Here is a 55,074-nt window from a genome sequence, read left to right as displayed (position 1 = left end):
TCGCGAGTTCGGCGGCGGGCTCGCTTCCAATGTTTCGCGCTGAGTGGATCACGCCGTCGGCCACAAACAGCACATCGCCCGCCTTCACCACGACCGGCTTGCCGGCGACCTCATATTCGATGGTTCCGCCGATCACATAAATGATCTCCTCGCCCGGATGCTTGTGTCGGGGGAAGGATGCGCCGGGCGCGAAATCGACCCGCGCCTGGAGAACCTCATGGCCTGGAATGTTGAGGTCGTGCCGCTGCAAATCGGTGCGCGTCGAGCCCGCGGGGCGCTGCTGGACGGGGAGCGGCGAACCGCTCCCCGCGATCAGCGTGGCCGCCAATGCAGCCAACGTCCATCGCATCACGTTACTTCCGCAGTTGACGGAAAGCCGTTCGCAGCTCGCTCACCAGATATTCCGGCTGCTCGAAGGCGGCGAAATGCCCGCCCTTCGGCTTCTGACCGTAGTGGATGAGGTTGGGATATGCCCGTTCCGCCCAACTGCGCGGCACCGGATAAAGTTCGTCGGGAAATTGGGTCACAGCGATCGGGCTTTTCACGCCGAATGGCTCAAAGAAGTGAACGTTGTTGCGTTCAATTCCGAAGCCGGTGGACGTCCGCGGCAGCGCTTCCCAATATAGCCGGGCTCCGGAAATGGCCGTGTTGGTCAGCCAGGTGACCGTGATGTTGTCGAGGACATCGTCGCGAGTGAGCCCCTCATCCACGCCGTCAAACGTGCGGGCGATCATCTGGTAGCTCGAAATGTCATGGTCGAGGAACCAGGCGGCGAGGCCCACGGGGGAATCCGCGATGCCGTAGAGCGTTTGCGGGCGGTGCCCCATCTGGTTCGCATAGGCCAGACCGTGGGTGAAGAAGAGATCCAGTCGATCGAAGGCGCGTCGTTCCTCATCGGAAAGGTCGGCAGGTGGTCCGCTGCCGTCCCGCAATGCCTGATAGATTTCGGGTGGCACCGTTGACGGCATGTTGGTGTGGATCGCCGCCAGTTCCGGGGGCGCAATCACGCCAATCAGCTCGGTCATTAGCGCGCCCCAGTCACCGCCCTGCGCCAGGAAGCGCGTGTAGCCGAGCCGCTTCATCAGTGTGATCCAGGCCTGGGCGACCCGCGGCGGGTTCCAGCCTGATTGGGTCGGTATCTCCGTGAAGCCATAACCGGGGATCGACGGGATCACGACATCAAACGCATCTTCGGCCGTTCCTCCGAAAGCTGTCGGATCGGTCAGCGGTTCAATGATCTTCAACTGCTCGATTACCGAACCTGGCCAGCCATGGGTGACGATGATCGGCAGGGCATTCTCATGCTTTGACTTCACATGGATGAAGTGAATGTCGAGGCCGTCGATTTTGGTCAGGAAATTCGGGAAGGAGTTGAGGCGCGCTTCGACCTTACGCCAGTCATATTCGCTCGCCCAATAGTCGGCGAGGTTCTTCATCGTGGCCAGTTGCACCCCCTGGCTATCGTCATTGACGGTTTCCCTGTCGGGCCATCGGGTTGCCAGGATCCGCCGCTTGAGATCGGCGAGTTCGTCGTCCGATGCGTGATAGCTGAATGGCCGGATTGAGGCATCTTCCACATGCGGTTCCGGTTGGGCCCCGGCGCCTGCCACAAAGGGTTCAGTAGGCTTGGGAGATAGCGTTTCCGTGGCGGTAGGGGTCGGCTGAATCGGGTCGGCCATTGCAAAACTCCGGTGCTCAAGGGGATGAGACGCATTACGGCACGCGGGTAATGGGCCGTGGAGAATGCTGGTGCGCTACGGGGACGCGCGGCCGTGGCCGCTGTGCGCCCATGCCTGCGAGTCGGTCAAGAGAAGCTAACCGGGGTTAAGAAATATATTAGGCGTCGACCAGGATTCGGCGCGGCGAACGGGCCGGCAACGGACGGTCGACAATCGCCGGTTCTGGCTCCAGGGCATCCATCCGGCGCCAGCCGTCACGGCCAAGCCGCTCCATCGGGCGGAAGCTCGCCTTATAGGCCATCCGGTCCGACCCCTCGACCCAATAGCCAAGGTAGACATAGGGCAGCCCGGCGCGTGCAGCGCGGACGATATGGTCGAGGATGATGTAGGTGCCGAGGCCTTTTCTAGCCCCTTCGCCGACATCATAGAAGCTGTAGATCATGCTGAGCCCGTCGCCCTGCTGGTCGCTGAGGCAGGCTCCGACAAGCTTTCCCGGACGCCCGTCGATCGATGGCTCGCGATATTCGATGACATAGGTGCGGACCGGCGTCTGCTCGATCATGTCCGCATAGTCCTGTTCGTCCATCTCGGCCATTCCGCCGCCCGGGTGGCGCTGGCCGAGGTAGCGGCGGAGCAGCGCATATTGCTCCTCGGTGCTCCACGGCCGGCAGGCGCTGACCTCCAGGTCGGCATGTCGGCGCAAAATCTTTCGCTGAGTGGCGTTCGGAGTAAACTCGCCGGCCATCACTCGGACCGATACGCATGCCGAGCAATCGACACAGCTTGGGCGATAGGCGACCGATTGCGACCGGCGGAAACCGATGCGTCCAAGCGCCTCGTTAAGCTCGCCGGAATTGCGGCCATTCAACTCGGTGAAAACCTTGCGCTCGACCTTGCCCGGCAAATAAGGGCACGGCGAAGGGTTCGTTACAAAGAACTTGGGGAAGCGAAATGGTGCGCTCACTTCATCCCGGCCTTCTGCAATGGTTACGAAACCCTTTATGCGACTAGTAAACGCGAATGAAAAGAGTTCGACGCCCGGAAAGAGGGTTAATGGGCCCGGGTGTGCCGCAAGGGGACGGAATCAAGCAGGACAGCCTAATCGAGCTCGGCGCGGTCGACGTGGAAGCCGGCTTCTTCCAGGTGATCGACCAGCGTATCGATCGCCCGGCTATCCCGCGCCTCGCACTCGACTTCGATCACCGTATCCTTGGCCGGCCGCCGGCTGAACACCCGCTGGTGGTTGGTTTCGATGATGTTGACGCCGCATTCATAGAATTTGGCTGTAATTGCTGCCAACGCGCCTGGCCGGTCCTGCGCCGCGATCCGAAGGCGTGCGATGCGGCCGCAGCGGACCAGCTCGCGGACCAGTACATTGGCCAGCAGATGGCTGTCGATATTGCCGCCGCACAGCGTCGTGCCGATCTTACGGCCGCGGAAGCGCTCCGGCTCGGCCAGGATCGCCGCGAGCCCAGCCGCACCGGCGCCCTCGACCACCGTCTTCTCGATGTTGACCAGCATCGATACCGCATGTTCGAGCTCATTTTCGCTGACCAGGTCGATGCGGTCGACCAGATCGCCGATGATTGCCCTGGTCAGCTGGCCCGGCTCCTTGACGGCGATGCCCTCGGCCAGCGTATCGCCGCCGATCTCGCCATTGCCGCCGTCGACCACATTCTTCATGGACGGATAGAGCTCTGCCTCGACCCCAACGACCTGGATTCCAGGCTTCAGTGCCTTGGCGGCCGTCGACACGCCCGAAATCAGTCCCCCGCCGCCGATGGGGATCACCAGCATGTCGAGGTCGGGAGCATCCTCCAGCATTTCCAGCGCGACCGTTCCCGCCCCCGCCATCACCTGGACGTCGTCGAACGGGTGCACGAAGATGAAGCCACGTTCGGCCTCAAGCTCGCGGGCATGATCATAAGCATCGTCGAAACGCTCGCCATGCAGCACGACGTTGGCGCCATGGCCCTCGGTCTGGGTGACTTTGATCATCGGCGTCGACACCGGCATGACGATCGTCACCGGAATACCCAGCCTGCGGCCGTGATAGGCAACTGCCTGGGCATGATTGCCCGCCGACGCAGCAACGACGCCGCGCGACCGTTCCTCTTCCGTCAGTTGCAGCAGCTTGTTGAGCGCGCCACGCTCCTTGTAGGCGGCCGTGAACTGGAGATTCTCGAATTTCAGCCAAACTTCCGCATCGGCGATTTCCGACAGGGTACGGCTCTTGAGCATCGGAGTGCGGATAACCGACCCCTTGATGCGCTCCGCGGCGGCGCGAATATCGTCAAGAGTCGGGCGGGTCTTGGTCGGGGCATCCATGGATTGCCCGCCTAGACCTTCCCGAAGCGGCAAACAATGCTATCGGAGCGGACATGCGAACAACCCTGCTCGCGCTCACAGCGCTCCTCGCTTCCTCTTCAGCCCTGGCCGACACGCTGGTGACCAACACCAACGGCATCCAGGTCGATGCCAATGGCAAGTTGGAGCGGTTTACCGGCATCCTGATCGGCGAAGACGGGAAGGTGAAGCGACTGCTGCATGGTGAACGGCTGAAGCTGATGCCCGGCACGGATGTGGTCGATGCCAAGGGGCAGACGGTCCTTCCGGGCCTGATCGACGCCCACGGCCATGTCATGGAGCTCGGCTTTACCGCGCTGCAGCTCGACCTTACCGGCGCCAGCTCGCTGGCCGAACTACAGTCGCGGCTTAAAGCCTATGCCGAGGCCAACCCCAACGCCCGTTGGATCCTCGGCCGCGGCTGGAACCAGGAGCTGTGGCCTGACAAGCGTTTTCCGACCTCCGCCGATATCGATGCGGTGGTTGGCGATCGGCCGGTTTGGCTCAGCCGGGTCGACGGCCATGCCGCCATCGCCAACAGCGCCGCCATGCAGGCGGCCGGTTTCGCGCTCAATACGCAGGCGCCCTCGGGCGGCCGGATCGAGAATGGGCTGTTCGTCGACAATGCAATGAGCCTGATTGAATCGCGGATTCCGGCGCCCACGCCGGCGGAGCAGGATGCCGCGATGGTCGCTGTCCAGCGGATGATGCTCTCGGTCGGCCTGACAGCCGCCGCCGACATGGGCACCTCCCCCGACGGCTGGGCAGCGATGAACCGCGCTGGTGCGGCGGGAACCCTAACCGTCCGCGTGATGAGCTACGCCGGCGGAATTCCGGGCATGAAGGAAATCAACGGCGGCCGGCCGAGCGAATGGCTCTACGGCGACCGGCTGCATCTCGGCGGCGTCAAACTTTACGCCGACGGCGCGCTAGGCTCGCGAGGTGCCTGGCTCAAAACCCCCTATCACGACATGCCGGACACGCGGGGCCTGCAGTTCCTCACCGATGCGCAGATCCTGGAGCAGGCCAATGCCGCCGCTGCGGGTGGCTACCAGGTGGCGATACATGCGATCGGCGATGCCGCTAACGCCCAGGTCATCGCGACTTATGAGAAGCTGTCCTCGACTTACGGCAAGGACCGTCGTTGGCGGATCGAGCATTTCCAGATCGCCGACCCGGCCGACATTCCGCGCTTGAAACCCGCCGGCATCGTCGCCTCGATGCAACCGACCCACCAGACCAGCGACCGGCTGATGGCGGAAGCCAGGCTCGGCCCGGATCGGCTCAAGGGCGCCTATGCCTGGCAGTCGGTCGAAAAGCTGGGCATCCCGATTGCTTTCGGCTCCGACTTTCCGGTCGAAAGCCCCAACCCCTTCCCCGGCCTCGCTGCCGCGGTCAGCCGGCAGGATATGAACGGCCAGCCGCCGGGCGGATGGCTGCCGGATGAGCGTGTCAGCTTTCCCCAAGCACTGGCCGGCTTCACCCGCGGCGCGGCCTATGCCGGCTTCGCTGAAACGCGAATCGGCGGCCTCGATCCCGGCAAATGGGCCGACTTCATCATTGTCGATCGCGACGTCGCCAGCGTCGACCCACAGGCTCTTGCCCGGACGCAGGTTCTGCAGACCTGGGTGGCGGGAAAAAAGGTTTGGGAGAAGAAATAGCCGTCGTTGCGAGAAGCCGAAGGACGCGGCAATCCAGACTGGATTGCTTCCCCCGGCCTACGCTGGGGTCGCAATGACGATCAGCGGCGGCGCTCTGCCCTTTCCACGAGCATGGCCGGGGTCAATAGCTGCGGCAGCTCCTCGGGCTCGGCCTGGCCGGGCTCATACCACAGGTAAAGCGGAACGCCGGCCCTGCCCCGGCTCTCCAGAAAGCGGGTGATGACGGGATCGCCATTGGTCCAGTCGCCGGCAAGCACGATAACGCCCTTGGCCCGCAGCGTCTTGCGCACCTCGGCGCGGTTGATCGCGGCCGCCTCATTGACCTTGCAGGTCAGGCACCAGTCGGCGGTGAAATAGACGAATACCGGGTTGCCGGCGGCTAGATCAGCCTTGACCGTCGCTTCGCTCCAAGCCCCCGAATCCTGCCGCTCACGCTCGGCATCAGCCGCGCGGTGGGTCATGGATGTGCCGAGCGTCCAGATGGCCGCCGCACCTACCACGACCGCCAGCAGGCTCGCGAGATAGCCAGTCTGCTTTTCCTTGCGTTGCAAATAGCCGCCCGTCGCCAGCAGCGCCGCGAACATCGCCGCCGTTCCAAGGCCGATCTCCAGCGCAAAGGCGCCGCCCAGCCGCCACAGGAGCCAGAGGCAACCGATTGCAGTCGCCGCCATTGGAATCGCCAGGAATCGCTGGAACCGTACCATCCACGGCCCCGGCTTTGGCAGCCGGCTGCGCAGCGCCGGGACAAAGGCCAGCAGCAGGAACGGAATCGCGAGCCCAAGACCTAGCGCGGCAAACACCAGCAGCGATCCGGCCGCGGGAAGCAGCAGCGCCGTGCCAAGGGCCGCGCCCAGAAACGGACCCGCGCAGGGCGTCGCGACGAAGGCGGCCAGCGCGCCGGTGCCAAAGCTGGTGCTGGGCAGGGCCGATGCGGCGATGGCCGGCAGCTCGAACAGGCGCAGCAGGTTCATCGTGATCGCAGTGGTCAGCAGGAGGAGAAGTAGGATGGTTCGCGGATCCTGCAGCTGGAAGGCCCAACCGGCCTCGGTTCCAGCGGCCCTGATTGCAAGCAGGCCGAGCCCAAGCGCTCCGGTGCCGATGACCGCGCCCGCGGCATAGCCAAGCGCATCCCGCCGGGCCTCGCGCTCACCGCCGCCGGCCTTGGCGAGATGAAAAGCCTTTAGCGCCAGGATCGGGAAGACGCATGGCATGAGGTTGAGCAATATTCCGCCGAGCAGCGCGCCGAGGATTGCGTAGACGACCGCGCTGGTTCCCGGGCTACCGAGATAGCGGCCATCCGACGGCACTTCGCCCGGCACCGCGTTGATCTGCAGCCCTGTTCCGTCGCCCAGCGCAAGTACGCCCGACAGCCCCCCGGGGTCGCCGCGGCGGCGTTTGAGCTCCGCAATCAGCACATCGCCCTTCCGCCGGAAGCCCTGCGGCGCGGCATAATCGATCGGCCCGTCGTCAGCCGGGAAAAAATAGGGCTGGTCCAGCTCAACGCTGGCCGGCAACGGGATGGCGATCTCAAGCTTGTCCTTGGTGGCTGCAAACCTCGCCGGACTGGCCAGCGGCCGCGGAAGCGCTCGCCGCCACTCGTCGAACCGGGCGCGATCGGTCGCAGGGCCTGCCCCGACCGGAAGGTCGAGCGAGATGGTGCCCCGCTCGGGAACGCAAACCTTGTCGGTACAGGCCAACCACTGCGCGTCGGCCCGAAGCGGCAGCACCCCGCTGGCATCCTTCGGAACGGTCAGCCGGGTCAGCAGCGCATGGTCGCGCTCGTAGACATAGTTGACGATGCCCGCGACCAGCAGCCGATCCGGAACGGGGAACCGCAACGGTCCCAGCCCGGCGCCTTCAGGCAGCTGCCACTTGATTTCCATGGGCAGCCCGGCGTCGCCTGGATTGACCCAATAGCCGTGCCATCCCGGGCTGGTGTGCATGACGATCGCGAGCTCGACCTCGCCTCCGGGAGTTGCGGGGCCTTCCGCGATCAGTTCCGGCCGGATGGCGTTCTCGCGCGGCGCTGGCTGCGCCGCGGCAGGCGACGCAAGCGAGCAAAAGAGGAGCCAAATGATCAACCAAAATCCGTCATTCCCGCGAAATGCCCGGACGGCACCGTGCCCCACACGGTGCCGCATGCCGGGCATGGAACCTAGCGAAACAAAAAATCTGGGTCCCCGCTTCCGCGGGGATGACGAGAATGGGGTCACGTTCGAACCGTTAGCCCGAGCGTTTTCGCTAGTCGAGATTGGGTCTCAACCATTTTGCGGCCTGATCGACTTCGACATCGCGCCGGACGGCATATTCCTCCAGCTGATCCTGCCCGATCCGCGCCACGCCGAAGTAGCTGGAATCGCGATGGGCAAAGTAGAATCCCGACACCGCCGACGTCGGCAGCATCGCGAAATTCTCGGTCAGCGTCACTTCGCCTGGTGCCCCGCCGAGCATTTCGAACAGCACAGGCTTCAGCGAATGGTCCGGACAGGCCGGATAGCCGGGCGCGGGGCGGATACCGTGATATTTCTCGCGGATCAGCTCCTCGTTCGTGAAGTGCTCGTCCGCATAGTCCCACAGCCGGTTGCGGACATGGTGGTGCAATACTTCCGCGAAGCTCTCGGCCAATCGGTCGGCCAGCGCCTTGAGCAAGATGTCGTCATAGTCGTCGACGGTCTGCCTGAATCGCTCGAGATGCGGCTCCAGCCCGTGGATTCCGACCGCGAACCCGCCGATCCAGTCCTCGCCGTCAGGATCGATGAAATCGGCCAGGCACATGTTTGGCCGCCCCTCACGCTTCTTCACCTGCTGGCGGAGGAAGGGAACACGGGTCCAGTCGTTACCGGCAAGGATCAGCACGTCGTCGCCCTCGCGTCGGCAGCGCCACAGCCCGACTGTGCCCTTGGGCGTCACCCAGCGCTCGGCGATGATCTGGTCGAGCATCGCCTGGGCGTCCTTGAACAGGCTCCGCGCGCTTTCCCCGACGACCGGGTCGTCGAGGATGGCCGGATAGGTGCCCGCTAGCTCCCAGGCGCGGAAGAAGGGCGTCCAGTCGATCGAGGCCTTCAAATCCTTCAGCGGCCATTCGCCGAAGTGATGCAGACCCGGATATTGCGGCGGCGGTGCCTTGCCGGTTGGGTCATAGACAAAGCCATTGGCGCGCGCTTCCGCCAAGCTCGCAAGCTCGCTGTGGCCGCGTCCTTCCCTCGCCACTCGGATCTTGTCGTAATCGACCGCGGTCGCGCTGACGAAGGGATCGCGCTGCGTATCCGACACCAGGGACGAAGCCACGCCGACCGCGCGGCTGGCGTCCAGCACATGGATCACCGGCCCATTATAGGCAGGATCGATCCTCAGCGCGGTGTGCGCCTTGCTCGTCGTGGCACCGCCGATCAGCAGCGGCAAGCGCATGTCCGCACGCTGCATTTCGTCGGCGACCGTTACCATCTCGTCCAGCGACGGAGTGATCAGGCCGCTAAGTCCGATCATGTCCGCCTTATTGTCGTTGGCGGCCTGCAAGATCTGTTGCCAGGGTACCATCACGCCGAGGTCGATCACTTCGAAGCCGTTGCACTGCAAGACCACGCCGACGATGTTCTTGCCGATGTCGTGAACGTCGCCCTTGACCGTCGCCATGACGATCCGGCCCTTGCCCTGCGTGGATCCCGACTTTTCCTTCTCCTCCTCAATGAAGGGGATTAGGTGCGCGACCGCCCGCTTCATTACCCGCGCCGACTTCACCACCTGGGGCAGGAACATCTTGCCCGATCCGAACAGGTCGCCGACCACGTTCATGCCGTCCATCAGCGGGCCTTCGATCACTTCGATCGGACGTCCACCGTTCTTGGCGATCTCCAGCCGCGCCTCTTCCGTGTCGGCGACGATATGCTCGTCGATACCTTTGACCAGCGCGTGGCTCAGCCGTTCGCGCACCGGCCAGCCGCGCCACTCCGCGGCCTTCTTCTCTTCCGCTGCGTCGGTACCGCGGAAGCGCTCGGCCAGTGCGATCAGCCGTTCGGTCGAATCGTCGCGCTTGTCGAAGATGACGTCCTCGCACGCTTCGCGCAGCTCGGGGTCGATTTCGTCATAAACGTCCAGCTGCCCGGCATTGACGATGCCCATGTCCATCCCGGCAGGGATTGCGTGATAGAGGAACACGGAGTGCATTGCGCGGCGCACTGGCTCATTGCCGCGAAACGAAAAGCTGAGGTTCGACAGTCCGCCCGAAATATGGGCGTAGGGGCAGCGGATGCGGATCTCCCTGGTGGCCTCGATGAAGTCGATCGCGTAGCGGCGATGCTCGTCGATGCCAGTGGCGATGGCGAAGACATTGGGGTCGAAGATGATGTCTTCGGGTGGGAAGCCGTCGGCGACCAGCAGCTTATAGGCACGCTCGCAAATCTCGACCTTGCGCTGCCTGGTATCGGCCTGCCCCGTCTCGTCGAACGCCATGACGACCACGGCAGCGCCATAGGCTCGTACCTTGCGTGCCGCTTGTAGGAACAGTCCCTCACCTTCCTTGAGGCTGATGGAATTGACGATCGGCTTACCGGAAACGCACTGAAGCCCGGCCTCGATCACGCTCCACTTGCTACTGTCGATCATCACCGGCACTCGGGCAATGTCGGGCTCGGCTGCCAGGCGCTTGAGGAAGGTCGCCATGGCCTTTTCGCCGTCGAGCAGCGCCTCGTCCATGTTGACGTCGATGATCTGCGCCCCGGCCTCGACCTGGTCGCGCGCTACGGTGACGGCGGCGTCATAGTCGCCGGCCAGGACCAGCTTCTTGAACTTGGCCGATCCGGTGACGTTGGTTCGCTCGCCGATGTTGACGAAACGCGCGCCCAGACCGGCGCTGGAGAAGTCATTCACGCCGCCAGCACCATCGGTTCGAGGCCAGAGAGCATCGTGGTGTTCGGTGGGGCGGGTATTGAACGCGGCGCGGCACCCGTGGCCGCCCCTGCGATCGCGGCAATGTGCGCCGGTGTCGTTCCGCAGCAGCCGCCGACTATGTTGACCAGCCCCTCATCAAGCCATTCGCGGACCTGTGCCGCCGTCTCCTCGGCCGCTTCGTCGTAGCAGCCAAGCTCGTTGGGGAGGCCGGCATTGGGATAGGCCATCACCAGCGTCTCCGCACTCCGAGCCAGGGCGGCCAGATGGGGCCTCAGCTGCGCCGCGCCGAACGAGCAATTCAGCCCTATCGTCAATGGCCTGGCATGGCGAACACTGGCCCAGAACCCCTCGACCGTATGCCCGCTGAGGTTGCGGCCGCTAAGATCGGTCAGCGTCATCGAAATCATGATCGGCAGCTCACGGCCGAGCTCCTGCTCCGCCTCAAGCGCCGCCATGATCGCCGCCTTGCAGTTCAGCGTATCGAAAACAGTCTCGATCAGGACGAAGTCGACTCCGCCTTCCACCAGCGCGTCGATCTGCTCCCGATAGACCGCCTTCACTTCGGCGAAGGTCACTTCGCGAAAGCCCGGGTCGTTCACATCGGGTGACAGCGAAAGCGTCTTGTTGGTCGGGCCGATCGCGCCGGCAACCCAGCGCTTGCGGCCGTCCCCGGCACCGTCGATCACCTCACGGATGATCAGTGCCGCGGCGCGATTAATCTCCGGTACGAGTGCTTCCGCGCCATAATCCGACTGGCTGATGCGATTGGCATTGAACGTGTTGGTGGCAAGGATGTCCGCGCCCGACGAGACGAAGCTCTCCGCGATTTTGCGGATGATGGCCGGCTGGGTCAGGTTGAGCAGGTCGTTGTTGCCCTTCTGGTCGTGATTGAGCGCCAGGTCGCCGCGATAGTCAGCCTCCTTCAGCCCTTCGCACTGGATCAGCGTGCCATAGGCGCCGTCCTTGACCAGGATGCGCTCCGCCGCCGCGCTGCGAAACTCGTTCGCGGAACTCATGCGCGCACCCCCAACAAGTGGCAGATGGCATAGGCCAGCTCCGCCCGGTTCAATGTATAGAAATGGAAGTGGCGTACGCCGCCTGCATAGAGCTGGCCGCACAGTTCCCCGGCCACCGTCGCAGCAACCAATTGCCGCGCCTGCGGTAGCTCGTCCAATCCTTCGAACAGCCGGTCCATCCAGTCGGGAATTGCGGCGCCGCACTGGCCGGCGAAGCGGCGCGTCGTCGCGACGTTGGTGACTGGCAAGATGCCCGGCACCACTTCGACGCCGGGCCGAATCTCGGCGAGCTTGTCGCGGAAGCGGAAGAAGCAGTCCGCGGAGAAAAAGAATTGGGTGATCGCGCGGTCGGCTCCGGCGTCGATTTTCCTCAGCAGATTGTCGAGATCGCTTTGCGCGCACTCGGAATCGGGATGAATCTCCGGATAGGCCGCGACCGAGATTTCGAACGGCGCCACGGCCTTGAGGCCAGCAACCAGCGCTGCGGCGTTGGCATAGCCGTCCGGATGCGGCGCATAGCGCTGACCCTGCTCGGGCGGATCGCCGCGCAGCGCGACGATATGCCGCACGCCCGCATCCCAATAGCTGCGGGCTATCGCATCAATCTCATCCCGCGTCGCGCCGACGCAGGTGAGATGCGCGGCCGGGGTGAGGCCGGTCTCCCTCGCAATCCGCTCGACCGTCGTGTGCGTGCGCTCGCGGGTCGAGCCGCCCGCACCGTAGGTCACCGACACGAATCGCGGCTTCAATGGCGCGAGCGTCTCGATCGATCGCCACAGCGTTTCGGCCATTGCATCGGTCTTCGGCGGGAAGAATTCGAAGCTAAGCTGTATGTCGCCGCGCGGTTCGGCGAACAGCGGCGCGTGGGTTTCGATCGCAAGCTGGCTTTGACGGTTCATGCCGCAGCTCGCTCCCGGCCCGAGGCAGCGGCCTTGACCCCCCGCCAGATAATCACAGTCAGTTCACCGCCGCCGAGCCGCTCGGTCCGGTCCAGCTCCAGCCCTGCCGCGGCGAACCAGCCGCGCATCGCGTCGTCGGCAAAACCGAGGCGGAGGTGCGCATCCTGCTCTTTGAGCTCAGCCCGATCGTGCTGGGCGAAATCGATCACCAGCAGCCGCCCGCCAGGGCTAAGTACCCGTGCGGCCTCGGCAATCGCAGCACCAGGCTGCTGCGCATAGTGTAGCACCTGGTGGAGGATGATGCTGTCGACGCTGCGGTCGGTTAGCGGAAGCGCGTTCATGTCGCCCTGGCGCAGGCTGGCGCCCAAAATGCCCGCTTCCTGCAGCTTGACCCGGGCCAGCCTCAGCATTTCCGAGGATCGATCAATCCCGACCGCGCTTCTTGCCTTGGGCGCGAACAGCTCGAGCATCCGACCGGTGCCGGTGCCGATGTCGAGCAAGGCGCCGATCGGCCGGTCCGCCAAAAGGCCGGCAATGGCGCGCTCAATCTCGGCATCGGCGATGTGCAGCGACCGGATGCTGTCCCAGGTCGCGGCATGGGCTTCAAAATAGCGACGGGCAGCTTCGGCGCGGTCGGCGCGAACCGAATCCAGCCGGGCCGCGTCCGCCGCGAACTGCAACTCACCCTCGCTGTCGAAGCCACGGTAAAGATCGAACAGCGGTTCGGTCCGCTCAGGATCCGCCAGCTGCAGGTAAACCCAGCTGCCCTCCTTGCGCCGGCCGATCAGGCCCGAGTCGCTGAGGATTCGAACATGGCGCGAAACGCGCGGCTGGCTCTGCCCGAGCAGTTGTGCCAATTCGCCAACCGACAGCTCCATGGCCCGCAGCAGCGCCAAAATGCGCAGCCGCGTCGGATCGGCCAACGCCTGAAAAAGCGCGGCTAGCTTGAGATCCCGGGTCACGGAATAAGGATATAAGGAAGTCTTTATATCCGTCAATCGGAGATGCCTTTTGAGCAAAGTTTTTGGCCACGACACAAATGACGATTGCGTGACGCGCAAAACCTCAATATTTCCGGCCGCTGGCCTGACGCTTGCGTGAGGCCGAGCCGGAGCAGTTTTCCGAAAGGAAGGCAGCTCCCCATAAGCAAGGAATGGAACGATCATGAAGAAGGTTGCACTGACCGTTGCGGTCCTCGCGCTCGGCCTTGCCGCGTGCGAAACCAAGACCGAGAACGCCGCTGACAACACTGCGGTTGAAAACGCCGTCGAAACCGACGCCAACGCTGCGATGACCGTCGACAACGCGCTCGACGCGGCTGGCAACGCCGTCGAGAACGCCGGCGACGCGGTTGAGAACGCTGGCGATGCGGTCGCGAACGCCGCCGAGAACGCCACCAACTAAGGTGCGGGCTCGCCGTCGCTGACGGCAAAGCGAATAGAAGGGCCGTCCGGCAAGTCCGGGCGGCTCTTTTTTCATATCCGGCCAAAATGCTACCCTGGCCGACATGAAACAGATTCTTGTTGCTTCGGCCCTGCTCCTGACCGCCTGCAACCGTGAGGAGCAGCCGCAGGCGCCGACCGCGGAAGAATCCGATCGGCTGAACGACGCCGAGGCGATGCTCAATGGCCTAGCCAATGAAGAAGGGGCAGCGTCCGAAGACGCCGCCCCTTCCAATCTTCAGCAGTAGGCGACTGGCTTAGAAGTCCATTCCGCCCATTCCGCCCATGCCGCCGCCCATCGGCATTGCCGGCTTGTCCTCGGGCATTTCGCTGACCGCCGCTTCGGTGGTGATCAGCAGACCCGCGACCGACGCAGCGTCCTGGAGCGCGGTGCGGACGACCTTGGTCGGGTCGATCACGCCAGCCTTGACCAGGTCCTCATAGACTTCGGTCTGGGCGTTGAAGCCCAGCTTCTCGTCCTTGCCCTCGAGCAGCTTGCCCGAGATCACCGCGCCGTCATGGCCGGCGTTCTGGGCAATCTGGCGGACCGGCGAATAGAGCGCCTTGCGAACGATATCGATGCCGCGGGTCTGGTCGTCATTGACGCCCTTGAGGCCGTCAAGCGCCTTGGTGGCATAGAGCAGGGCGGTGCCGCCGCCCGGGACGATACCTTCCTCAACCGCGGCGCGGGTCGCGTGGAGCGCGTCATCGACGCGGTCCTTGCGCTCCTTGACCTCAACCTCTGACGCGCCGCCAACCTTGATCACGGCAACGCCGCCGGCAAGCTTGGCAAGACGCTCCTGGAGCTTTTCCCGGTCATAGTCGCTGGTGGTGTTCTCGATCTGCTGGCGGATCGCCTCGGTGCGGGCCTTGATCGCCTCATGCGTGCCGGCGCCGTCGACCAGGGTGGTGTTGTCCTTGTCGATGGTGACGCGCTTGGCGGTGCCGAGCATGCCGACCGTGACATTCTCCAGCTTGATGCCGAGATCCTCGGAAATCATCTCGCCGCCCGTCAGGATCGCGATATCCTCGAGCATCGCCTTGCGGCGATCGCCGAAGCCCGGCGCCTTGACCGCCGCGACCTTGAGGCCACCGCGAAGCTTGTTGACGACGAGCGTGGCCAAAGCCTCGCCCTCGATATCCTCGGCGATGATCAGCAGCGGACGGCCGCTCTGAACAACCGCTTCGAGGATCGGCAGCATCGCCTGCAGGTTCGACAGCTTCTTCTCGTGGATCAGGATGTAGGGATCGGCCAGTTCGACCGACATCTTCTCCGGATTGGTGATGAAGTAAGGCGACAGGTAACCGCGGTCGAACTGCATGCCCTCGACGACGTCGAGTTCAAACTCGAGACCCTTGGCTTCCTCGACGGTGATCACGCCTTCCTTGCCGACCTTCTCCATCGCCTCGGCGATCTTCTCGCCGACGACGGTGTCGCCGTTGGCCGAGATGACGCCGACCTGGCTGATCTCGTTGGAACCCGAAACCGGCTTGGAACGGGCCTTCAGGTCCTCGACGACCTTGCCGACGGCGAGGTCGATGCCGCGCTTGAGGTCCATCGGGTTCATGCCGGCCGCGACCGACTTCATGCCCTCGCGGACGATGGCCTGGGCCAACACGGTTGCGGTGGTGGTGCCGTCACCGGCAATGTCGTTGGTCTTCGAGGCAACCTCGCGCAGCATCTGCGCGCCCATGTTCTCGAACTTGTCCTTGAGCTCGATCTCCTTGGCGACGGTGACGCCGTCCTTGGTGATGCGCGGAGCGCCGAAGCTCTTGTCGATGACGACGTTGCGGCCCTTGGGGCCCAGCGTCACCTTGACGGCGTCGGCGAGGATGTCGACGCCCTTGAGGATGCGCTCGCGCGCGTCCCGGCTAAATTTCACGTCCTTGGCTGCCATTTCAGCAATCCCTTCTTCTCGTCATTCCCGCGAAAGCGGGAACCCAGATTGAATTTGTTTGACTGGGCCCCGGCCTTCGCCGGGGTTGGTCATCGCTGGCTTCAGCCAACAATGCCCAAGATGTCGCTTTCCTTCATGATGATCAGGTCTTCGCCCTCGATCTTCACTTCGGTGCCCGACCATTTGCCGAACAGGATCTTGTCGCCGGCCTTGACGTCCAGCGGGGTCACCTTGCCGTCATCGGCGCGGGCGCCGGTGCCGACGGCAACGACTTCGCCTTCCTGCGGCTTTTCCTTGGCGGTGTCGGGAATGATAATCCCGCCCGCGGTCTTTTCCTCGGCCTCGACCCGGCGGACGAGGACACGGTCATGAAGCGGCCTGAAACCCATGTTGCTTGACCCTTTTGCGTCTACAAATTGAAGTAATGCTTGGCACTCCTACTACAAGAGTGCCAGCGATGGGGCGCATATGGGTCGGGCATTCCTACCCGTCAACACCTGTAGCGACCGGAAATTTCACAAGCGGGTCAGGAGGCGGCATCCCGTGCCGTCTTCGGTCTGGCCTGATGCCGCGATGGTTGGACGCATCGGCGAACTGTTTATCGTGCCGTGGCGCGCCTGATCGCAATTCACTGGCAACGATTCGCTAGAGACGCGATTCCTTCGGTCAGCTCCTGCACGCACGGGAGTGAGGGCGCTGCCGGCATGCCCAAGTCGTTATCAAGCCCGTACGCTGGCAGCGCCCGATCCCCAACTGGTTCCGGTTCCGATTTTCCTACGCTTAAACGGGTTTCTTACCGGAACCGCGTCAGACCGAGGTTATCGCGGCGCGTCCAGCGCCAGACCATCAGCACCGCGACGATCGCCAGTCCGATCGCAAGCCCAGTCCAGATGCCTTGCCCGTTCCAGCCCTGGCTGAAGGCGAGCCATGCACCGATGCCGATGCCGATCGCCCAATAGCCGACGAAGGTGAAGAGCATCGGCACACGCGTGTCGTGAAGGCCGCGCAGCATGCCGGCGCCGACCACCTGCGCCCCATCGGCCACCTGGAAAACGGCGGCGATGGCGAGGAACGACACGCCGAGCCCGATCACCGTCGCATTCTCCGGCGTATCTTCAAGGAAGAGAGTAATGAGCTCGCGCGGGATCGACCAGATCAGGATCGCCATCAGCGCCATGAAGCCGACGCCCAGCACCCAGGCGGTCCAGCCGGCGCGAGTAATTCCGATCGGGTCGCGGCGGCCAAGGAACAGCCCCACCCGCACGGTCGCCGCCTGGCTAAGACCCCAGGGGACCATAAACGACAAGGCCGCGATCTGCAGGGCGACAGCATGCGCCGCGACCGATTCCGCGTTGATCAGGCCCATCAGAAAGGCCGCGGCACTGAACACTCCGCCCTCGAAGCCCATGGCGAGGCCAATAGGGAAGCCGATTTTCCACAATTTGCGGTAACGCGGCCAATCGGCACGCCAGAAACGGCCGAATACATGATAGCGGCGGAATTGCCCGTCCGTCAGGATGACCAGGCCCAGCATCATCGCCAGCAGCGTCCAGACGATCGAGCTTGCCAGCCCCCCGCCGAGGATGCCCAGTGCGGGAAGGCCGAAATGCCCAAAGATCAGCCCATATCCAAGCAGCGCATTGAACAGGATCCCGATCAGGCTGATCGCAAGTACCCAGCCAGGCCGCTCCAGCGCCGAAACGAAGTTGCGCATTGCCTGGAACAGCAGGAACGGCCCCATCGACCACATATAGCCGTGGATGAACGTCTGCGCGTCGTGCGCCAGCGCCGGCTCCTGCCCCAGCGACAGGATGATCGGTTCCGAATGCCACAGGATCAGCCAGATCGGCACCATCACCGTCAGGATCATCCACAGCGACTGGCGGAAGGTGCGGCGGACCTCGCGGACCGAACGTAACTTGGCGCCAAGTGCGGTCGCCATCATCGGCGACGATGCGGTGACCAGTCCCAGGCAGACCAGGCTGAACGCAAACACCAGGTTGATGCCGAGCGCTGAGGCGGCCAGCGGCCGGGCGCCGAGCCAACCCATCAACACCACGTCCGTGGCCTGGATCACGGCCATGGTCAGATTGCTGAGGATCAGCGGCCAGGCGAGTGCCAGCGTGTCGCGAAGCTCGTCGCGCCAGGCATTGCGGGAGGTGGTCGAGGCGATCGTCGCGGCCATGGCAGCCGGTTAGCAGCTTTGCCGTTCCGCGCTACAGCCATCGGTCGAAAATCCTTGGGCCGTCCGATGCTTCTGCTCTAGGCAAGGCGGACAAGAACGGAGTTTGGACAAGATGCGGTTCGTGAAGGCCATCTGGACGCTGCTGGTAGGTATCAAGGACGCGCTCGTCCTCCTGTTCATGCTGATCTTTTTCGGGTTGCTCTATGCGGGGCTATCGGCACGGCCGGTGGCGGTCGGCAAAGGTGTGCTGGCAATGGACCTCGATGGAGTGCTGGTCGAGCAGGCCGAGCGGCCCGATCCCTTCTCGACGATCGCCGGCGCAAGCAACGTCACCCGCGAATTTGAGTTGAGGGACCTCGTCGCCACGCTTGACGCGGCCAAGGATGACGACCGGGTCAAGGCGATCGCGCTCGATCTCGACGGCTTTCTCGGCGGCGGGCAGCCGGCGCTGGCCGCTCTCGGCGAGAAGCTGGACGAAGTGAGGAAAAGTGGGAAGCCGGTCGTCGCCTTCGCCACTGGCTACACCGACGACCGTTACCAGCTTGCAGCCCACGCTTCCGAGGTCTGGCTGCCGCCGATGGGCGCAGTGGCGATGGCCGGCCCCGGCGGCAACAACCTTTATTTCAAGGGTCTGTTCGACAAGCTTGGAGTGACCGCCAACATCTACCGGGTCGGCACCTACAAGTCGGCGGTCGAACCCTTTATGCGGAGCGACATGTCGCCCGAGGCGCGCGAAAATGCGCAGGCGCTCGGCGATGCCCTGCTCGAAACCTGGAAAGAGGATATCGCGCGCACTCGTCCGGCGGCGATGCCGGGCCTCAATCGCCTGTTGGCCGATCCGGTCGCCGTGTCGCAGGCGGCGGGTGGAGATCTGGCCAAGGCTGCGTTGGACCTGAAACTGGTCGACAAGCTGGGCGAGCGGCGGGCCTATGAGGAGCGGCTGGCCCAACTCGGCGGCAAGGACGACGATGGTCCCCATCTCTACCAGCGCATCAAGCTCGCCGATTATGAAAATGAGGCGGTCGACCGCAGCGAAGGTCCGATCGGCGTCGTGACTGTCGCCGGAGAGATCGTCGACGGCAAGGCTGGCCCCGGCCGCGCCGGCGGCGAGACAATCTCCCGAGTGATCGAAAAGGGCCTTGCCCGCGACGATCTGAAAGCGCTGATCGTCCGCATCGACAGCCCTGGCGGCTCCGCGCTAGCTGCCGAACGCATCCGCCAATCGCTACTTGCCGCCAAGGCACGGAAGATTCCGGTGGTCGTCTCGATGGGCAATGTCGCCGCGTCGGGCGGCTATTGGGTCGCGACCCCCGGCGATTATGTGTTCGCCGAGCCGTCGACCATCACCGGGTCGATCGGCGTATTCGGCGTTTTGCCAAGCTTCGAGGGCGCGCTGGCAAAGCTCGGAGTCGGCGCCGACGGCATCAAGACCACGCCGCTGTCGGGCGAACCCGACCTGCTCAAGGGCCCTTCCGATGCGGCCAACGCCCTGATCCAGGCCGGGGTCGAGCAAGTTTATCGCAAGTTCCTGACGATCGTGGCCGAGTCCCGGCACAAGTCGACCGCCGATATCGATCGTATCGCCCAGGGACGGGTATGGGACGGCGGCTCGGCTCGGCAGCTGGGCCTGATCGACGGCTTCGGCGGAATGAACGAAGCGGTGGCCAAAGCGGCTGAGCTGGCCAAGCTTGGCGAGGATGAGCGAGGCCTCACCTACCTCACCGAAGAACCCAGCTTCGCCGATATGCTGTTCGCCGATCTCGCCGGCGACGAAACAAGCGACGATTCCGCGCCGGCCGATGCGCTGGCGACGCTTGGTCCGGCACCGGAAGGCATGTTGGCCCGGGCAATCGCCGAGGTGCGCTCGATCCTCAGCGGACCGACCATCCAGGCACGCTGCCTCGAATGCCCGCCGGTCGTGGCGAGCCAGCGCCTCAGTGCCGAGGATCGCGGCTGGCTGGCGCGCTGGCTAAGCTTTAGTTGACGCTGTTGCCGTTGCCGTTGCGGCGGCGCCTGATGGTCAGCGGCAACAGCACCAGCGCCAGCAAAACGGTCAGCAGCGTCAGCGTCGCGAAGCTCACTACCCACGGGTTGTTAGTGTCTTCGCGGCCCTGCAGGTCCATGATGTGCAGGCCCCACATAAAATCGTAGAAGCGCCACCAGCTGGTGCGCTTGGCGATGATCTCACCTGAGCCGCCATCGACGTAGAAATGGGTGTCGTCGTCCATCGCCACGCGCCAGCCATCCATTGGCCGGCGAAGCTCGAGCGGTGGACGATCGGGATCGACACGCGTGACGTCCCTGACCTTTGCCTTCCCGGTATAGCGAGCCATCAGCTCCCTGGCGGCGTCGACGGCCCCCAGGCGCGGCAGCAGCCGGCCGGTCGCGGGATCCGCAAGGCGCTCCTCGCCGCCTTCGAAGTCGATTTCCCAGCGCGGCCCGTCGGCCCGCGGCTCAAGCGTCATCGCGACGACCGGGCGACCGACGACGTGCGGTGCCACCACCGGTCCGCTGATTTGCATCGGTCCCGGCGGGGAAATCAGTTCCTCGCCACGCACTTCCTCAATCGGTTTGGCGACCATTACCAGTCCCGACACCGTCCAGAACAGCATCGGCAGGCCGACTAGCCACCCCAGCCACACGTGCCAGCGGCGCAGCCTCGTACGAACAGCTCCCATGAATCCCCCCGGTCGTTCACTCGATCCGAAGGTCCACCCGGAATGGCACCCCTGCCCCCGGCGACGAATCAGCGAAGGCGGCTGCTTAGCCGCCCGTCACCCACGCGTCATGATTTTTATATGATTAGGGTTAACCGTTACGCAGCCGGTCTAAATGTGAATCGGCTTGCCCGTCACCGCCATGGCCGCTTCCTTGAGCGCCTCCGAATGGGTCGGGTGGGCGTGGCAGGTATAGGCGATGTCTTCGCTGGTGGCCCCGAACTCCATCGCCTGCGCAGCCTGCGCGATCATCGTGCCCGCGACGCTGGCGATGCACCACACGCCGAGCACCCGGTCGGTCTTGGCATCGGCGACGACCTTCACGAAGCCGTCGGGCTCATGGTTCGTCTTGGCGCGGCTGTTGGCGAGCATCGGGAACTTGCCGACCTTGACCTCGCCCTTTTCCCTGGCCTGTTCCTCGGTCAGCCCGACGCCGGCGATTTCGGGCATGGTGTAGACCACCGACGGGATGACGTCGTGGTTCACGATGCCGGTCAGTCCGGCAATATTCTCGGCGACCGCAATCCCTTCGTCCTCGGCCTTGTGAGCGAGCATCGGGCCGGGGATGACGTCGCCGATAGCCCAGACGCCGGGCACGGACGTGCGGAAGTCATGGTCGGTCTCGATCTGGCCGCGATTGTTGGTAGCGAGACCGATCTTGTCGAGACCAAGCCCTTCGGTGTTGGGCCGGCGGCCGATCGATACCAGCACGCAATCGGCCTCGATCGTTTCCGAAGCGCCGCCCTTGGCCGGTTCGACGGTCAGGGTTGCCTTGCCGCCCTTGACGGTGACGCCGGTGACCTTGGTCCCGAGTTTGAACTCGATCCCCTGCTTTTTCATGATCTTGTTGGCTTCCTTGCGGACCTCGCCGTCGAAGCCGGGCAGGATCTGGTCGAGGAATTCGACGCAGGTGACCTTTGCGCCAAGTCGGCGCCAGACCGAGCCAAGCTCCAGCCCGATCACGCCGCCGCCGATCACCACCATATGATCCGGCACCTTGGCCAATTCGAGCGCGCCGGTGCTGTCGACCACCACTTTCTGGTCGATCTCGACGCCCGGCAGCGGGGTCACCGACGATCCGGTGGCGATGACGATATTCCTGGCGGTGACGGTGCGGTCGCCGACCTTGACGCTGTTCGGACCGGTGAAGGTGCCATAGCCCTTCAGCCATTCGATCTTGTTCTTCTTGAACAGGAACTCGATGCCGCCGGTGAGGCCCTTGACCGCGTCCTTGCGCTGGCCGTGCATCGTGTCGAGGTCCAATTCCGGCTTCACCTTGATGCCGAGCTTGGCGAAGGAGCCATTTGCCGCGGCGTCATAATATTCCGACGCGTGAAGCATGGCCTTGGACGGAATGCAGCCGACGTTGAGGCAGGTGCCTCCAAGCGTTTCGCGCCCTTCGGCGCAGGCGGTCTTGAGGCCGAGCTGCGCGGCGCGGATCGCCGCGACATAGCCGCCGGGACCGGAGCCGATCACCAGCACGTCATAATCGAAATCAGCCATTCCAATTCCCTTTATCGTCATGCCAGCGAAGGCTGGCATCCATGCCGTCGACATGGGCCCCAGCCTTCGCTGGGGCGACGCCCGATAGTTGAATTGGCGGCGACATAGGCAAGGTCACCGATTTTATCCACCCCGGCCCATCTGACAGCCTAGAGGTCGATCAGCAGCCTTGTCGGGTCCTCGATCGCTTCCTTGACGCGGACGAGGAAGGTCACCGCCTCGCGACCGTCGATCAGGCGATGGTCGTAGCTCAAAGCCAGGTACATCATCGGCCGGGCGACAATCTGGCCGTCGCGGACCACCGGGCGCTCCTCGATCCGGTGCATGCCGAGCACCGCCGACTGCGGCGGGTTGATGATCGGGCTCGACAGCAAGGATCCGAATACGCCGCCGTTGGAAATGGTGAAGGTGCCGCCCTTCATGTCATCGGCGGTCAAAGTGCCGTCCTTGGCCTTCTTGCCATAGGCGGCGATCGCTTTCTCGATCTCGGCGAAACTGAGCTTGTCGGCATCGCGGATGACCGGGACGACCAGGCCTTTCGGCGCCGACACCGCGACCGACACGTCGAGGAAGTCGGAATAGACGATCTCGTCGCCTTCGATCCGGGCATTGACCGACGGCACGTCGCGCGCGGCCAGCGCCACCGCCTTCACGAAGAAGCCCATGAAGCCCAGCCGGATGCCGTGCTTCTTCTCGAACAAATCCTTGTAGCGGGCGCGGGCGTCGATCACCGCCGTCATGTCGACGTCGTTATAGGTGGTGAGCAGCGCGGCGGTGTTCTGGGCGTCCTTGAGCCGGGTAGCGATCGTCTGGCGCAAGCGCGTCATCTTGATCCGCTCTTCGTGGCGCTCGCCGCTTGCCGCCCTGACCGGTTGGGGAGCCGGTGCCGGAGCAACCGCAGGAGCCTTCACTTCCGGCTCATGGACCGGAGCCGGCGAATCGTCCTTTGCCTTTGCTGCCGCCAGCACATCGTCCTTGGTCAGCCGGCCGTCCTTGCCAGTGCCCTGGATCTTCGACGGATCGACATGGAGTTCCAGCACCGCACGGCGCACCGCCGGCGAAAGCGTCAGGTCGGCATGGTCGGCCGGGGCCGCGGCATGATCCTCTCGAAGCGCCGGATTTTCGCCCGCGCCGACCGGATTGACCTGTGCACCGGCGACTTGCGTCTGGCCCTGGCCTGTCGCGGGTGCAGCCGGCGCAGCAGCTTCCCCCGCCGCACCGATCCGGGCAATCACCGCGCCGACTTCGACCGTGTCGCCTTCCTTGAACAATTGCTCGCTCATCGTGCCGGCAACCGGCGACGGCACCTCGACCGACACCTTGTCCGTCTCCAGGCTGGCGATCGGCTCATCCGCGGCAACCGCTTCGCCAGGCTGCTTGAGCCATTGGGCGAGCGTCCCTTCGGTGATTGATTCGCCCAGTGCTGGGACCTTCACATCGGTGGCCATGGGTCGCGGTTCCTTACGAAGCTTGTGCAGTTGCCTTGGCGCGGCTGCTATGCCCCAGCGCGTCGGCGATCAAGGCCGCCTGCTCGGCGGCGTGGCGCTTGGCCAGCCCCGTCGCTGGCGAGGCGGAAGCAGCGCGTCCGGCGTAACGCGGGCGAAGCTTGCCGTGCCCGGCCTCGGCCAGGCATTCCTCAAGCAAGTCCTCGGCGAATTGCCAGGCGCCATTGTTCTTCGGCTCTTCCTGGGCCCACACCAGCTCTTCAAGCTTGGGCATCGCCTTCAGCCGCTTGACCAGCGGCTCCGACGGGAAGGGATAAAGCTGCTCGATGCGAATGATCTCGGTCGCGGTGTCGCCGGCCGTGTCGCGCGCCTCCATCAGCTCGAAGCTGAGTTTGCCCGAGCAAAGCACCGCCCTGCGCGTTTCCCCCGCCGCTGGCGGATTAAGGTCGCTGAGGATGCGGTGGAAATGGCCTTCGCCGATAAAGTCAGCCCGGGTCGACACTGCCAGCTTGTGCCGCAGCAGCGACTTGGGTGTCATCATGACCAAGGGCTTGCGGAAATCGCGCAGCATCTGCCGCCGGAGGATGTGGAAATATTGCGCGGGGGTGGTGCAGTTGGCGACCTGGATATTGTCCTCGGCGCAGAGTTGCAGGTAACGCTCCAGCCGCGCCGAACTATGTTCCGGCCCCTGACCCTCGAACCCGTGAGGCAACAGCATCACGAGGCCCGATGCGCGAAGCCACTTGGCTTCGCCGGCGGCAATGAACTGGTCCATGATCGTCTGAGCGCCATTGGCGAAGTCGCCGAACTGCGCCTCCCACAGCACCAGCGCGCGCGGGTCGGCTTGCGAATAGCCATATTCGAAACCGAGAACGCCAAATTCGCTCAAGGGGCTGTCGAGCACGTCGAATAGCGGCACGCCGGCGCTGTCGAGCTTGCTGCTCAGTGGGACGAACTTCTCACCGGTCGTCTGGTCGGTCCATACCGCATGGCGCTGACTGAAGGTGCCTCGGCCGCTGTCCTGCCCCGACAGGCGGACCCTAAAGCCTTCCTCGACAAGGCTGCCATAGGCCAGCGCCTCGCCGGTCGACCAGTCGATCCCCTGGCCGTCCTCAAGTGCCTTCTTCTTGGCCTCGAGGATGCGGCCCAGCGTCTTGTGGATCGTCAGTCCCTCGGGAACCGTCGTCAGCAGCTTCGACAGCCGGACATATTGCTCTTCGGGGATCGCGGTGTTGACGTTGCGACGGGCGTCGACCGGCTCGCCCGGAATGCCCAGCCCCTGCCAGCGTCCCTCGAACCAGTCGGCCTTGTTGGGGAGGTAACTGGTTCCCGCCTCGAACTCGGTCTCGAGATGCTGGACGAATCCGGCGGTCGTGTCGTCGATCCATTTCTGGTCGACCACGCCTTCGGCAATCAGCCGGGCGCCGTAAATCTGGCTGATCGGCGGCTGCTTCTTGATCGCCTCGTACATCAGCGGCTGGGTGAAGCTCGGCTCGTCGCCTTCATTGTGGCCGAAGCGGCGGTAGCACCACATGTCGATAACGATGTCGCGGTTGAATGCCTGGCGGAACTCGATCGCCATCTTGCAGGCGAAGGTCACAGCCTCGGGGTCGTCGCCGTTGACGTGGAAGATCGGCGCCTGGACCGCCTTGGCGACGTCCGACGGATAGGGCGAGGAACGCGCGAATTGTGGGCTGGTGGTGAAGCCGACCTGATTGTTGATGACGAAGTGGATCGTGCCGCCGGTCTCGTAACCCGGCAGGCCGGAGAAGCCGAAGCACTCGGCGACGATGCCCTGGCCGGCGAAGGCCGCGTCGCCGTGAAGCAACAGCGGCAGCACAGTATCGCCTTCGACGTCGCCCTTGCAGGTCTGGCTCGCGCGCGCCTTGCCCAGCACGACCGGGTCGACCGCTTCCAGGTGCGACGGGTTAGGCAGCAGCGACAGGTGGACCTTGTTGCCGTCGAACTCCCGGTCCGACGAAGTGCCGAGGTGATACTTCACGTCGCCCGATCCGCCGACGTCAGCAGGGTTGGTCGCGCCGCCCGCGAATTCATGGAAGATTGCGCGATAGGGCTTGCCCATCACGTTGGAGAGGACATTGAGGCGGCCGCGGTGGGCCATGCCGATGTCGATTTCCTCGACTCCGCTCGCGCCGCCATATTTGATCACTGCTTCCAGCGCGGGAATGGCGCTCTCGCCGCCGTCGAGCCCGAAGCGCTTGGTGCCGACATATTTCCTGGCGAGGAATTTTTCCCACTGCTCGCCGTGGATCACTTTCTCGAGGATCGAACGCTTGCCTTCGGGAGTGAAGCTGATCGCGGCGTTCTTGCCCTCCATCCTCTCCTGCAGGAAGCGGCGCTCCTCCAGGTCGTTGATGTGCATATATTCAAGGCCGACGGTGCCGCAGTAATTGGCCTGCAATACCGGCAGGATCTGGCGCATCGACGCCTGTTCGAAGCCGAGCGCGCCGCCCAGATAGACTTTCCGGTCGAGGTCGGCCTCGGTGAAGCCGTGATAGGCCGGGGTAAGGTCAGCCGGCAGTTCGCGCTGAACCAGGCCAAGCGGATCGAGGTTGGCGGCAAGGTGCCCGCGCACCCGATATGTGCGGATCAGCATCATCGCCCGAATGCTGTCGTCGGCGGCGCGGCGGATCGCCGCTTCGTCGGTTATGCCGGTCGCCGCGGCAGCGGCCTTGGCCTCAACGCCGACCTTCTCGATCGTCGCTTCGGTCGGATCGAGGCCGACGTTGACCTGATCGAGCTCGGCCACCGGCCAGTTCGGCCGCGCCCAGCTCGGGCCTTGCTCGCGTTCGATCGCCAGTCCCGTTAGCTCGTTCATTGTCCCTTCCCGCTCGCCTCAAGATCAGGCGTTCAGCAGTTCCTTCAAGGTCGTGCCCAGTTCAGATGGGCTCGGAGAGACGCGGATTCCAGCCGCCTCCATCGCCGCGATCTTCGATTCCGCGTCGCCCTTGCCACCTGACACGATCGCGCCGGCATGGCCCATGCGACGCCCCGGCGGCGCCGTGCGCCCGGCGATGAAGCCGACCATCGGCTTCTTGCGCCCCCGCTTCGCCTCGTCGGCGACGAATTGCGCTGCCTGCTCCTCTGCGTCGCCGCCGATCTCGCCGATCATGATGATCGACTTGGTTTCGTCGTCGGCCATGAACAGCTCGAGCACGTCGATGAAGTTGGTGCCGTTGACGGGGTCGCCGCCGATTCCGACCGCGGTGGTCTGGCCCAGGCCCTCGTTGGTCGTTTGGAACACCGCCTCATAGGTCAGCGTGCCGGAACGCGACACGACGCCGACGCTGCCCTTGGAGAAGATGTTGCCGGGCATGATCCCGATCTTGCATTCGCCCGGTGTCAGAACGCCCGGGCAATTCGGTCCGATCAGCCGCGACTTGGAGCCGCTGAGCGCGCGCTTGACCTTGACCATGTCGAGTACCGGAATGCCCTCGGTGATGGTCACGATCAGCGGGATTTCAGCGTCGATCGCTTCCAGGATCGAGTCCGCGGCGAAGGGCGGCGGAACATAGATGACGCTGGCGTCGGCCCCGGTCGCTTCCCTGGCTTCGGCGACCGTGTTGAACACCGGCAGGTCGAGGTGGCTCGTGCCGCCCTTACCTGGCGTAACGCCGCCGACCATCTGCGTGCCGTAAGCGAGAGCCTGTTGGGTATGGAACGTCCCGGTCTCGCCGGTCATTCCCTGGGTGATGACCCTGGTGCTCTTGTTGACGAGGATGCTCATGCCAGTGACTCGTCGATCGCCTTGCACGCCACCAGCAATTCCCTGACGGCATCGACGCTGACCTGGAAATTGCCCTTGGCTTCGTCGTCGAGGGCGATTTCGATCACTTCCTCGACGCCGCCCGCGCCGATCACCGTGGGAACGCCGACGTAAAGTCCATCAAGGCCATATTTGCCGTCGACATAAACCGCGCAGGGCAGGATGCGCTTCTGGTCGCCGAGATAGGCTTCGGCCATGGCGATCGCGCTGGTTGCCGGGGCGTAATAGGCGGATCCCGTCTTCAGCAGCGCGACGATCTCGCCGCCGCCGCCGCGGGTCCGCGCGACAATTTCGTCGATCCGCTCCTTCGACGACTTGCCCATCTTGACCAGGTCGTCGACCGGAATGCCTGAAATGGTGGTGTAGCTGGTGACCGGGACCATGGTGTCGCCATGACCGCCCAGCACGAAGGCATTTACGTCCTTGACGCTGACACCGAATTCCCAAGCGAGGAAGGTGGCGAAGCGTGCGGAATCCAGTACGCCGGCCATTCCGACGACCTTATGATGCGGAAGGCCCGAAAATTCGCGCAGCGCCCAGACCATCGCATCGAGCGGGTTGGTAATGCAGATGACGAAGGCGTTGGGGCAATGCTGCTTGATGCCCGCGCCGACCGCTTTCATCACGCTGAGGTTGATGCCGAGCAAATCGTCGCGGCTCATGCCCGGCTTGCGCGGCACGCCGGCGGTAACGATCACCACGTCGGCGCCAGCAAGATCGGCATAGTCGTTGGTGCCCGTGATACTGGCGTCAAAGCCTTCGATCGGCCCGCACTGCGACAGGTCCAGCGCCTTGCCTTGAGGAATGCCCTCCGCGATGTCGAACAGGACGATGTCGCCCATTTCCTTCTTCGCCGCGAGGTGGGCGAGCGTGCCGCCGATCATTCCCGCGCCGATCAGCGCAATCTTCTTGCGAGCCATGGAGGTTCCGGTCCCCTTGATAAGCATGTGAGGTCCGGGCCGCGAAAAGCGACCCGGGATTTGGCGCGCGCTCTAGACCGGGTCTCCGCGCGGGGCAACCTTTCGCGGATGCTCAAAAAGTGGAGGGTCAACTACTCCACTTCGATCAGGCTCAGGATATTGCCGTCCGGGTCCTTGAACCAGGCGGTCTTCATGCCTTCGCCCTCGAAAATGTCGCCGTTCGCCCCGGTTAGCGGCCGTGTCATGGATCATTCAGGCCATTTGGTGCATTATACCGGCCATGAAACATCTTCTGATCCTCGCGGGCGTCGCGGCGCTCGCCACCGCCACCCCGGCTTTCGCCAAGCCGGATCATGCCAAGGGCAACAAGGGCCACTCGCAAGGCTATGTCGAGCATGGCCACAATGGCTATGGCACGGGCGGGTGCCCGCCTGGACTCGCCAAGAAGAACAATGGCTGCCTGCCGCCGGGCCAGGCCAAGAAGCTGTACAATCGTGGGCAGCATTGGCCCGGCAACTACGGCTATTCCTGGAACTACAACCAGATTCCGTATGACGTGCGCAACCGCTACCACTTCGATGACGACCACCGCTATTATTATGGCGACGGCTACATCTACCAAGTCGATCCCGCGACCATGCTGATTTCGCAGGTGGTCAGCGCGATCATCCGTTAGCGGCAGTAGCCGGCTCGCCACGCCCCCGGCATGGCGGCGAGCTCCTACTTCGTCAGGTCGCGGATGACGCTCTCCCAGTGGAGCACGTCGTCATACATCGCCCGCACCGGAATCCGCTCATCGAGGCCGTGGGCTCGCTCGTCATCGGGTGAGATGCCCCAGCTTCCGTCGATGTCGTAGACCGGAATGCCCTTGGCGCGGAAGAAGCTGCCGTCGCTCGCCCCGGTCGACATCATTGGATAGACGTGCATCGCCGGTCCGTGGAGCCGCAGGATCGAGGCGGTGACCGCCTTCAGCACGTCCGGCCGAAGCGCCGAAGCCGGCGTCGGCACCCCGACGTAATTTGGGTCAGGCTTCACCTCGACCTTGGGACCGGCCAGTTGCTGCAGCTCTGCCTGGACCTCGCTCGGCTGCACCCCTGGCATGATCCGGCAGTTGACGGTCGCCTTGGCGCTTTGCGGCAGGGCATTGTCGGCATGCCCTCCCTCCAGCATCGTCGCGACGCAGCGAGTACGGGTCAGCCCGACCTCCAGCGGATTGGCCTCAATCACATCGGCGGCGGCCCCGTCGTTGGGATCGGCCAGCCAGCGCCGCATCGCCTGGCCCAGCGGACTGTCGCCCTCCTGCCTCGCCCGCTCTTCGAAATAGCCGTGGTTGGCAGGGTTTTGCATTGGCGCGAAACGGTGGTCGCGCAGCTTCTCCAGCGCATCGGCCAGCTCATAGATGGCATTTTCAGGCCGCGGCCGCGAGCTATGACCTCCGGGATTATGGGTGGTGAAGAAATAGGTCTGGAAGGTCTTTTCGGCGACCGAAATGCCGCATCCCAATGGGCGGAAGTCCCGGTCGAAGGAACCGCAACCGCCATCGGCGTTGAGCCCAAACTCGGCCTCGGTCAGGTTGCGCCACTGCGACGCTCCGAGCGTCGCGCCCGCGCCCATCGTTTCCTCGTCGCCGCTGTAGAACAGGATGATATCGCGGTTGGGCTTGTAGCCCGCCGCCTTGAGCTTCAGCACGGCCATGGTCGTCGCGACAATGCCATGCTTCATGTCCGACGCGCCGCGGCCGAGGAAATATCCGCCCTCTTCCCGGAATACGAAGGGGTCGAAGCTCCAGTCCGCCCGCTTGGCCTCGACCACGTCCATATGGCCGAGGATCAGCATCGGCTTCTGGGTTGGCTTGGCCGCGCGCCAGCGAACGATCAGCGCCGCCGTCTTGTCGCCCGGAACGCCTTCGTAAGGCATGATGTGGATGTCGCTTTCGGGAAAGCCTGCCGCACGGAACTGGTCGGCCATCACCGCCGCCATGCGCGGCACTTCGCCCCGCTTTTGGACGGTCGGAATCTCGATCACCTGCTTAAACAGGGCGCGGGTCTTCGCCTGCCACGCCGGATCGAGCTTTGACTGCACCGTCCTGGGGTCGGTGGCCGCGACGGCGGCGGTGGTCGAAGCGGCGGCAAGCAACAGGGCGGTGATGGCACGCATTTTAATTTCCTTCTTGAATTACTTGCCCGCCAAGTCGCGAAGCATCAGCTGCCAATGGACAACATTGTCGTAAAGGGATTCGACCGGAAGGCGTTCGTCCTTGCCGTGAGCCCGAAAATCGACAGGGACAACCACCCATCCGCCGTTAGTCCCGTAAATTGGAATTCCGGCGACGCGGAAAGGTCGGCCGTCGGTCGCGCCGGTCGACATTTCGGGAAATACCGGCATGCCGGGATGCAGTGCCCGAACGGCACTGGTGTAAGCGTTCGTCACGTCGGGCCGGAGCGGCGACGACAATGAGGCAACCTGCTCGTCATTGCGCGTCACCACGACGTCGGGATTGGCGACGATCTTCTCCAGCTCACCCTTGACGAAATTGGGGTCGACCCCGGGAAAGATGCGGCAATTGACCATCGCCGTGGCCAGCTGCGGCAAAGCATTGTCGGCATGGCCGGCGAACAGCCGAGTTGGGATGCACCGGGTGCGCGTGAGGCCGACTTCGCTTTCGCTGGCTTCGATGAAATCGGCTGCTTCATGGTCGTCATTGTTAGCAAGCCAGCGACGCATGGCATCGCCCAGCGGGCCCTTCTCCTGCTTCTGCCGGCCCTCGAAATAGGCTCGCGTTGTCTCGCCCATCCTTGGCTGGAAGCGGTAGGCCTCCAACTTCTCGAGCGCATGCATCAGGTCGTAGATGGCATTGTCCTTGCGCGGCTTGGAAGAATGGCCGCCGCGATTGCGAACGGTCAGCGTATAGCCCGCATAGGTTTTTTCGGCGCTTTGCATGGTGAATCCGGCGGGCGATCCGTCGGGATTGACCCCGCCGCCGCCGCCATCGGCATTGAGGCCGTATTCGGGGTGGCCGATCAGGTCGAGCCACTCGGTCGCGCCCTTCCTGGCGCCGATGCCGTTAGTTTCCTCGTCGCCGGTAAAGAAGGCGACGATATCGCGCTTCGGCTTGAAACCGGCCGCCTTCAAATTGATCAGTGCCTGGGTGATCCCGACAATCCCGTCCTTCATGTCGATCGTGCCCCGGCCATAATAATAGCCGTCGCGTTCGGTCATGACGAACGGGTCGGTGGTTGAATCTTCGACCTTCGCTTCGACCACATCCATATGGCCCATCAGCATGATCGGCTTGGCCTTGGGATTGCCGGCGGCCCGCCAGCGAACGATCAATGCCGCGGTCTCATCTGCCCCCGTGCTGGCGCTTTCGGTGTGATAGGTCATCACATGGATGTCGGCCTCCGGGAATCCCGCTGCCTTGAACTGGTCGGCCAGATAGTGCGCCATTTCCGGTACCTTGTGGCGACCTATAACGGTTGGCGTGTTGACGACATGCTCGAACATGTTGTGGGTCGCAGCGCGCTGGCCCGGTGTCAGGCTGGGCTTGGCCGGCGCGGCCAACGCAGGCATCGAAACTGCGGCGAGCAAGATGGCGGAAACGAAACGCATGAGCGACTCCCCCTGATTGATTGTGCGCAACGCTAGGTTTTGTTTCGGTACCGTCAATCCTCGTGGAGCCCGTGGCCCTCCCCGAGATAGCCCGCGCTCTGCATTTCCTCGAGCCGGCTCACCGTTCTGTCGAATTCGAACCGGCCGTCGCCCGCCGGATACAGGTTTTCGGGCTCGGCATCGGCAGCGGCGAGCAGCTTCACGCGGTGCTCGTATAAGGCGTCGATCAGCGTCACAAAGCGCGCCGCCTCGTTGCGCATCTCGCGGCCCATCACCGGAATGCCGACAATGATCACCGTGTGGAACCGGCGGGCGATCGCGAGATAGTCGGCCGCTCCCCGCGCTTCGCCGCACAGCCGCTTGAACGAGAAGACCGCAACGCCCTTCAAGCTCTTCGGCACATGCAGCGTCCGCCCGCCGCCAACGTCCAGCTCCTCGGTCGGAACCTTGGCACGGTCCTCGACCGGATAGTCGGTCATCTGGAAGAAGGCCCGGCTGAGCATGGCGGTTGCCTCTGGCCCGTTGGGAACCAGCCAGGTGTCGAGCCCCTGCATACGATCGAGCCGATAATCGGTCGGCCCGTTTAGCGGCAGGACCTCCATCCGCCGATCGATGAGGTCGATGAAGGGCAGGAACAGCTCGCGGTTGAGCCCGTCCTTGTAAAGATCGCCCGGCGGCCGGTTGGATGTGGTGACGATTGCCACGCCCTCGTCGATCAGCGCGGTGAACAGCCGCGACATGATCATCGCATCGGCGCTGTTGGTGACCATCATCTCGTCGAAGGCAAGGAACCTGACCTCTTCGGCGATCTGCTCGGCGACGCGGATCACTGGATCGCCTTCTTCGCTCCTGCGCGCGTCGCGCAGCCGTGCATGGACTTCCAGCATGAAGGCGTGAAAGTGAGTGCGTCGCTTGGGCTCGACGGCGATATTGTCGAACGCCAGGTCCATCAGCATCGATTTGCCGCGCCCGACCCCGCCCCACAGATAGACGCCGCAGCGCCGCTCCTTCTTGCCGAACAGCCGCCCGAGAAAGCCGCCATTGTCCCGTAAGGCCTCGGCGAAACGGTCGAGCGCCTGGACCGCCCTGGCCTGGTCCTCGTCGGGTTTCAGCTCACCCGCCGCGACCAGCGCGGCATAGGCCCTACCGACGGACTTGATCGTCATCGGCCGCCGGGGCGTTGGGCCTGGTGACCCGTTTCAGAGTGCCGGTGAAGGCGTAACAGATCTCGCCCTCCTGCTCGCAGTGCCCTTCGAAGAACACCAGCCCGCCCCTGGTCTGCTTGAGCAGGCGCACATGGCTGTCGAGCGGCACTCCGACCCGTCCGCGCGCGACGAACCGTGTATGGCAATCGAGCGTCACATAATGGCCCTCGTGCATGCCCGCGCAGCGCCCACCGGCAAACAGGCTCATGTCGATGAAGCTCATCACCGCGCCGCCGTGGATCGACCCGCCCATATTCTGGTGGCTTGCATCGGGGAACATGCGGGTCATCGCCCGCCCTTCGCCGTCTGGCCTGAACAGCAGTCGCCCGGTCTGCGCGGCGAAGGAACCGCGCGGGAAATCGCCCCAGCTGTACCAGCCGGGATTGTCGGGATCCTCGCGAGCGCCGTTGGGCAGTCGCGCCGATTGGTCGCTCAAGCCGCGCGCTCCGCGATCAGCTTCTTGGTTTCAGCGATCGCCTTGGCCGGGTTCAGCCCCTTGGGGCAGACGTTGGCGCAATTCATGATGGTGTGGCAGCGATACAGCCGGAACGGGTCCTCAAGCTGGTCCAATCGCTCGCCGGTGGCCTCGTCGCGGCTGTCGCTGAGCCAGCGATAGGCCTGCAGCAGGATTGCCGGACCCAGGAACTTGTCAGCGTTCCACCAATAGCTTGGGCAGCTGGTCGAACAGCAGGCGCAGAGAATACACTCGTACAGCCCGTCCAGCTTGTTGCGGTCGTCGGGCGACTGCAGCCGCTCCTTGCCCGACGGCTCCGGACTCGAGCTCTTCAGCCATGGCTGGATCGAGGCATATTGGGCGTAGAAGTGGGTCATGTCGGGGACCAGGTCCTTGACCACTTCCATATGCGGCAGCGGCGTGATCTGGACCTCGCCCGAAATATCCTCGATCGCAGTAGTGCAGGCCAGGCCGTTCTTTCCGCCCATGTTCATCGCGCACGACCCGCAAATCCCCTCGCGGCACGACCGGCGGAAGGTCAGCGTCGGGTCGATCTCATTCTTGATCTTGATGATCGCGTCGAGAACCATCGGCCCGCATTTGTCGAGATCGATGGTGTAACGGTCGTAGCGCGGGTTCTGCCCACTGTCGGGATCGTAGCGGTAGACTTTGAACTTCTTCAGCCGCTTGCCCTCATCGGCCTTATGCTCGCGGCCCTTCTTGATCTTGCTGTTCTTGGGCAGGGTGAATTCGGCCACCTGGCGTCCTCGCATGAAACGGGTTTCAATGGGCCGCTAGCATCTCGGGAGCGCCGACCGCAAGCAAAGAGGAAAAGCGGGAAATATGGCTCGACGCGAAATTCACGGAGCCCAGAAATGGTAAAGCCCGCCGGTTTGACCCGGCAGGCTTCCCATGTTTCAGATCCGAAGATCCGAACCACGAGTCCAAGCTAGCGGCCTCGCCCGACTCCGCAAGCCCTTTTTTCATTCGAATCGGAGCTGACCCGAGATTCCTGTGGATAACTTTTGGGCGGATCGCTCCGTCAGCAGGCGAAACGATTGGCACGGGCGTCCTTAACATGCGTTAAGACTGAGGGGTGTGCATGAGGAGAAGGTGTGGCCCAGACCCCGCAGATTGTCGCCATCGGCCTCCTCACCCAGCATGAACTCGACTTGCTGGGCCGGGGATTCGATCGGGCTTTCCCGCTAGACGAGGAACTGGTGTTTGAAGATTTGTTGCGTGCGATCGATGAGGCTGAGGAGGCGCTGCAGTCTCGGCACGACGAACACGCGCCTCATGGCCGCTAGGCGGCTTGCCTGATGACCTTCACCAGGTCGGACCGAATTTTGCGGCCCATCAGATGGGCGTCGACGCTTGGATAGCCTTCCTTCCGCAACTGCGCCCTAATCTCTTCGACGTTGGCCAATTGCTGCGCCAGTTGAAACGCGCGCTCGATGATGCCTGCAGGGACGTGCATCGTCATTGCGCCGCGGCCAGCATGCCGTTCTTTGCCTCGGCGATCCTTGCGGCATAGCCCTCGGCCAGTTTGCGATGCGCCAATCGCGAGCAGTCGCAGGCGGCACTCGCCTCCATGTGCAGCGAAACAAAATAGCGCTGGTAGAGATAATTGAGGTCCATAATTGGCTCCGTTCAGGTAAGCGGGAGCGCAATTTCGTCTCTCAGTCGCGCAATGCCTACAAAGGATTAGCCAGCGATTATTCTGCCCTACCACATGGCCCCGACTATACCTAATGAGCAGCTTATTTTTGCCCGTGGCTTATATTCCGGTGGAATTTCGTCTATGGGACCTTTGCTACCAGTCGCAAATTGACGGTCTTTGGCGCTTTGCGGCTCCTCTTTCCTTCTATCTCGCTACTCTTAGCATCCGGGAACCGACATCCGGTCTCCCCCACAGAAGGAATATTGAAATGCCGATCGGCACCGTAAAATTTTTCAACGAATCCAAAGGCTATGGATTTATCCAGCCTGACAATGGTGAAACCGACGCGTTCGTCCACATCACCGCGGTAGAGCGCGCCGGCCTGCAAACGCTGCGCCAGGACCAGCGCCTGTCTTTTGACATGGAACAGGATCGGCGCGGCAAGATGAGCGCCGTCAACCTGAAGCTCGAAGACCAAGCTGCGTCGCAGGGCGAGTAAGCTCCGGCATGGCAATCTCCAACATGCTGAAGTTCTACCTCGATCGGGCGGAACAGGCGCGTGAAGATGCCGAGGCGGCAACGTTGTCCAATGTGGCGAACCGTTGCCGCCGCTCGGAAGCGGCCTGGACGTTATTGGCCGAACGAGCCGCACTAGCCGAAAGAAACAGGGAAAAACTGGCCCTGGAAAAGGCAACCGCGTCACCGGCCTGAGTCCTGAGTTCGTCCGGAATTGCCCAAATTGCAGCGTTTTTGCGCGAAAAGCGTTTTGAACCCGGTGGCCCCCAGCCGCCGCTTGCGAGCGCGCGCAGCGTAAGCGCTCAAATTGCCCCGGGCGGACGCTTACCCTCCTTTGCGTCCGCCCCAGTTTTCTACCGGGAGCGCCCGACTTCCGCCGCTATCTCGTCGAAACGATCCACAAGGGCGCAGAGGATGTTGGGATCCCGCGTTTCGACAAGTACCTCATGATTATGCCGGTAGGACCGCTGGTTGTAATTGAAGCTGCCGAACCAGGCATTTCGCGACCCGCCTTCATCGACGATCAAAAACTTGGAGTGCAGTGGCAGGCTGTCCGGGCGGGCGTAGCGCCTTGCGATCACCCCCGCGGCCGCCAGCTCGGCGACAACCTCCTCCGGGACGCGTCGCTCCGTATCGTGCAACAGCAACTCGATCGACACGCCGCGCTTTGCCCCCGCGGCCAGCTGCTCCGCCAGCCGGCCATGTTTGAGGTGGGAGATCGCCCCCCGCACCCGATCGCCTCGGCCAAGACTTTTGAGCTGATGATCGATGAGCCCCGGCCACAAGCGCGGGTATGTCCATACGGTCGATGCACCGAGCCGGATCGGGCGGTTCTGCAGGGGATCGAACCGGGCGAACCGGCCGCCGATCTGCCGTACCCGCTTGCCAAGCGCCAGAAATGCCCGGTTGCCCTCGAACGCAACCAGCAGGTTATGGCCGCGGTCCTGGTCACCGATCGAGGCCAAGATTCCCTCATCCTCAGGCTCGTCGCCGGACGGGTTGAAAGATCCGATCAATGCCGTCGGGACCGGATGGGAAAAGCAATAGATTTTGCTGTGCCAATAACCGTAGCGTCTCTCCGGCCATCGATGCGGCGGCCGGTGGATCTTTAGCCCGCCGCCGAGGCCGTGTTGCTCAAGCATGGCGATGACGGCCTCATTGACCTCAGGGAAGCGGGGATCGCCTTCGATGCGAAGCGTCACCATGACACCGCGATCGCTGGCTTCGATCAGCGATTGGGCCAGCGCGCGATCTCGGAAATAATAGGTGGACCAGGCAATCTTTCCGCCCGCCGGCACCGCTTCCACGCGCTCCTGAAGATCGTTCCTGAGCAGTCGCGGCGGCTCTCCCGGCCCGCCGAAGAGGACCCTCGGTGAACGGTCAGGCACGACGGCCAAGAAACTTGGAGATCCGGCGCGCCACCTTCTCTCCGATCGACCGCCTGGCGAGCGAGCGAAACAATGCTTCGAGCTCGCCCCGTCGCGCCGGTTCAAAATAGTCTGATGCCAGGTCGAACAGGCGCGCTGCCATGTCGGGCTTGGCATAGATCAGAAGCAACAGCATGGCCTTGAGCGAAGCCGTCTCGGCTTCGTTCGCACTCATCGCTGCCAGCCTGCCAAGCAGCCGGTCCTCGCGGATGAAGAAGATGCCGTCGGCATAAGCGACGCGGCCGCTCTTCTGATCGCCGCCCATGCCCGGGCTGACGACGTTCGATCGGTTCTTCGCCCGATATCGCTTGGGCCGGTGCAGTTCGATCAGGTCGAAGCCTCTCGCCGCCATATAGGGCAGCACATCTTCCGCCAGGGCCTGGTCATGATAGCGCGGGAGGAAGGACAGTTCGACTTCGGCCAGAAGGACCGTTTCCGCCAAGGCCTGCTCGGCACCGTCAAGGATCGTGAGCTCGCTGCCCTGCGTGTCGACCTTGATCGCGTCGACCAACCTGCCGTCCTTGGCGCAAATCCGGTCCAGTGTGTCGACGGCCATCTCTAGATGATCGACAATTTCGACATCTTCGCCCTTCTTGCGGAAACCCGCCAGCAGTGCGGCATTTGGCGTCAGGGTTGACGACATGTTGGCCAGCGCGGTGATGTTCAGTGTTGCCCGGCCTGGCGCCGCGCCGAGCGCTGTCGGATAGATGGTGTCTTGACCCTCCCGGCGGACTGCACCGCCTTCGCGCGGTTCGAACAGCATCGCTTCGATCCACGGCCGTACGGCACGCCAGCGGCCCTGTAACCCGCCAGCCGAGCCGACGTCGGCGACGGTCAGCCGAAAATCGGCAGGCAGGGCATTGGTAAAGGCAACTAGCGCCATGAGCAGCGCTTAGGGTCGAACGCGCGGCGATTGCAAATGGCGTTTTCACCGCCTACGCAACCGCCGCATTTTCAAAGGCATGTTGATGGTCGATGTCATCTCTGTCGGCGCCAATCCGACGTCCATCTGGGGAATGACCAACCGGGAAAGGACGCGGCGAATTTCGCGCACCATCCTGGCGCCTTCGGCCAAGCCTGGCACGGAGGGGCTGATCCTCGCCAACGACGACTATATCGTCGACCCATTGCTGCTGGCCTATGCGCAGGAGCAACCGCCGATGCTGCTGGTCCGCGACGGCATCCCGATACTCGCCAAACTTGCCGACCCGGCCCAACGCGAGCCGGTCGAGACCGCGATGCGGGGAGAGCCGATGCCGGCCGATCTCTCGATCCAGCGGGTCGCTATCGACGACCGATTCACGCTCTATAACCGAGGCCTGCGCAAGCGCGTCCACCCGACAGTGATGCGGCTCGATCCGTCGACCGTTAGAGCGGTCGAGCGCGAAACCTATTTCGGCGCCTACAAGGGCGTCACCGACCTGCTCACCAAATATCTCTGGCCGGAATGGGCGCTGGTTCTGACCCGTATCGCCGCGTCGCTCGGGATGCCGCCCAACCTGGTCACTGCCATCGGTCTTGCGAACTGCATCGCTGCCACCCTCTGCTTCTGGTTTGGCAGCTACTGGCTCGGAATGGCTTTCGCGCTCGTTTTCATGGTGCTCGACACCGTCGACGGAAAGCTTGCCCGCTGCACCATCACGTCGACCAAGGCCGGCAGCCGGTTCGACCATCGGATCGACCTGATCCATCCACCGTTCTGGTGGGCGGCTTGGGTATATGGCCTAATCAGCTGGAATCTAGCGCTTTCCCGCCCAGTACTGACTCTCACCTTGACGGCGCTTGTGCTGGGCTACGTCGTCGACAGGCTCATCGAGCGCGGGTTCATCAAGCGCCACGGATTCCACGTTCATGTCTGGCATCGGCTGGACTCGGACTTCCGGCTGATCGGAGCCCGGCGCAACCCGAACATGGTGATCCTGTTCGTCGCCATGCTGTTCAGCCGGCCCGACATCGGTATCGTCGCCGTAGCGACCTGGACGATGCTGTCACTGGCGTTCCACGCCGTCCGGCTGGCCCAGGCCGAGCTGCGGCGGTCCAAAGGCGTCGAGATTCGTTCCTGGCTTAGCTAACCGCCTTCAGCACCTCGGCCGCATGGTTCGGCACTTTGACCTTGCGCCAGGCCTTGGCCACCCGCCCATCCTTGCCGATCAAAAAAGTCGATCGCTCCATCCCCATATATTTGCGGCCGTACATCGACTTTTCGACCCACGTGCCGAAGGCATCGCTGATCGCTCCGTCCTCGTCCGAGGCGAGCGGCACCTTCAGCTCATATTTGGCGATGAACTTGTCGTGCTTCTTCATCGGGTCGCGCGACAGGCCAACCACCTGCACCCCGGCTTTGGCGAAATTGCCGGCCAGTGAGGTGAAATCCTGGGCTTCGCGAGTGCAGCCCGACGTGTCGTCCTTGGGATAGAAGTAAAGCACTAGCGGACGGCCGGGCGATGACAGGTCGAGCTCGGTCCCGTCGGACAGCTTGGTCTTCAGTGCCGGAACCTTGTCGCCTTCATTGATCATGAATCACTCCCTTTGACTGCCGCCCAGCGCGCAGCGACCCTCTGCCGCGCCACGTCGACCGCCGCAAGCAGGGATGCCCAATCCTCAAATCCACACAGCGAGGCCACCAGCGTTCGCGACTGTTCAGCCGGTTCCATCGCCTTGGTGCCAACCAGCCGCAGGACCACCAGCAAGCGCGACAGCAGCCTGAGGTCGGGGTCCGCGCCCGCATCGACCCGTCCTGCCTGCACCAGCGCCTCGAGCGCCACCTCAAGCCGCGGGTCGAGCCCGACATGGGTGGTGAGCTGAAGCGTGTGGACCGCAAATTCCAAATCGACCAGGCCGCCCTCGCCTAACTTGATGTCGAGCGCGCCGGCCGGAGGCTTGTGCCGCGCCATTTCCTCACGCATCGCGACCGCATCCGCGCGGACCTTCACCGGGTCGGCCGGCGCTCTCAGTATATCGCAGATCCGTTTCCTGACGTTTGCCTTGATTTCCTCGGATCCGGTCAGAGGCCGGGCACGGCACAACGCCATATGCTCCCAGGTCCAGGCCTCATGACGCTGGTAATGGTCGAACGCCGCCATGCTGACCGCCAGCATGCCCTGCGCGCCCTGCGGACGAAGACGCGTATCGACATCATACAGAGGCCCGGCGGCGGTCGGGGTGCCCAGCGCCGCGCCAATGCGGCTGGCCAGGCGATTATAATAGTCGGTTGCCGGAAGCGCCTTGGCTCCGTCCGACTGGGCGCCGTCGGGCGCATCGAACAAATAGATGAGGTCGAGGTCGCTGGCATGGGTCAAAGCGCGCCCGCCGAGCCGGCCTAGGCCGAGAACCACCAGTTCCCCGCCGGGCACGCGGCCATGAGTCTTTTCAAACTCCTGAGTTACGACTTCCGACAGGGCGACGATCGCCGCTTCGGCGAGGTCGCTATAGCCTTCGGCGATGACGATCGGGTCGCGATGCGCTGCCAGCAATTGCACGCCAAGCGCGAAGCGCCGTTCGCCGACCATCCGGCGGATGCGGTCGAGCGCCAGGTCGAAAGGTTCGTCACGAACCGCCTTGAGGAACCGATCGGCGAGGGCCCCGGCATCGGGCGGCGGCGCAAAACTGGATTCATCGATCAGCCCGTCGAGCAGGGTTGGCCGCCGGCCGAGTTGCTCGGCCAATGGCGGTGCATGGGTAAGGATCAGCGCTAACAGGTCGGCCAGCTTCGGCCGCGCCCCGAGCAGCCGATATAAATTCACGCCGCTTGATAATTTGTCGATGATATCGCCGAACCGGTTGAGCGCGCTGATCGGGTCGGGGCCCGCAGCGACCGCCTTCATCAGTGTCGGAAGCATCGACTCGAACGCCGACAGGGCCGCCGGAGATCGCAGCGACCGCGCTCGGCCCGACCGCCAGTCACTTACCCGCCGGAACGCCTCATCGACCTCCTTGAAGCCCATTTCGCCTAGCTCGCGGCGAAGGATATCGGGGTCGTTGGATAAGCGCTCCTCCCGGTCGGACACCAGGCCGTCGAACTGGACGCCGACCGCCTCGACCCGCGGCGCCAGCATCGCCAGCAATTCCTCGGCGCCGCCCCTACCGTCCAATTGTGCCACGGCCTCGAGTGCAGCAGGATCGCTTGGCAGGCGATGTTCCTGCCGATCTTCGATCATCTGGACGCGATGCTCGACGGTACGGAGGGCGCGATAGGCATCCGCGAGCGCTCCGGCCACATCCGCTTCCAGCCGCCCGGATTTGGAAAGCACGTCCAATGCGTCGAGCGTCGCCGGCGCACGCAGCTCTGGCTCGCGACCGCCATGAATAAGCTGCTGTACCTGCGTGAAAAACTCCGCCTCGCGAATCCCGCCCCGCCCGCGCTTCAGATCGAACCCGGGACCGAATGCCTGTCCCTGAGCATAGTGATCGCGGATCCTGAGCGAGATGTCGCGGATCTCCTGAATCGCGCCAAAATCCAGCGCCCGGCGCCAGATGAATGGCTTGATCTCCCCCAGAAATTGTTGGCCGAGCCGAATATCGCCGGCTGCCGCCCGGGCACGAATAAAGGCCGCCCTTTCCCACGGCAGGGCCGAGCTTTCATAATAGCTGATCGCGGCATCGACCGGCAGTGCAATGGGCGTGACTTCTGGCGACGGCCTCAGGCGCATGTCAACGCGGGCGACATAGCCGTCATGGGTCCGCTGCTGCATCAGCTCGATGAACCGCCGGCCATAGCGCACCGCCGCCTCGCCAGGCTCGTCCCGCGGCCGCCGCGGCAGGGTCTCCGGGTCGAACAGCATGACCAGGTCGACATCCGACGAATAGTTGAGTTCGCGGCTGCCAAGCTTGCCCAGCGCCAGGATGGCGAGCCCGCGCGGCTCGTCCTCCGGCATCCGTTCCAGCATTGCCGTACGCAGCGCTTCGTCCATTGCCGCATCGGCGAAATCGGACAGCTTGGCCGTGACCCATTCAAGCGGTTGTTCGCCGCTGAGGTCGGCCAATGCCACTGCCAACGCCAATGCGTGCCGCCGCCGCCGCAGTCGCTCGCCGACGGTTTCGCCCGGCATCTCCAGCGCCTTGGCGACAGCCGCATCGCTGCCTTCTGCCGCGAAGCCGCTGACGAGATCCGGGAAAGCGGCCATTGCGGAGCGCAAGAACGGCGCATGGTTTTCCGCCCGCTTCAGGGCGTCGCTTCGGTTCGCCGCAATTTGTGTCACCACCATGCGACAGTTCTTGGCCGATTTCGACGAGTCGCGAAACCGCTGGGCGATTCAAGCATTTGACATACATATGAATGTCGAACGTCCCATTGCGACGAGGGCAAATGGTTCGAAGAGCTATAGTGCGATCTGGACCGAAATGACCCCGACACAGGCCGCCCTGGCGGCAGCGCTTAGGCGCGTCTTCGAGCCGGAGGCGGACGAGACTGCCCGCAAGTTCGAAGAATTGCTTGCCAAGCTCCGGTGACGATCAGCCGCGATCGCGGCTAAGCTCGTCGACCTCGTTCATAATCTCCTGAAGCGCCGATTTGTCGGGGTCGGTCTTGTGCTGCCGGCGAGACGGCAATTTGCCACCACTAAGCAGCGCCTCCAGCGCCACCCGCCCGCGCGCAACCCGGCTTTTGATCGTGCCGACCGCGCAGCCGCAGATGTCGGCGGCCTCCTCATAGGCGAACCCGCCCGCCCCAACCAGGATCAGCGCCTCGCGCTGCGGTTGCGGCAAGTGCAGCAGCGCGCGCTGCATGTCGCCAAGCTCGACATGCTTGTCCTGGCTGGCCGGGGCCGCGAGAATCTTGGCGGCGGTGATGTCATCCCATTCGCCCTTGAATCGGGCGCGGCGCATCTGGCTCAGGAAGAGGTTGCGAAGGATGATGAAGGTCCAGGCGCGCATGTTGGTCCCCGCCTGGAATCGCTTTCGGGCCGCCCACGCCTTGAGAAGCGTCTCCTGCACCAAATCGTCGGCCAAATCGCGGCTTCCCGATAGCGACCGGCCAAATGCCCTGAGGTGCGGGATGACCTGGCCCAACTGTTCCTTGAACTCGTCATCCGGCAGCGGCACCGGCTCGGGGCGTTCGGCTTCCAATTCTTGATCGTCGTCGTCGCTCACAGAATTCCGCCCCGTCTGGACCTCGGCGGCTTTGTCCGAACCCGCCTCATCATAAGCATCGTTGTTACACATAAATGTAGATGTCACCGCGCGATGAACAATATCAGCGCGAATATCGCGATGACGAGCAGCAAGCTCACGCCAAGCACCACGCGCGTCACGTGGGGCGTTGTTCCGGCCCGTGCTTCGGTGGTCGTCAGATGTTCCGGCGAACCGTTGGTCATGTGTACCCCTGTCAGGAAATCGTTTCAGCCGTAACGACGCAGCGCCACGGCCTGTTCCCTGACGATTTCAGGGAGACCTCCGGTTTGCCCTGAAATCAGGCGGCGGGGACCGTCGCTGCGTCGAAAAAAAGCGCCTGGCTGATCGCTGCCTTGACGGTCGACCGCTGGAACGGCTTGGTGATGAGAAACGTCGGCTCGGGCCGGGTTCCGGTCAGCAGCCGTTCCGGGAAGGCGGTGATGAAAATTACCGGCACCGAAAATTCCGACAAAATATCCTTCACCGCGTCGATGCCGCTGCTGTCGTCGGCAAGCTGAATGTCGGCCAGCACCAGACCCGGCGGTGCCTTGCGTGCCTGGACGATCGCTTCGTCGCGGGTCACGGCCACGCCGGTAACGTTGTGACCGAGGTCACGAACGATCGATTCAATATCCATCGCGATGATCGGCTCATCCTCGATGATCAGCACATCCGCGTGGGTCTGGCGCTCAATCTCGGCCATCGCCTCGGCGACCAGGCTGTCGACGTCGTTGGAAGATGCATCGATGAGATAGCCGGCATCCTCCCGCGAGAAACCTTCCAGGCTGGTCAACAGCAGTGCCTGGCGCGACAAAGGGGTGATCCGCGACAGCCGCGCCTGGGCGATGCCCTCGGCGCCGCCGAGCTCGAACGAAGGCTCCTCGCCCTCCTCGACATTGGCGGTCGACCAGATGGCATGGAAGGTGCGGTAGAGTCCCAACCTGGGATCGACATCGCGCGGAAATTCATCGGGTTTGGCGACGATGGTTTCCAGCGCCGCGCGAACGAACGCATCGCCATGCTGCTGACTGCCGGTTAGGGCGCGCGCATAGCGGCGGAGAAATGGAAGATGCGGAGCGAGTTCCTGGCCCAGCGACATAAATGGTGACTCCCCTTGATCCTTCGATCGTTTCGCGCCCGTTTTGGGCGGGACGCCTCATTGGTGCAACCCTGTCGACCATTGGATCGCGCCGTTACAGTAGCGCAACACCCTTCGCCCCAGTTTGCGTGAGGTGGAACAAAGCATGGGCGATTTGGTTTCCTCTCCCAATTCGGCACTGTGTTGTGCAGGCCGATTGACGAACGGCGCGCGTGGCCGATAGGTGCGTTTGCCTCCCCCAGTACCTCCGGGGTGGCGGATGGCTGTGCGCCGCGTGTTCAATGTGGAAGGATCCGGCGCATTTGCTTGCGCTCGAGGGGGACGAGAGTTTGAGTGGGAGCACAAAAGCCAGCGGCGGCCGCGGTTCTTCAAAACCCGCTAGTCTCGACAGGAAAACTCGCAAGGACCGTTCGGGAACGGTCGGGCGGGCGCTTCGCACGGTCTATGACGACATGCTGCGCGAGGAAGTGCCGCGCGATTTTCTCGACCTGCTGCGCAAGCTGGACTGACAAGGGCGCCGGGACCGCTGCTGCCTGATGGAACGCCGGTCCATTTTCCATCGCTGGCCGACTGGCGCCATCCTCCTGCTATTCCTGACCGCGGCGCTGCTGCCGCTCGGACTCGTCCTTGCCTGGGTTACCCAGCAAAATATTCGGGAAACGAATAGCGCGCTGGTCCAGCGCGCCGATCAGCAGGCGTCGGCCGCCTATCAGGCCGTTGAAAGCCTGATTGCGCGCAACGCCCTGGCACTTCGCATAGCCGCCAATGGCGCTCTGGCATCGGGCGCCACCGATCCGTGCGCGGTGTCCGCCCGATCGTTGGCGATCGCGCCTACCGTGGCCCGGCAATTCCGCATCCGCGACCCGGATGGGCTGACGGTCTGCTCGATCGGCCAGTATAGGCCGGAACGAAACGACCTGCTCGTCGCGCCAGGCGATATCCGCATGTGGGTCTCGCCCCAGAATCTGCTGGTCTATCGCGTCGGCCTGATCGGCGGGAATGCAACAGGCGTCCTGACACGCGATGAGCTTCGCAAGGCGGCGGATGACGTGACTGACGGGCTCAAGGTCCTGACCATCGGCGACAGTGCCCATACGATGGAGATAATCGCACCTCCTTCAGTGACTGGGGAACGCGACCAGGCACTTGACCGGCGATATGAAATCGGCCGGGGCCAGCTTCAGCTTCGAGCGGTCACCATGATCGAGCGAACCACCCTCATCGACTTGCTGGTGATGCTTCTGCCCTTGCTGATGTGGGTGGCTGCAACCCTGCTCAGCTGGCTGCTGGTGCGGCGGCTGCTGCTAGCGCCCTTGGCCCGCTTGCAGCGCGCGGTGATCGAATATGAGCCTGACGCGGGAGGGCTGGAGCTTCCGAGCAAATATGGCGTGGCATCCGAAATCCAGGATTTGTCGAACGCCTTTGAACGGGCGGTGGGCCGGATCGAAGGTGCCGAGCGCGAGGCCCTCGACGCATTGGATGGGCAGCGCAGGCTGGTTCGCGAGGTCCATCACCGGGTCAAGAACAACCTCCAGGTCGTGGCTTCGCTGCTCAGCATTCACGGACGCAGTGCCGCCAAGCCGGAGGCCAAGGCGGCATATTCTGCCATCGGCCGACGAGTCGATGCGCTGTCCGTGGTCCACCGCCATCATTATGCCGAGCTTGAGGAAAATCGCGGCATCGCCCTGCGTCCGCTGATTACGGAGCTTGCTGCCGACCTTCGTTCCAGCGCCCCGGTCGAGGCGCGAGCCATGCGGATCGAGCTCAGCCTGGATGCGCCGTCGACCACCCAGGATGTCGCGGTGGCGGCCGCCTTCCTGATCACCGAAATTGTCGAATTCGCCATGCTCCGTCATCCCGACGACGTGGTGGAAATCAGCCTCGACCGGGATGACGAACTGACCGCGACGCTGGCCATCGCCTCATCGGTGCTGGTGCCGGAAGGCGATCCCGACGATGTCGCCAAGAACCAGTTCGAGCGGATTGTCGAAGGCCTGGCCCGGCAGCTGCGTTCCCCGCTCGACCGAAAACTTGGGCGTTATGCCGTCACTTTGCCGGTATTTCCGAACGCTTGACCGGCGCACCACCGCAGAATGCGACGAACCGCCAAATAAATTTTTCCTGAGCGGGAACCGACGGGGAAAAAGGGACGTTTAAGCCTTTGGATAGTGACCTTTTGCCCCCCCGCTCTCGCTATCCGACGAAATGGGCCCGGATTCGCCAACCCTCCCCCCCCCCGGTGGCGTATTCGGGCCCACATTTTCATCAGCAGCAACCGAAGTCGCCTGTGCCCGCCTGGCCGCACGCCAATGGGTGATGCGGATGGCGAGAATGGCAAACTCGTACAGCGCGTAAAGCGGCACCAGCAGCAGCAGCATCGACACGACGTCGGGCGGAGTCAGCACCGCCGACGCCGCCGCGGCGACGACGATCGCGTAGCGACGCGACTTGGCCAGCTGCTCGCGGGTGACTATCCCTGCACGCTCCAGCACCATCAGCAGCACCGGCGTCAGGAAGGCGACGCCGAACCCGAACAGGAAGCGGGTGACGAAATTCAGATAGTTGCCAATCGCCGGAAGCGCCTCTTGCGTCACTCCGCCTACATTGCCCTCGAACCCAAGCAGGAACTTCAATGCCCAGGGCATCGCCACGAAATAGGCAAAGCTGGCCCCGGCAATGAAGAAAAAGGGCGTCATCAGCAGGAAGGGCAGGAACGCCTTCTTTTCCTTGGCGTAGAGACCTGGCGCGACGAACCTCCAGATCTGCGTCGCCAGCACCGGGAAACTGATCATCAGCGCGGCAAAGAAGGCGACCTTCACCTCGACGAAGAACGCCTCGAAGATGTCAGTGTAGATGAGCTTGCCCTGGCCCGCGGCGAGTAGCGGCTGGACCAGTACGGCGAAGATCGGCTTGGCGAAATAGAGGCAGATGAAGAATCCGCCGAGCAGCGTCGCAACGCACCATAGCAGCCGTCGCCTCAGCTCGATCAGATGGTCCAGCAGCGGCGCCTTGGTATCGTCGATATCGCTGATCATGGCAGCGGACGCTCTTCGGGTGGGGTCGGATCATCGTCGGGCGCGGCCGGCGCCTCGAGCGGCAAATCGGGCTGCTCGCCTTCGGGCGGCAGCTCGGTCATCACCGGTACCGGCTCGGGGTAGAGCCGGTCGGCCGGAAATTCGGCGAGGATCCGCTCGTTCTCCTCACGCCACTTCTTTTCCATTTCCTCGAGCTCGGCCTCGCGGATTACATTCTCGATCCCGGCCGTGAAATGGCGGGCATAGCCGCGCAACTGGCCGATCCACCGACCGACCTTCATCATCACCCGCGGCAGTTCCTTGGGCCCGATGAACAATAGGGCCACCACTGCCACGACTAGCAGCTCGGAAGTGTCGACGCCGAACATCGGCGAGCGTGCGGCGCTTAGCCGCGCGTCTGGTCGTCAGCCGGCGGCGGCGCCGTCGGCTCGGCCGCGCGCGGCGTGACGTCGATCGGCTGCTGAGGCGGGATCTGCTTGGGCTCGGCCGGCTTGTCTTCGTCGCTGAGTCCCTGCTTGAAACTTTTGAGCCCCTTGGCGACGTCGCCCATCATCGCCGAGAAGCGATTGCCACCGAAAAGCAGCAGGACGAGGACCGCCAAGATCAGGATATGCCAAATGCTGAAACCGCCCATGAGGGAACTCCGGTAAGGGGAAATTTGACGCCTAGTTAGTCTTCTTCGCCGTCAGTTTCTAGCTGAAGCTGAAACAAGCTTTCTTCGAGGGGGTCGAGCAGGCCGGCGGCCTTCAGGTCGTCGATCCCGGGAAGGTCGCGCCGCGATCCAAGCCCGAAGTGGGTCAGGAAATCGGGCGTCGTCGCGTAAAGCAGTGGCCGCCCCGGTGCCTCGCGCCGCCCTGCCGTCTTGACCCAGCCAGCCTCCATCAGCACGTCGAGCGTGCCCTTGCTGATCTGCACGCCGCGGATTGCCTCGATCTCCGCGCGGCTGACCGGCTCATGATAGGCAATGATTGCCAGCGTCTCGGTCGCCGCTCGCGACAGGCGGCGCGAGTCCTCCCGCGTCCGTCGAAGAATATGGGCAAGGTCCGGCGCGGTCTGAAAATGCCAGCGCTCGCCGCGCTCGACCAACTCGACCCCATGTCCGGCGTAGCGCTCGGCCAAGGTCCGAAGCGCGGCCGGGACGTCGCCCTCCCCGGCATAGGCGGCAATGTCCTCTACCGTCAGCGGCTCGTCACTGGCGAACACTGCCGCTTCGACCGCCCGGATGAATTCGTCCATTTAGGCCGCCCTACGCACCAGCAGCTCGGCGAACGCGCCGTCCTGCTCAAGCTCGAGCCGGCCCTGCCGCGCGAGCTCCAGCGCGGCGACGAAGCTGCTGGCCAACGCCGACTTGCGATACTGCGGATCGGCCGTCGCCGGCAGGAACGCCTCCAGCGTGGTCCAGTCGAGCGCCTGGCCGATCAACGCCGCCACTCGCTGAATCGCATCCTCAAGCGTCATCACCGCGCGGTGGGCGACGACATGCATTGCCGGCGCGGTGCGCGCCTTGACGCGGCCGTAGGCAGCATAAAGGTCGAAAGCTGTCGCCTGCCATGCCGACCTGCGCACCAGTTTCAGGCCCTCTGGCGCGCCGCGGCCAAACACGTCGCGGCCCAGGCGGTCGCGGCCCATCAGCCGGGCACCGGCATCGCGCATCGCATCCAGCCGCTGCAGCCTGAGCTGAAGCCTGAGCGCCAATTCTTCCGGCGACGGATCGACCGTCGGATCCTTCGGCAGCAATAGGCAGCTCTTGAGGTAGGCCAGCCACGCGGCCATCACGAGATAATCGGCGGCAATCTCCAGCCGCAGCGTCCGGGCGCCCTCGATATAGGCAAGATATTGCTCGACTAGCGCCAGGATCGAGATTTGGTGGAGATCGACCTTCTGTTGCCGCGCCAGGTTCAAAAGCAGGTCGAGCGGCCCCTCCCAGCCGTCGAGGCTCAGGTTCAGCGCATCGTCGTCGCGTACCGGCGCAATGAACAGTTGTTCCTCATCCCCCATGGATGGAGATTAGCCGAAGATGGCGAGAATCCAACTATCATCGGCCGGGAATTTCGCTGAGTTGCGCGAGGCCAGAAGCTCGTTAAGTTGACGCGGTCAATGAAATTAAGGGGGCGCATTGAGCGAGTTTGTGCGTGTCGGGCCCGGCAGGATCCCAAGAATCGTCTGGATCTTGCTGTTCGGCATTAACGCCCTCCCCTGGCTGCTGTTCAGTTACGCCGACATTTTGGCCCTCGACGGCCATTTCGTCTCGCGGGCCGGAATGTTGTGGGGAAGGGATTTTTCCAATCAATGGTTTGGTGGAAAGCTCGCGCTGGATGGCCTGAACGTTTACGATAACGCTGCCTATCGCGAAGCCATTCGCGGCTTCGGCGCGACGGCATTCCAGAATTACTCCTATCCCCCGCATACCCTCCTTCTGGGCGCAATGCTGGCCTTCTTGCCTTATCCGATAGCGCTCTTTGTCTGGGCCGCCGGAGGGTCGATTCTACTCTACCGCGCGTCAAAGCCCTTCGTTCCCTTCAGCCCCTGGCTCGTGCTCCTCGTGCCTTCGCTGGCAAGGATACCCTATGGCCAATTCGGGCTCGTTACGTCGGCCCTCTTTCTGTTCGCTATGCGCGGATCGGGCGTCGCCGCTGGCTTCCTCACGATGAAGCCGCATCTCGGCATCCTCTTGGCGGCGGCAATGGCGGTAAAGAAACGGTTTCGCCAAATCTTCATCGCACTGGCGGTGACGGTCCTCCTTTTGCTGGTGTCGGAATGGATATTCGGCCTGGGGTCCGCCTTCCTGCACGAAGGCCTGAAAACCCAGGCGCTGGTCCTGCGGACGGGGTTCGACGCCGCCTATTTCAACGTCATGCCTTCGGCCTATGTCGCGCTCCGCCACACGGGCCTCGAATGGCTGGCGCAAGCGGCCGTCGCCATCGCCGCGTTGCTGATCTTGTGGCAGTTCCGGGCTGCAAGCCTAAGTGACCTGGCATTCCCCGTTGCTACCGCGACCTTTCTCGTCCTCCCCTATAGCTTCGGCTATGACATGGCGTTGGTCAGCATCGGATTTGCAATCATTCTCTACGCCCATTGGGCCGAGCTGGACTGGGCCGAACGAATTGTTGCGATGCTGGCGTTTTCGGCGCCCAACCTCGTCGCCACACATTGCGTGCCGCTGGTATTGCTTGCCGGGCTTTGGGTCCAGCTTCGTGTCTGGCGCCGCGATCTCGCTGGGCAATCGGCCGGCTAAACCAGCGCCAGCAGCGCATCGCGCTTAGCGAGCGCCTCGGCAAAATCCATTTCGTCGTCGGGCGTGAAGCGCATCGCCATCGCCCGCGCCAACCGCGCCGCGCCATCCGGCGAAATCTCGCCGACCGCCTTGGCAACCAGCAGCATATTCTCCATCTTTCCGTCGCAATGCAGCGCCACATCGCAGCCCGCGGCAACGCAGGCGGCCGCGCGCGACCCATGATCGCCGCCAAGCGCTTCCATGCCGATATCGTCGCTCATCAGGAAACCGTCGAAGCCGATCCGCTGGCGGATGATTTCGTGGATGACGAACGGCGATTGTGACGCCGGGTGCTCCTTGTCCCATGCGGTGTAAAGCAAATGGCTGGTCATCCCCATCGCCGCGTCGCGCAGCCGTTCGAACGGCTCGAGGTCGATTGCCAGCTCCTCCTCGCTGGCCTCGACGATCGGCAGCTCGTGGTGGCTGTCGACCAGCGCCCGGCCATGGCCGGGGATATGCTTGATCACGCCTAATGCGCCTGCACTCGCCAGCCCGTCGAGGATCGCCCTGCCGAGCGCCGCGACTTGCATCGGTTCCGATCCCAGGGCCCGGTCGCCGACAATGTCGGTCGCGCCCGGCTGGCGGACATCGAGCATCGGCAAGCAGTCGATATTGACCCCGACCTCGTTCAGCATCAGCCCCAGCGCCCGGGCGTTGACCCGTGCAGCCTCGATCGCGCTCGACGGTGCCAGCTGGTAGAGGCGGTCGAACATTTCGCCGCTCGGGAAGGCCGGCCATTCCGGGGGACGCATCCGCGCTACCCGCCCGCCCTCCTGGTCGATCAGGATCGGCACCTCGTCATGACCTTCAAGGTCGCGAAGCTCATTTGTCAGGGCGCGCAATTGTTCTCGCGACTCAATATTTCGCTTGAACAAAATATAGCCCGCTGGCTTGGCATCGCGAAAAAAATCCCGCTCTTCCGCCAATAATTGCATGCCCGCGAGACCGTAGATGACCGCCTGCATCAATTCACCGGTAGGCAGCTCTCGCCCGCCGCCTTCAGCGCGGTGCAGGCTGCCTTGGTCTGGTCGGACGACCCCGATGCGCGCAGCCGATAAACCGACTTGCCGCCGACCGTCGCTGTCTCCACCGCCTTGTTGAGCGCGGCCACCTCCGGGAAGCGGTCGGAAAGCAGCTTCCATGCGGTGTCGGCCTTTACCGTCGAGGCGTAGGCGCCGAGCTGGATCTTCGGGCCCGACGGCCCCGCAGCGGAAGCGGGTGCACTGGCCGCCGGCTTGGGCGGTTCCTTCGGCTTGGGCGGCGTCGCAGCCTGCGGTGTCTCGACGGCCAACGGCGTCATTTCTTCCGGCAGCTTGCGCGTATCGAGTGCCGAATCCGGATCCTCTCCGGCGCTGGTCGAATAGGCCGTCTCGCTGTCCCCTGCGACGTCGAGCCCGCCTGGGTCGCTTGGCTTGACCTTGTAGGGTCCGGGATCGGCTCGGATCAGTTCGGGAGCGCCGCCCACATCCGGGTTTTGCCGGCCGATCCAGAACATCGTACCGGCAACGATCGCTCCGGCCAGCAGCACCAGCAACAAAGCGACCAGCATCTTACGGGCGGAGATGGCGCGTGGACCGTCCTCATTCTCGACAGCCTCCAGCCAGGGCAGTGACTGGTCGTCATATGCCTGCGCGTCGCTCATCTTTTCCTCTTCTCCCCTCGCTCTTCGCGCATCCTAGGGGCCGCGCGGCTAAGATGGGAGGGGGCCGGGAAGATTTTTCCAACCGATCCTCTATTCCCCTTGGGAGAGAGGAGGCTAGGCCACCGTGCAGCTACGGCCGATCGACTTCAGGTTGCTGCACAGCTGCTTCGCATGCTTCTTCGAAGGCGTGCCGAGCTGCAGGCGGTAGAACCGTTTCGACCGGATCGAGATCGGCTCGATGCTCTTCGGCATGGTTACCAGGTAGGTATAGTCGCGAACGGCGCTTCGCCACGCGGCTTCCGCCTGCCCCTGACTCTTGTATACGCCCAGTTGCACGGTCTTGCCGCGAACCACCTGGGCGGTCGGGTCGACCGTCGGCCGCAGCGGGTCAGCCAGCGGCGGCAGCGCGGCGATTGCGGAGGCAGCATCCGACGTCACGGGCTCGATCTCGGCCGCTTCTCCGGCTTGCTCGGCGACAACCTCGCGATAGGCGGCGCTAGTCGGGACCGCCTTGATCCGCCGCTGCACCTTGGCCCTGGTCCGACGTACTGGGGCAGGTGCCTGCGCCGCCGGAACAATCACCGGTTGCGGTGCGGACAGTGCCGGCAAGACCACTTGCGGCTGCATCTCGACCGGTGCCGGAAGCACTACAATGGCTTGTGGCGCCGCTGGCTCCTCCGTCGGAAAAAGCGAGACATCGCGCATCAGCAGGGTCACGACCGCCACCAGCCCGATGGCACCAATTGCCGCGGCCATGCCGGCGCTGCGGTTCGAGGTCTTGCGTGGCGGCGCGCGGTAGGGTTCGAGCCAGGGCAGTCGTCCCGGATCCCGTGCCACCCCCGCATCGGCCATCATCGCATCTCCTCGGCGGCCTCCACGCCCATCAGGTCCAGGCCGTTCCTGATAATCTGCCCAATTCCTTGCGCCAGTTCCAGCCGGCTACGAGAAATTTGTGGATTATTTTCAAGGAGAAAGCGGCGCTCCGGATCGTCGTTTCCACGATTCCACAGCGCATGAAAAGCGGCCGCCAAGTCATAGAGATAAAAGGCGATCCGGTGAGGCTCATGGGCCATGGCCGCGCTCTCGACCGTCCTTGGATATTGTGCGGCAAGCTTGACCAGTGCCAATTCTTCACTGTCGAGCAGAGACAAATTTGCCTCGCTACCGAGCGAAACGCCGGCTTCGGCTGCCTTGCGCTTAAGCGAACAGATCCGGGCATGGGCATATTGGACGTAGAATACCGGATTGTCCTTTGACGCCTCGACCACCTTGGCGAAGTCGAAATCGAGCGGCGTGTCAGCGCGCTTGGTCAGCATCATGAAGCGGACCACATCCTTGCCGACTTCGCGCACAACATCGGCCAGCGTAACGAAATTGCCGGCACGCTTGCTCATCTTGATCGGCTCGCCGGCCCGGAGCAGCTTGACCATCTGGATGATCTTGACGTCCAGGTCGACGCGGCCGTCAGTCAGCGCAGTGACCGCTGCCTGGACCCGCTTGACGGTTCCGGCATGGTCGGCGCCCCAGATGTTGACCAGATGGTCGGCATTCTCGGTCTTCTGCAAATGATAGGCGGCATCGGCGCCGAAATAGGTCCATGATCCGTCCGACTTTTTCATCGGCCGGTCCTGGTCGTCACCGAACTGGCTCGACCTGAACAGCGTCAGCTCGACCGGCTCCCAATCGTCATGCTCATCAAGGCTTTTGGGCCGCTCCAGCTGCCCTTCATAGACCAGCCCCTTGGCGCGGAGATTGTCCATCGCCTGTTCGACTTTGCCCGACGCCTGGAGCGCGGCTTCCGATGCAAAAATGTCGTGATGAATGTTGAGCAGGCCAAGGTCGTGCCTGATGAGCTCGATCATCGCCGCAACCGTCTTGGCCTTGAACTGCTCGAGCCATTCGGCTTCCGGCGCATCGACGAACCTGGCGCCGAATTCGCCCGCCAGCAAAACCCCGACCGGCTTTAGATAGTCGCCCGGATAAAGACCTTCGGGAATCTCGCCAATGTCCTCGCCAAGCGCCTCGCGGTAGCGGAGGTGCGCCGACCGGGCGAGCGTATCGACCTGCGAGCCGGCATCGTTGACATAATATTCCTTGGTTACCCGGAATCCCGCCGCCTCGAGCAGCCGGGCCAGCGCGTCGCCAACTACCGCGCCGCGGCAATGTCCCATATGCATCGGCCCGGTCGGGTTGGCCGACACATATTCGACGTTGACCCGCTCATTGTTGCCGACGTCCGATAGGCCATATTCGTCGCCTTCCGACAGGATCGTCACCAGTTCATCGCGCCAGCTGGAGTCTGCCAGGCGCAGATTGATGAATCCCGGTCCGGCAATTTCGACCGAGGTAACGCTGGGCAACGCCTCGAGCTTCGGCTTGATCGCTTCCGCCAACGCGCGCGGATTGGTCCCGGCGCCCTTGGCCAGCACCATCGCCGCATTAGTCGCAAGGTCGCCGTGCGACGGATCGCGCGGCGGCTCGACCGCCACCGACTTGCGGTTCAGTCCGGCTGGCAGCTGGCCGGCGTCGGTCAATTCATCGAGAATGCCGTCGAGCAGCGCGGAATAGCGGGCGTATAGGGACAATTTGGCTCACCGAACGAATAGGAATCCGGCGCGCTCTAGCGGTTCATGGCCACTTCGCCAACTTTAGGAAATAAA

At 63.6% G+C, this 55,074-nt stretch carries 55 protein-coding genes (1 of these 55 cut by a window edge); 13 read left to right on the top strand and 42 right to left on the bottom strand.

The features are described from left to right. From LZ518_RS00560 to LZ518_RS00545, 4 genes are all read right to left on the bottom strand, one after another. Nucleotides 1–328, bottom strand: partial view of a cupin domain-containing protein gene (locus tag LZ518_RS00560; RefSeq protein WP_249914118.1) — the 5' portion only. The gene continues 47 nt to the left of window position 1, outside the view; only the first 328 of its 375 coding nucleotides appear in the window; its start codon is at nt 326–328; the stop codon falls past the left edge of the window. Between the two features lie 25 nt (nt 329–353). Then, nucleotides 354–1,679 carry an epoxide hydrolase family protein gene (locus tag LZ518_RS00555; protein ID WP_249914117.1) on the bottom strand — a complete coding sequence of 442 codons (1,326 nt, stop codon included), beginning with the start codon at nt 1,677–1,679 and terminating at the stop codon, nt 354–356. A gap of 157 nt (nt 1,680–1,836) precedes the next feature. Then, entirely contained in the window at nt 1,837–2,643 is an 807-nt protein-coding gene (locus LZ518_RS00550; protein WP_249914116.1) for an arginyltransferase, read from the bottom strand. Between the two features lie 134 nt (nt 2,644–2,777). Further along, nucleotides 2,778–4,007 carry a threonine ammonia-lyase gene (locus LZ518_RS00545; RefSeq protein ID WP_249914115.1) on the bottom strand — a complete coding sequence of 410 codons (1,230 nt, stop codon included), beginning with the start codon at nt 4,005–4,007 and terminating at the stop codon, nt 2,778–2,780. Between the two features lie 53 nt (nt 4,008–4,060). Here LZ518_RS00545 and LZ518_RS00540 point away from each other — a divergent pair, with 53 nt between their 5' ends. Then, a complete protein-coding gene (locus LZ518_RS00540; protein WP_249914114.1) occupies nt 4,061–5,686 on the top strand; it encodes an amidohydrolase in 1,626 nt (541 codons plus the stop codon). Nucleotides 5,687–5,766: 80 nt separating this feature from the next. On the opposite strand, the gene LZ518_RS00535 is transcribed toward LZ518_RS00540, so the two are convergent. The 5 genes from LZ518_RS00535 to LZ518_RS00515 form a co-directional block, all read right to left on the bottom strand. Next, nucleotides 5,767–7,767 (bottom strand): protein-disulfide reductase DsbD family protein, encoded by a 2,001-nt coding sequence (locus tag LZ518_RS00535; RefSeq protein WP_249914113.1) that lies wholly within the window; start codon nt 7,765–7,767, stop codon nt 5,767–5,769. A 160-nt stretch (nt 7,768–7,927) separates the two neighbouring features. Further along, a complete protein-coding gene (gene metH, locus LZ518_RS00530; RefSeq protein WP_249914112.1) occupies nt 7,928–10,552 on the bottom strand; it encodes a methionine synthase in 2,625 nt (874 codons plus the stop codon). Further along, entirely contained in the window at nt 10,549–11,589 is a 1,041-nt protein-coding gene (locus tag LZ518_RS00525) for a homocysteine S-methyltransferase family protein (protein ID WP_249914111.1), read from the bottom strand. Before LZ518_RS00525 ends, metH begins: the two co-directional genes overlap by 4 nt. Then, nucleotides 11,586–12,488 (bottom strand): methylenetetrahydrofolate reductase [NAD(P)H], encoded by a 903-nt coding sequence (gene metF / locus LZ518_RS00520; protein ID WP_249914110.1) that lies wholly within the window; start codon nt 12,486–12,488, stop codon nt 11,586–11,588. The genes LZ518_RS00525 and metF overlap by 4 nt, the downstream gene beginning before the upstream one ends. Then, nucleotides 12,485–13,450: an ArsR/SmtB family transcription factor gene (locus LZ518_RS00515; RefSeq protein WP_249914109.1), complete on the bottom strand. Its 966-nt coding sequence runs from the start codon at nt 13,448–13,450 to the stop codon at nt 12,485–12,487. The genes metF and LZ518_RS00515 overlap by 4 nt, the downstream gene beginning before the upstream one ends. 202 nt (nt 13,451–13,652) lie before the next feature. Between LZ518_RS00515 and LZ518_RS00510 the strand changes: the two genes are divergently transcribed. Then, nucleotides 13,653–13,892, top strand: a complete 240-nt coding sequence (locus LZ518_RS00510; protein ID WP_283938139.1) for a circumsporozoite protein — start codon at nt 13,653–13,655, stop codon at nt 13,890–13,892. Nucleotides 13,893–13,995: 103 nt separating this feature from the next. Next, nucleotides 13,996–14,178, top strand: a complete 183-nt coding sequence (locus LZ518_RS00505) for a hypothetical protein (protein WP_249914108.1) — start codon at nt 13,996–13,998, stop codon at nt 14,176–14,178. Nucleotides 14,179–14,187: 9 nt separating this feature from the next. On the opposite strand, the gene groL is transcribed toward LZ518_RS00505, so the two are convergent. The 3 genes from groL to LZ518_RS00490 form a co-directional block, all read right to left on the bottom strand. Further along, the gene (gene groL, locus LZ518_RS00500) at nt 14,188–15,828 is read right to left on the bottom strand and encodes a chaperonin GroEL (protein ID WP_249914107.1); all 1,641 of its coding nucleotides are present in this window, start codon (nt 15,826–15,828) and stop codon (nt 14,188–14,190) included. Between the two features lie 101 nt (nt 15,829–15,929). After that, nucleotides 15,930–16,217, bottom strand: a complete 288-nt coding sequence (gene groES / locus LZ518_RS00495; protein WP_249914106.1) for a co-chaperone GroES — start codon at nt 16,215–16,217, stop codon at nt 15,930–15,932. A 404-nt stretch (nt 16,218–16,621) separates the two neighbouring features. Next, a complete protein-coding gene (locus LZ518_RS00490) occupies nt 16,622–18,013 on the bottom strand; it encodes an MATE family efflux transporter (protein WP_249914105.1) in 1,392 nt (463 codons plus the stop codon). A gap of 112 nt (nt 18,014–18,125) precedes the next feature. Here LZ518_RS00490 and sppA point away from each other — a divergent pair, with 112 nt between their 5' ends. After that, entirely contained in the window at nt 18,126–19,997 is a 1,872-nt protein-coding gene (gene sppA / locus LZ518_RS00485) for a signal peptide peptidase SppA (protein WP_249914104.1), read from the top strand. Here the strand turns inward: sppA and LZ518_RS00480 are convergent. The 7 genes from LZ518_RS00480 to LZ518_RS13585 form a co-directional block, all read right to left on the bottom strand. Continuing rightward, nucleotides 19,990–20,691, bottom strand: coding sequence for a PepSY domain-containing protein (locus tag LZ518_RS00480; RefSeq protein ID WP_249914103.1), 702 nt, complete (start codon nt 20,689–20,691; stop codon nt 19,990–19,992). The two genes, sppA and LZ518_RS00480, sit on opposite strands and share 8 nt — an antisense overlap. 150 nt (nt 20,692–20,841) lie before the next feature. Then, entirely contained in the window at nt 20,842–22,233 is a 1,392-nt protein-coding gene (lpdA, locus tag LZ518_RS00475; RefSeq protein ID WP_249914102.1) for a dihydrolipoyl dehydrogenase, read from the bottom strand. A 149-nt stretch (nt 22,234–22,382) separates the two neighbouring features. Next, entirely contained in the window at nt 22,383–23,681 is a 1,299-nt protein-coding gene (gene odhB, locus LZ518_RS00470) for a 2-oxoglutarate dehydrogenase complex dihydrolipoyllysine-residue succinyltransferase (RefSeq protein WP_249914101.1), read from the bottom strand. A 13-nt stretch (nt 23,682–23,694) separates the two neighbouring features. Further along, nucleotides 23,695–26,517, bottom strand: a complete 2,823-nt coding sequence (locus LZ518_RS00465; RefSeq protein ID WP_249914100.1) for a 2-oxoglutarate dehydrogenase E1 component — start codon at nt 26,515–26,517, stop codon at nt 23,695–23,697. Nucleotides 26,518–26,541: 24 nt separating this feature from the next. Continuing rightward, nucleotides 26,542–27,426: a succinate--CoA ligase subunit alpha gene (gene sucD, locus LZ518_RS00460; protein WP_249914099.1), complete on the bottom strand. Its 885-nt coding sequence runs from the start codon at nt 27,424–27,426 to the stop codon at nt 26,542–26,544. Beyond that, complete coding sequence (mdh, locus tag LZ518_RS00455) at nt 27,423–28,385, bottom strand: malate dehydrogenase (RefSeq protein ID WP_249914098.1); 963 nt, start codon at nt 28,383–28,385, stop codon at nt 27,423–27,425. Before mdh ends, sucD begins: the two co-directional genes overlap by 4 nt. A gap of 131 nt (nt 28,386–28,516) precedes the next feature. Continuing rightward, nucleotides 28,517–28,630 (bottom strand): VOC family protein, encoded by a 114-nt coding sequence (locus LZ518_RS13585; RefSeq protein ID WP_431358200.1) that lies wholly within the window; start codon nt 28,628–28,630, stop codon nt 28,517–28,519. 35 nt (nt 28,631–28,665) lie between these two features. On the opposite strand from LZ518_RS13585, the gene LZ518_RS00450 reads away from it, so the two are divergent. After that, the gene (locus tag LZ518_RS00450) at nt 28,666–29,061 is read left to right on the top strand and encodes a hypothetical protein (RefSeq protein WP_249914097.1); all 396 of its coding nucleotides are present in this window, start codon (nt 28,666–28,668) and stop codon (nt 29,059–29,061) included. Nucleotides 29,062–29,105: 44 nt separating this feature from the next. Here LZ518_RS00450 and LZ518_RS00445 read toward each other — a convergent pair whose 3' ends face one another. From LZ518_RS00445 to LZ518_RS00425, 5 genes are read right to left on the bottom strand one after another with little or no spacing between them, the layout of a single operon-like run. Continuing rightward, on the bottom strand, nt 29,106–30,542 hold the full coding sequence (locus tag LZ518_RS00445) for a M20/M25/M40 family metallo-hydrolase (protein WP_249914096.1): 1,437 nt from the start codon (nt 30,540–30,542) through the stop codon (nt 29,106–29,108). An 18-nt stretch (nt 30,543–30,560) separates the two neighbouring features. Next, on the bottom strand, nt 30,561–31,994 hold the full coding sequence (locus LZ518_RS00440; protein WP_249914095.1) for a M20/M25/M40 family metallo-hydrolase: 1,434 nt from the start codon (nt 31,992–31,994) through the stop codon (nt 30,561–30,563). Between the two features lie 53 nt (nt 31,995–32,047). Further along, entirely contained in the window at nt 32,048–33,154 is a 1,107-nt protein-coding gene (gene zapE / locus LZ518_RS00435) for a cell division protein ZapE (RefSeq protein WP_431358226.1), read from the bottom strand. Further along, nucleotides 33,138–33,635, bottom strand: coding sequence for a PaaI family thioesterase (locus LZ518_RS00430; protein WP_249914093.1), 498 nt, complete (start codon nt 33,633–33,635; stop codon nt 33,138–33,140). The genes zapE and LZ518_RS00430 overlap by 17 nt, the downstream gene beginning before the upstream one ends. Beyond that, nucleotides 33,632–34,411 carry a succinate dehydrogenase iron-sulfur subunit gene (locus LZ518_RS00425; protein ID WP_249914092.1) on the bottom strand — a complete coding sequence of 260 codons (780 nt, stop codon included), beginning with the start codon at nt 34,409–34,411 and terminating at the stop codon, nt 33,632–33,634. The genes LZ518_RS00430 and LZ518_RS00425 overlap by 4 nt, the downstream gene beginning before the upstream one ends. Before the next feature lie 357 nt (nt 34,412–34,768). On the opposite strand from LZ518_RS00425, the gene LZ518_RS00420 reads away from it, so the two are divergent. Further along, nucleotides 34,769–34,960, top strand: a complete 192-nt coding sequence (locus tag LZ518_RS00420; protein WP_249914091.1) for a hypothetical protein — start codon at nt 34,769–34,771, stop codon at nt 34,958–34,960. Here the strand turns inward: LZ518_RS00420 and LZ518_RS00415 are convergent. Then, entirely contained in the window at nt 34,957–35,136 is a 180-nt protein-coding gene (locus LZ518_RS00415; protein WP_249914090.1) for a hypothetical protein, read from the bottom strand. The genes LZ518_RS00420 and LZ518_RS00415 overlap by 4 nt on opposite strands. Then, on the bottom strand, nt 35,133–35,291 hold the full coding sequence (locus LZ518_RS00410) for a hypothetical protein (protein WP_249914089.1): 159 nt from the start codon (nt 35,289–35,291) through the stop codon (nt 35,133–35,135). The genes LZ518_RS00415 and LZ518_RS00410 overlap by 4 nt, the downstream gene beginning before the upstream one ends. A gap of 290 nt (nt 35,292–35,581) precedes the next feature. Between LZ518_RS00410 and LZ518_RS00405 the strand changes: the two genes are divergently transcribed. Continuing rightward, nucleotides 35,582–35,812 (top strand): cold-shock protein, encoded by a 231-nt coding sequence (locus LZ518_RS00405; RefSeq protein ID WP_249914088.1) that lies wholly within the window; start codon nt 35,582–35,584, stop codon nt 35,810–35,812. A 23-nt stretch (nt 35,813–35,835) separates the two neighbouring features. Further along, nucleotides 35,836–36,024 carry a hypothetical protein gene (locus LZ518_RS00400; RefSeq protein ID WP_249914087.1) on the top strand — a complete coding sequence of 63 codons (189 nt, stop codon included), beginning with the start codon at nt 35,836–35,838 and terminating at the stop codon, nt 36,022–36,024. A gap of 158 nt (nt 36,025–36,182) precedes the next feature. On the opposite strand, the gene LZ518_RS00395 is transcribed toward LZ518_RS00400, so the two are convergent. After that, nucleotides 36,183–37,217 carry a phospholipase D-like domain-containing protein gene (locus LZ518_RS00395; RefSeq protein ID WP_249914086.1) on the bottom strand — a complete coding sequence of 345 codons (1,035 nt, stop codon included), beginning with the start codon at nt 37,215–37,217 and terminating at the stop codon, nt 36,183–36,185. Continuing rightward, a complete protein-coding gene (locus LZ518_RS00390; protein ID WP_249914085.1) occupies nt 37,210–38,139 on the bottom strand; it encodes an FkbM family methyltransferase in 930 nt (309 codons plus the stop codon). The genes LZ518_RS00395 and LZ518_RS00390 overlap by 8 nt, the downstream gene beginning before the upstream one ends. Nucleotides 38,140–38,218: 79 nt before the next feature. On the opposite strand from LZ518_RS00390, the gene LZ518_RS00385 reads away from it, so the two are divergent. Further along, nucleotides 38,219–39,328 (top strand): CDP-alcohol phosphatidyltransferase family protein, encoded by a 1,110-nt coding sequence (locus LZ518_RS00385; protein WP_249914084.1) that lies wholly within the window; start codon nt 38,219–38,221, stop codon nt 39,326–39,328. Here the strand turns inward: LZ518_RS00385 and LZ518_RS00380 are convergent. Continuing rightward, the gene (locus LZ518_RS00380; protein ID WP_249914083.1) at nt 39,321–39,773 is read right to left on the bottom strand and encodes a peroxiredoxin; all 453 of its coding nucleotides are present in this window, start codon (nt 39,771–39,773) and stop codon (nt 39,321–39,323) included. The two genes, LZ518_RS00385 and LZ518_RS00380, sit on opposite strands and share 8 nt — an antisense overlap. Continuing rightward, nucleotides 39,770–42,460 carry a bifunctional [glutamine synthetase] adenylyltransferase/[glutamine synthetase]-adenylyl-L-tyrosine phosphorylase gene (locus LZ518_RS00375; RefSeq protein WP_283938137.1) on the bottom strand — a complete coding sequence of 897 codons (2,691 nt, stop codon included), beginning with the start codon at nt 42,458–42,460 and terminating at the stop codon, nt 39,770–39,772. The genes LZ518_RS00380 and LZ518_RS00375 overlap by 4 nt, the downstream gene beginning before the upstream one ends. Before the next feature lie 67 nt (nt 42,461–42,527). Between LZ518_RS00375 and LZ518_RS00370 the strand changes: the two genes are divergently transcribed. Further along, complete coding sequence (locus LZ518_RS00370) at nt 42,528–42,704, top strand: hypothetical protein (RefSeq protein ID WP_249914081.1); 177 nt, start codon at nt 42,528–42,530, stop codon at nt 42,702–42,704. 3 nt (nt 42,705–42,707) lie between these two features. Here LZ518_RS00370 and LZ518_RS00365 read toward each other — a convergent pair whose 3' ends face one another. The 3 genes from LZ518_RS00365 to LZ518_RS00355 form a co-directional block, all read right to left on the bottom strand. After that, nucleotides 42,708–43,415, bottom strand: coding sequence for a sigma-70 family RNA polymerase sigma factor (locus LZ518_RS00365; protein WP_249914080.1), 708 nt, complete (start codon nt 43,413–43,415; stop codon nt 42,708–42,710). 11 nt (nt 43,416–43,426) lie between these two features. Further along, nucleotides 43,427–43,567: a hypothetical protein gene (locus LZ518_RS00360; protein WP_249914079.1), complete on the bottom strand. Its 141-nt coding sequence runs from the start codon at nt 43,565–43,567 to the stop codon at nt 43,427–43,429. A 95-nt stretch (nt 43,568–43,662) separates the two neighbouring features. After that, nucleotides 43,663–44,463: a response regulator gene (locus tag LZ518_RS00355; RefSeq protein ID WP_249914078.1), complete on the bottom strand. Its 801-nt coding sequence runs from the start codon at nt 44,461–44,463 to the stop codon at nt 43,663–43,665. Between the two features lie 281 nt (nt 44,464–44,744). On the opposite strand from LZ518_RS00355, the gene LZ518_RS00350 reads away from it, so the two are divergent. Together LZ518_RS00350 and LZ518_RS00345 are read left to right on the top strand one after the other, a co-directional pair. Next, nucleotides 44,745–44,972 carry a NepR family anti-sigma factor gene (locus tag LZ518_RS00350; protein WP_249914077.1) on the top strand — a complete coding sequence of 76 codons (228 nt, stop codon included), beginning with the start codon at nt 44,745–44,747 and terminating at the stop codon, nt 44,970–44,972. Nucleotides 44,973–44,999: 27 nt separating this feature from the next. Continuing rightward, on the top strand, nt 45,000–46,538 hold the full coding sequence (locus LZ518_RS00345) for a sensor histidine kinase (protein WP_249914076.1): 1,539 nt from the start codon (nt 45,000–45,002) through the stop codon (nt 46,536–46,538). Nucleotides 46,539–46,616: 78 nt separating this feature from the next. Here LZ518_RS00345 and tatC read toward each other — a convergent pair whose 3' ends face one another. Genes tatC through LZ518_RS00320 form a run of 5 tightly spaced genes read right to left on the bottom strand, consistent with a single transcriptional unit; the run spans nt 46,617 to nt 49,496 of the window. Further along, on the bottom strand, nt 46,617–47,498 hold the full coding sequence (gene tatC, locus LZ518_RS00340) for a twin-arginine translocase subunit TatC (protein WP_249914075.1): 882 nt from the start codon (nt 47,496–47,498) through the stop codon (nt 46,617–46,619). Continuing rightward, the gene (tatB, locus tag LZ518_RS00335) at nt 47,495–47,866 is read right to left on the bottom strand and encodes a Sec-independent protein translocase protein TatB (protein WP_249914074.1); all 372 of its coding nucleotides are present in this window, start codon (nt 47,864–47,866) and stop codon (nt 47,495–47,497) included. Before tatB ends, tatC begins: the two co-directional genes overlap by 4 nt. 17 nt (nt 47,867–47,883) lie before the next feature. Next, nucleotides 47,884–48,132 carry a twin-arginine translocase TatA/TatE family subunit gene (locus tag LZ518_RS00330; protein ID WP_249914073.1) on the bottom strand — a complete coding sequence of 83 codons (249 nt, stop codon included), beginning with the start codon at nt 48,130–48,132 and terminating at the stop codon, nt 47,884–47,886. 35 nt (nt 48,133–48,167) lie between these two features. After that, nucleotides 48,168–48,734: an SMC-Scp complex subunit ScpB gene (gene scpB / locus LZ518_RS00325; protein WP_249914072.1), complete on the bottom strand. Its 567-nt coding sequence runs from the start codon at nt 48,732–48,734 to the stop codon at nt 48,168–48,170. After that, nucleotides 48,735–49,496 (bottom strand): segregation and condensation protein A, encoded by a 762-nt coding sequence (locus LZ518_RS00320; protein ID WP_249914071.1) that lies wholly within the window; start codon nt 49,494–49,496, stop codon nt 48,735–48,737. Between the two features lie 118 nt (nt 49,497–49,614). Here LZ518_RS00320 and LZ518_RS00315 point away from each other — a divergent pair, with 118 nt between their 5' ends. Beyond that, entirely contained in the window at nt 49,615–50,733 is a 1,119-nt protein-coding gene (locus LZ518_RS00315; RefSeq protein ID WP_249914070.1) for a glycosyltransferase family 87 protein, read from the top strand. Here the strand turns inward: LZ518_RS00315 and nagZ are convergent. From nagZ to argS, 4 genes are all read right to left on the bottom strand, one after another. Continuing rightward, nucleotides 50,730–51,737, bottom strand: a complete 1,008-nt coding sequence (gene nagZ, locus LZ518_RS00310) for a beta-N-acetylhexosaminidase (RefSeq protein WP_249914069.1) — start codon at nt 51,735–51,737, stop codon at nt 50,730–50,732. The genes LZ518_RS00315 and nagZ overlap by 4 nt on opposite strands. After that, on the bottom strand, nt 51,737–52,414 hold the full coding sequence (locus LZ518_RS00305; protein ID WP_249914068.1) for an SPOR domain-containing protein: 678 nt from the start codon (nt 52,412–52,414) through the stop codon (nt 51,737–51,739). Before LZ518_RS00305 ends, nagZ begins: the two co-directional genes overlap by 1 nt. A 114-nt stretch (nt 52,415–52,528) precedes the next feature. Continuing rightward, nucleotides 52,529–53,269, bottom strand: a complete 741-nt coding sequence (locus tag LZ518_RS00300; protein ID WP_249914067.1) for an SPOR domain-containing protein — start codon at nt 53,267–53,269, stop codon at nt 52,529–52,531. Next, a complete protein-coding gene (gene argS, locus LZ518_RS00295) occupies nt 53,266–54,999 on the bottom strand; it encodes an arginine--tRNA ligase (RefSeq protein ID WP_249914066.1) in 1,734 nt (577 codons plus the stop codon). The genes LZ518_RS00300 and argS overlap by 4 nt, the downstream gene beginning before the upstream one ends. Between the last annotated feature and the right edge of the window lie 75 nt (nt 55,000–55,074).

Origin of the sequence: Sphingomonas brevis, from assembly GCF_023516505.1 — a bacterium.
Taxonomy (GTDB): Bacteria; Pseudomonadota; Alphaproteobacteria; order Sphingomonadales; family Sphingomonadaceae; genus Sphingomicrobium; species Sphingomicrobium breve.
Note: the sequence above shows the minus strand (reverse complement) of the source record. Positions and strands in the feature narration are given on the sequence as shown.

Excerpts from the sequence above, each read along its gene's own strand:
- LZ518_RS00555 (WP_249914117.1), bottom strand. The coding sequence starts at position 1,679 with ATGGCCGACCCGATTCAGCCGACCCCTACCGCCACGGAAACGCTATCT.
- LZ518_RS00545 (WP_249914115.1), bottom strand. The coding sequence starts at position 4,007 with ATGGATGCCCCGACCAAGACCCGCCCGACTCTTGACGATATTCGCGCC.
- LZ518_RS00540 (WP_249914114.1), top strand. The coding sequence starts at position 4,061 with ATGCGAACAACCCTGCTCGCGCTCACAGCGCTCCTCGCTTCCTCTTCA.
- LZ518_RS00525 (WP_249914111.1), bottom strand. The coding sequence starts at position 11,589 with ATGAGTTCCGCGAACGAGTTTCGCAGCGCGGCGGCGGAGCGCATCCTG.
- metF (WP_249914110.1), bottom strand. The coding sequence starts at position 12,488 with ATGAACCGTCAAAGCCAGCTTGCGATCGAAACCCACGCGCCGCTGTTC.
- LZ518_RS00510 (WP_283938139.1), top strand. The coding sequence starts at position 13,653 with ATGAAGAAGGTTGCACTGACCGTTGCGGTCCTCGCGCTCGGCCTTGCC.
- LZ518_RS00505 (WP_249914108.1), top strand. The coding sequence starts at position 13,996 with ATGAAACAGATTCTTGTTGCTTCGGCCCTGCTCCTGACCGCCTGCAAC.
- groL (WP_249914107.1), bottom strand. The coding sequence starts at position 15,828 with ATGGCAGCCAAGGACGTGAAATTTAGCCGGGACGCGCGCGAGCGCATC.
- groES (WP_249914106.1), bottom strand. The coding sequence starts at position 16,217 with ATGGGTTTCAGGCCGCTTCATGACCGTGTCCTCGTCCGCCGGGTCGAG.
- LZ518_RS00490 (WP_249914105.1), bottom strand. The coding sequence starts at position 18,013 with ATGGCCGCGACGATCGCCTCGACCACCTCCCGCAATGCCTGGCGCGAC.
- sppA (WP_249914104.1), top strand. The coding sequence starts at position 18,126 with ATGCGGTTCGTGAAGGCCATCTGGACGCTGCTGGTAGGTATCAAGGAC.
- LZ518_RS00480 (WP_249914103.1), bottom strand. The coding sequence starts at position 20,691 with ATGGGAGCTGTTCGTACGAGGCTGCGCCGCTGGCACGTGTGGCTGGGG.
- lpdA (WP_249914102.1), bottom strand. The coding sequence starts at position 22,233 with ATGGCTGATTTCGATTATGACGTGCTGGTGATCGGCTCCGGTCCCGGC.
- odhB (WP_249914101.1), bottom strand. The coding sequence starts at position 23,681 with ATGGCCACCGATGTGAAGGTCCCAGCACTGGGCGAATCAATCACCGAA.
- LZ518_RS00465 (WP_249914100.1), bottom strand. The coding sequence starts at position 26,517 with ATGAACGAGCTAACGGGACTGGCGATCGAACGCGAGCAAGGCCCGAGC.
- sucD (WP_249914099.1), bottom strand. The coding sequence starts at position 27,426 with ATGAGCATCCTCGTCAACAAGAGCACCAGGGTCATCACCCAGGGAATG.
- mdh (WP_249914098.1), bottom strand. The coding sequence starts at position 28,385 with ATGGCTCGCAAGAAGATTGCGCTGATCGGCGCGGGAATGATCGGCGGC.
- LZ518_RS13585 (WP_431358200.1), bottom strand. The coding sequence starts at position 28,630 with ATGACACGGCCGCTAACCGGGGCGAACGGCGACATTTTCGAGGGCGAA.
- LZ518_RS00450 (WP_249914097.1), top strand. The coding sequence starts at position 28,666 with ATGAAACATCTTCTGATCCTCGCGGGCGTCGCGGCGCTCGCCACCGCC.
- LZ518_RS00445 (WP_249914096.1), bottom strand. The coding sequence starts at position 30,542 with ATGCGTGCCATCACCGCCCTGTTGCTTGCCGCCGCTTCGACCACCGCC.
- LZ518_RS00440 (WP_249914095.1), bottom strand. The coding sequence starts at position 31,994 with ATGCGTTTCGTTTCCGCCATCTTGCTCGCCGCAGTTTCGATGCCTGCG.
- LZ518_RS00415 (WP_249914090.1), bottom strand. The coding sequence starts at position 35,136 with ATGACGATGCACGTCCCTGCAGGCATCATCGAGCGCGCGTTTCAACTG.
- LZ518_RS00410 (WP_249914089.1), bottom strand. The coding sequence starts at position 35,291 with ATGGACCTCAATTATCTCTACCAGCGCTATTTTGTTTCGCTGCACATG.
- LZ518_RS00405 (WP_249914088.1), top strand. The coding sequence starts at position 35,582 with ATGCCGATCGGCACCGTAAAATTTTTCAACGAATCCAAAGGCTATGGA.
- LZ518_RS00400 (WP_249914087.1), top strand. The coding sequence starts at position 35,836 with ATGCTGAAGTTCTACCTCGATCGGGCGGAACAGGCGCGTGAAGATGCC.
- LZ518_RS00390 (WP_249914085.1), bottom strand. The coding sequence starts at position 38,139 with ATGGCGCTAGTTGCCTTTACCAATGCCCTGCCTGCCGATTTTCGGCTG.
- LZ518_RS00385 (WP_249914084.1), top strand. The coding sequence starts at position 38,219 with ATGTTGATGGTCGATGTCATCTCTGTCGGCGCCAATCCGACGTCCATC.
- LZ518_RS00380 (WP_249914083.1), bottom strand. The coding sequence starts at position 39,773 with ATGATCAATGAAGGCGACAAGGTTCCGGCACTGAAGACCAAGCTGTCC.
- LZ518_RS00375 (WP_283938137.1), bottom strand. The coding sequence starts at position 42,460 with ATGGTGGTGACACAAATTGCGGCGAACCGAAGCGACGCCCTGAAGCGG.
- LZ518_RS00370 (WP_249914081.1), top strand. The coding sequence starts at position 42,528 with ATGAATGTCGAACGTCCCATTGCGACGAGGGCAAATGGTTCGAAGAGC.
- LZ518_RS00365 (WP_249914080.1), bottom strand. The coding sequence starts at position 43,415 with ATGTGTAACAACGATGCTTATGATGAGGCGGGTTCGGACAAAGCCGCC.
- LZ518_RS00360 (WP_249914079.1), bottom strand. The coding sequence starts at position 43,567 with ATGACCAACGGTTCGCCGGAACATCTGACGACCACCGAAGCACGGGCC.
- LZ518_RS00355 (WP_249914078.1), bottom strand. The coding sequence starts at position 44,463 with ATGTCGCTGGGCCAGGAACTCGCTCCGCATCTTCCATTTCTCCGCCGC.
- LZ518_RS00350 (WP_249914077.1), top strand. The coding sequence starts at position 44,745 with ATGTGGAAGGATCCGGCGCATTTGCTTGCGCTCGAGGGGGACGAGAGT.
- LZ518_RS00345 (WP_249914076.1), top strand. The coding sequence starts at position 45,000 with ATGGAACGCCGGTCCATTTTCCATCGCTGGCCGACTGGCGCCATCCTC.
- tatC (WP_249914075.1), bottom strand. The coding sequence starts at position 47,498 with ATGATCAGCGATATCGACGATACCAAGGCGCCGCTGCTGGACCATCTG.
- tatB (WP_249914074.1), bottom strand. The coding sequence starts at position 47,866 with ATGTTCGGCGTCGACACTTCCGAGCTGCTAGTCGTGGCAGTGGTGGCC.
- LZ518_RS00330 (WP_249914073.1), bottom strand. The coding sequence starts at position 48,132 with ATGGGCGGTTTCAGCATTTGGCATATCCTGATCTTGGCGGTCCTCGTC.
- scpB (WP_249914072.1), bottom strand. The coding sequence starts at position 48,734 with ATGGACGAATTCATCCGGGCGGTCGAAGCGGCAGTGTTCGCCAGTGAC.
- LZ518_RS00320 (WP_249914071.1), bottom strand. The coding sequence starts at position 49,496 with ATGGGGGATGAGGAACAACTGTTCATTGCGCCGGTACGCGACGACGAT.
- nagZ (WP_249914069.1), bottom strand. The coding sequence starts at position 51,737 with ATGCAGGCGGTCATCTACGGTCTCGCGGGCATGCAATTATTGGCGGAA.
- LZ518_RS00305 (WP_249914068.1), bottom strand. The coding sequence starts at position 52,414 with ATGAGCGACGCGCAGGCATATGACGACCAGTCACTGCCCTGGCTGGAG.
- LZ518_RS00300 (WP_249914067.1), bottom strand. The coding sequence starts at position 53,269 with ATGATGGCCGATGCGGGGGTGGCACGGGATCCGGGACGACTGCCCTGG.